Source organism: Clostridium sp. 29_15, assembly GCF_001916075.1.
GTDB classification, from domain to species: Bacteria; Bacillota; Clostridia; order Clostridiales; family Clostridiaceae; genus Clostridium; species Clostridium lentum.
In genome coordinates this window covers 1-47,688 of sequence record NZ_MNRT01000020.1, presented here as the reverse complement: position 1 = coordinate 47,688, position 47,688 = coordinate 1, and the positions used below count along the sequence as shown (strand labels likewise).

The 47,688-nt window shown below is 30.0% G+C and carries 48 protein-coding genes and 1 pseudogene; 4 read left to right on the top strand and 45 right to left on the bottom strand.

Annotation, left to right across the window (positions count from 1 at the left end; translation table 11 throughout):
• Window positions 1–127: 127 nt before the first annotated feature.
• The 17 genes and pseudogenes from BHW04_RS03160 to BHW04_RS03080 all read right to left on the bottom strand — a co-directional run bounded on the left by BHW04_RS03160 (window position 128) and on the right by BHW04_RS03080 (window position 18,633).
• Window positions 128–1,030: an aminoglycoside phosphotransferase family protein gene (locus BHW04_RS03160; protein ID WP_302630857.1), complete on the bottom strand. Its 903-nt coding sequence runs from the start codon at window positions 1,028–1,030 to the stop codon at window positions 128–130.
• A gap of 344 nt (window positions 1,031–1,374) precedes the next feature.
• Complete coding sequence (gene fliB, locus BHW04_RS03155) at window positions 1,375–2,523, bottom strand: flagellin lysine-N-methylase (protein WP_302698849.1); 1,149 nt, start codon at window positions 2,521–2,523, stop codon at window positions 1,375–1,377.
• A 175-nt stretch (window positions 2,524–2,698) separates the two neighbouring features.
• Complete coding sequence (locus BHW04_RS03150; protein ID WP_302698847.1) at window positions 2,699–3,661, bottom strand: phospho-N-acetylmuramoyl-pentapeptide-transferase; 963 nt, start codon at window positions 3,659–3,661, stop codon at window positions 2,699–2,701.
• A gap of 138 nt (window positions 3,662–3,799) precedes the next feature.
• Window positions 3,800–4,849, bottom strand: coding sequence for a flavodoxin-dependent (E)-4-hydroxy-3-methylbut-2-enyl-diphosphate synthase (ispG, locus tag BHW04_RS03145; protein ID WP_302698845.1), 1,050 nt, complete (start codon window positions 4,847–4,849; stop codon window positions 3,800–3,802).
• A 15-nt stretch (window positions 4,850–4,864) separates the two neighbouring features.
• A complete protein-coding gene (gene rseP / locus BHW04_RS03140; protein WP_302698843.1) occupies window positions 4,865–5,878 on the bottom strand; it encodes an RIP metalloprotease RseP in 1,014 nt (337 codons plus the stop codon).
• Between the two features lie 12 nt (window positions 5,879–5,890).
• A complete protein-coding gene (gene dxr / locus BHW04_RS03135) occupies window positions 5,891–7,051 on the bottom strand; it encodes a 1-deoxy-D-xylulose-5-phosphate reductoisomerase (protein WP_302698842.1) in 1,161 nt (386 codons plus the stop codon).
• 17 nt (window positions 7,052–7,068) lie between these two features.
• Window positions 7,069–8,022 (bottom strand): AI-2E family transporter, encoded by a 954-nt coding sequence (locus tag BHW04_RS03130; protein ID WP_022212338.1) that lies wholly within the window; start codon window positions 8,020–8,022, stop codon window positions 7,069–7,071.
• Window positions 8,023–8,121: 99 nt separating this feature from the next.
• A complete protein-coding gene (locus tag BHW04_RS03125) occupies window positions 8,122–8,916 on the bottom strand; it encodes a phosphatidate cytidylyltransferase (protein ID WP_022212337.1) in 795 nt (264 codons plus the stop codon).
• A 15-nt stretch (window positions 8,917–8,931) separates the two neighbouring features.
• Window positions 8,932–9,690: an isoprenyl transferase gene (locus BHW04_RS03120; protein ID WP_022212336.1), complete on the bottom strand. Its 759-nt coding sequence runs from the start codon at window positions 9,688–9,690 to the stop codon at window positions 8,932–8,934.
• 53 nt (window positions 9,691–9,743) lie between these two features.
• Window positions 9,744–10,301 carry a ribosome recycling factor gene (gene frr / locus BHW04_RS03115; RefSeq protein WP_022212335.1) on the bottom strand — a complete coding sequence of 186 codons (558 nt, stop codon included), beginning with the start codon at window positions 10,299–10,301 and terminating at the stop codon, window positions 9,744–9,746.
• Window positions 10,302–10,310: 9 nt separating this feature from the next.
• On the bottom strand, window positions 10,311–11,024 hold the full coding sequence (gene pyrH / locus BHW04_RS03110) for a UMP kinase (protein ID WP_022212334.1): 714 nt from the start codon (window positions 11,022–11,024) through the stop codon (window positions 10,311–10,313).
• A gap of 71 nt (window positions 11,025–11,095) precedes the next feature.
• Window positions 11,096–12,010 carry a translation elongation factor Ts gene (gene tsf / locus BHW04_RS03105; RefSeq protein WP_302698839.1) on the bottom strand — a complete coding sequence of 305 codons (915 nt, stop codon included), beginning with the start codon at window positions 12,008–12,010 and terminating at the stop codon, window positions 11,096–11,098.
• A gap of 91 nt (window positions 12,011–12,101) precedes the next feature.
• Window positions 12,102–12,756 (bottom strand): annotated as a pseudogene (rpsB, locus tag BHW04_RS03100) (30S ribosomal protein S2).
• Window positions 12,757–13,015: 259 nt separating this feature from the next.
• Window positions 13,016–13,792 carry a GTP-sensing pleiotropic transcriptional regulator CodY gene (gene codY / locus BHW04_RS03095; RefSeq protein ID WP_022212331.1) on the bottom strand — a complete coding sequence of 259 codons (777 nt, stop codon included), beginning with the start codon at window positions 13,790–13,792 and terminating at the stop codon, window positions 13,016–13,018.
• A gap of 123 nt (window positions 13,793–13,915) precedes the next feature.
• Complete coding sequence (topA, locus tag BHW04_RS03090) at window positions 13,916–16,000, bottom strand: type I DNA topoisomerase (protein WP_022212330.1); 2,085 nt, start codon at window positions 15,998–16,000, stop codon at window positions 13,916–13,918.
• Window positions 16,001–16,048: 48 nt separating this feature from the next.
• The gene (dprA, locus tag BHW04_RS03085) at window positions 16,049–17,104 is read right to left on the bottom strand and encodes a DNA-processing protein DprA (RefSeq protein WP_302698837.1); all 1,056 of its coding nucleotides are present in this window, start codon (window positions 17,102–17,104) and stop codon (window positions 16,049–16,051) included.
• A gap of 8 nt (window positions 17,105–17,112) precedes the next feature.
• Window positions 17,113–18,633, bottom strand: coding sequence for a YifB family Mg chelatase-like AAA ATPase (locus tag BHW04_RS03080; RefSeq protein WP_302698836.1), 1,521 nt, complete (start codon window positions 18,631–18,633; stop codon window positions 17,113–17,115).
• 109 nt (window positions 18,634–18,742) lie between these two features.
• Between BHW04_RS03080 and BHW04_RS03075 the strand changes: the two genes are divergently transcribed.
• Window positions 18,743–19,111 carry a YraN family protein gene (locus BHW04_RS03075; RefSeq protein ID WP_022212327.1) on the top strand — a complete coding sequence of 123 codons (369 nt, stop codon included), beginning with the start codon at window positions 18,743–18,745 and terminating at the stop codon, window positions 19,109–19,111.
• On the opposite strand, the gene BHW04_RS03070 is transcribed toward BHW04_RS03075, so the two are convergent.
• The 19 genes from BHW04_RS03070 to pta all read right to left on the bottom strand — a co-directional run bounded on the left by BHW04_RS03070 (window position 19,108) and on the right by pta (window position 36,252).
• On the bottom strand, window positions 19,108–19,926 hold the full coding sequence (locus BHW04_RS03070) for a ribonuclease HII (RefSeq protein WP_022212326.1): 819 nt from the start codon (window positions 19,924–19,926) through the stop codon (window positions 19,108–19,110). The genes BHW04_RS03075 and BHW04_RS03070 overlap by 4 nt on opposite strands.
• 1 nt (window position 19,927) lies before the next feature.
• The gene (gene ylqF, locus BHW04_RS03065) at window positions 19,928–20,815 is read right to left on the bottom strand and encodes a ribosome biogenesis GTPase YlqF (protein ID WP_022212325.1); all 888 of its coding nucleotides are present in this window, start codon (window positions 20,813–20,815) and stop codon (window positions 19,928–19,930) included.
• 118 nt (window positions 20,816–20,933) lie between these two features.
• Window positions 20,934–21,284, bottom strand: a complete 351-nt coding sequence (rplS, locus tag BHW04_RS03060; protein ID WP_022212324.1) for a 50S ribosomal protein L19 — start codon at window positions 21,282–21,284, stop codon at window positions 20,934–20,936.
• A 116-nt stretch (window positions 21,285–21,400) separates the two neighbouring features.
• Window positions 21,401–22,114, bottom strand: a complete 714-nt coding sequence (gene trmD / locus BHW04_RS03055; protein ID WP_022212323.1) for a tRNA (guanosine(37)-N1)-methyltransferase TrmD — start codon at window positions 22,112–22,114, stop codon at window positions 21,401–21,403.
• Window positions 22,104–22,601 carry a ribosome maturation factor RimM gene (gene rimM, locus BHW04_RS03050; RefSeq protein ID WP_022212322.1) on the bottom strand — a complete coding sequence of 166 codons (498 nt, stop codon included), beginning with the start codon at window positions 22,599–22,601 and terminating at the stop codon, window positions 22,104–22,106. The genes trmD and rimM overlap by 11 nt, the downstream gene beginning before the upstream one ends.
• Before the next feature lie 105 nt (window positions 22,602–22,706).
• Window positions 22,707–22,946, bottom strand: a complete 240-nt coding sequence (locus BHW04_RS03045; protein ID WP_186834925.1) for a KH domain-containing protein — start codon at window positions 22,944–22,946, stop codon at window positions 22,707–22,709.
• A gap of 46 nt (window positions 22,947–22,992) precedes the next feature.
• Window positions 22,993–23,238: a 30S ribosomal protein S16 gene (rpsP, locus tag BHW04_RS03040; protein WP_022168056.1), complete on the bottom strand. Its 246-nt coding sequence runs from the start codon at window positions 23,236–23,238 to the stop codon at window positions 22,993–22,995.
• A 37-nt stretch (window positions 23,239–23,275) separates the two neighbouring features.
• A complete protein-coding gene (ffh, locus tag BHW04_RS03035) occupies window positions 23,276–24,628 on the bottom strand; it encodes a signal recognition particle protein (RefSeq protein ID WP_022212320.1) in 1,353 nt (450 codons plus the stop codon).
• Between the two features lie 17 nt (window positions 24,629–24,645).
• Entirely contained in the window at window positions 24,646–24,975 is a 330-nt protein-coding gene (locus BHW04_RS03030) for a putative DNA-binding protein (protein ID WP_022212319.1), read from the bottom strand.
• Window positions 24,976–25,255: 280 nt separating this feature from the next.
• The gene (gene ftsY, locus BHW04_RS03025; protein ID WP_302698833.1) at window positions 25,256–26,173 is read right to left on the bottom strand and encodes a signal recognition particle-docking protein FtsY; all 918 of its coding nucleotides are present in this window, start codon (window positions 26,171–26,173) and stop codon (window positions 25,256–25,258) included.
• A 10-nt stretch (window positions 26,174–26,183) separates the two neighbouring features.
• Window positions 26,184–29,741: a chromosome segregation protein SMC gene (gene smc, locus BHW04_RS03020; RefSeq protein ID WP_302698832.1), complete on the bottom strand. Its 3,558-nt coding sequence runs from the start codon at window positions 29,739–29,741 to the stop codon at window positions 26,184–26,186.
• 129 nt (window positions 29,742–29,870) lie between these two features.
• Window positions 29,871–30,902, bottom strand: coding sequence for an elongator complex protein 3 (locus BHW04_RS03015; protein ID WP_022212316.1), 1,032 nt, complete (start codon window positions 30,900–30,902; stop codon window positions 29,871–29,873).
• Window positions 30,895–31,590, bottom strand: a complete 696-nt coding sequence (gene rnc, locus BHW04_RS03010; RefSeq protein ID WP_302698830.1) for a ribonuclease III — start codon at window positions 31,588–31,590, stop codon at window positions 30,895–30,897. The genes BHW04_RS03015 and rnc overlap by 8 nt, the downstream gene beginning before the upstream one ends.
• A 136-nt stretch (window positions 31,591–31,726) precedes the next feature.
• The gene (acpP, locus tag BHW04_RS03005) at window positions 31,727–31,957 is read right to left on the bottom strand and encodes an acyl carrier protein (RefSeq protein WP_022212314.1); all 231 of its coding nucleotides are present in this window, start codon (window positions 31,955–31,957) and stop codon (window positions 31,727–31,729) included.
• A gap of 101 nt (window positions 31,958–32,058) precedes the next feature.
• Window positions 32,059–33,045, bottom strand: coding sequence for a phosphate acyltransferase PlsX (plsX, locus tag BHW04_RS03000; protein ID WP_022212313.1), 987 nt, complete (start codon window positions 33,043–33,045; stop codon window positions 32,059–32,061).
• Window positions 33,046–33,106: 61 nt separating this feature from the next.
• Window positions 33,107–33,292: a 50S ribosomal protein L32 gene (rpmF, locus tag BHW04_RS02995; RefSeq protein ID WP_022168046.1), complete on the bottom strand. Its 186-nt coding sequence runs from the start codon at window positions 33,290–33,292 to the stop codon at window positions 33,107–33,109.
• Window positions 33,293–33,304: 12 nt separating this feature from the next.
• Window positions 33,305–33,805 (bottom strand): YceD family protein, encoded by a 501-nt coding sequence (locus BHW04_RS02990; RefSeq protein ID WP_022212312.1) that lies wholly within the window; start codon window positions 33,803–33,805, stop codon window positions 33,305–33,307.
• A gap of 171 nt (window positions 33,806–33,976) precedes the next feature.
• A complete protein-coding gene (locus tag BHW04_RS02985) occupies window positions 33,977–35,176 on the bottom strand; it encodes an acetate/propionate family kinase (protein WP_022212311.1) in 1,200 nt (399 codons plus the stop codon).
• A 77-nt stretch (window positions 35,177–35,253) separates the two neighbouring features.
• On the bottom strand, window positions 35,254–36,252 hold the full coding sequence (gene pta, locus BHW04_RS02980) for a phosphate acetyltransferase (protein WP_186834929.1): 999 nt from the start codon (window positions 36,250–36,252) through the stop codon (window positions 35,254–35,256).
• Between the two features lie 221 nt (window positions 36,253–36,473).
• Here pta and BHW04_RS02975 point away from each other — a divergent pair, with 221 nt between their 5' ends.
• Both BHW04_RS02975 and ylbJ read left to right on the top strand, forming a co-directional pair.
• Window positions 36,474–37,676, top strand: coding sequence for a nucleotidyltransferase (locus BHW04_RS02975; RefSeq protein ID WP_022212309.1), 1,203 nt, complete (start codon window positions 36,474–36,476; stop codon window positions 37,674–37,676).
• Between the two features lie 72 nt (window positions 37,677–37,748).
• Window positions 37,749–38,930, top strand: coding sequence for a sporulation integral membrane protein YlbJ (gene ylbJ, locus BHW04_RS02970; protein WP_186834930.1), 1,182 nt, complete (start codon window positions 37,749–37,751; stop codon window positions 38,928–38,930).
• On the opposite strand, the gene BHW04_RS02965 is transcribed toward ylbJ, so the two are convergent.
• From BHW04_RS02965 to BHW04_RS02940, 6 genes are all read right to left on the bottom strand, one after another.
• The gene (locus BHW04_RS02965) at window positions 38,916–39,452 is read right to left on the bottom strand and encodes an ATPase (RefSeq protein ID WP_302698826.1); all 537 of its coding nucleotides are present in this window, start codon (window positions 39,450–39,452) and stop codon (window positions 38,916–38,918) included. The two genes, ylbJ and BHW04_RS02965, sit on opposite strands and share 15 nt — an antisense overlap.
• 23 nt (window positions 39,453–39,475) lie before the next feature.
• The gene (gene coaD / locus BHW04_RS02960; RefSeq protein ID WP_022212306.1) at window positions 39,476–39,952 is read right to left on the bottom strand and encodes a pantetheine-phosphate adenylyltransferase; all 477 of its coding nucleotides are present in this window, start codon (window positions 39,950–39,952) and stop codon (window positions 39,476–39,478) included.
• 9 nt (window positions 39,953–39,961) lie between these two features.
• A complete protein-coding gene (gene rsmD / locus BHW04_RS02955) occupies window positions 39,962–40,525 on the bottom strand; it encodes a 16S rRNA (guanine(966)-N(2))-methyltransferase RsmD (protein WP_022212305.1) in 564 nt (187 codons plus the stop codon).
• Between the two features lie 66 nt (window positions 40,526–40,591).
• Window positions 40,592–42,622, bottom strand: a complete 2,031-nt coding sequence (gene recG, locus BHW04_RS02950; RefSeq protein ID WP_302630856.1) for an ATP-dependent DNA helicase RecG — start codon at window positions 42,620–42,622, stop codon at window positions 40,592–40,594.
• An 81-nt stretch (window positions 42,623–42,703) separates the two neighbouring features.
• On the bottom strand, window positions 42,704–44,344 hold the full coding sequence (locus BHW04_RS02945; protein ID WP_302630855.1) for a DAK2 domain-containing protein: 1,641 nt from the start codon (window positions 44,342–44,344) through the stop codon (window positions 42,704–42,706).
• An 11-nt stretch (window positions 44,345–44,355) separates the two neighbouring features.
• Window positions 44,356–44,706 (bottom strand): Asp23/Gls24 family envelope stress response protein, encoded by a 351-nt coding sequence (locus tag BHW04_RS02940; protein ID WP_302630854.1) that lies wholly within the window; start codon window positions 44,704–44,706, stop codon window positions 44,356–44,358.
• A gap of 216 nt (window positions 44,707–44,922) precedes the next feature.
• On the opposite strand from BHW04_RS02940, the gene rpmB reads away from it, so the two are divergent.
• Window positions 44,923–45,114 (top strand): 50S ribosomal protein L28, encoded by a 192-nt coding sequence (gene rpmB / locus BHW04_RS02935; protein WP_022168034.1) that lies wholly within the window; start codon window positions 44,923–44,925, stop codon window positions 45,112–45,114.
• 246 nt (window positions 45,115–45,360) lie between these two features.
• On the opposite strand, the gene BHW04_RS02930 is transcribed toward rpmB, so the two are convergent.
• From BHW04_RS02930 to rsgA, 3 genes are read right to left on the bottom strand one after another with little or no spacing between them, the layout of a single operon-like run.
• Window positions 45,361–45,999, bottom strand: a complete 639-nt coding sequence (locus tag BHW04_RS02930) for a thiamine diphosphokinase (RefSeq protein WP_302630853.1) — start codon at window positions 45,997–45,999, stop codon at window positions 45,361–45,363.
• On the bottom strand, window positions 45,999–46,646 hold the full coding sequence (gene rpe / locus BHW04_RS02925; protein WP_022212300.1) for a ribulose-phosphate 3-epimerase: 648 nt from the start codon (window positions 46,644–46,646) through the stop codon (window positions 45,999–46,001). Before rpe ends, BHW04_RS02930 begins: the two co-directional genes overlap by 1 nt.
• 1 nt (window position 46,647) lies before the next feature.
• Window positions 46,648–47,511 (bottom strand): ribosome small subunit-dependent GTPase A, encoded by an 864-nt coding sequence (gene rsgA / locus BHW04_RS02920; RefSeq protein ID WP_022212299.1) that lies wholly within the window; start codon window positions 47,509–47,511, stop codon window positions 46,648–46,650.
• Between the last annotated feature and the right edge of the window lie 177 nt (window positions 47,512–47,688).

The following is a 47,688-nucleotide window of genomic DNA, read 5'->3' as shown; positions in this document are numbered from 1 at the left end:
ATTTATAATTAATAAATTTAACATATTTAAAGGCTGAATGCTAGATAACATCTAACTTTCAGCCATCGAAAATTTTATACTTTCCTGTACTTTAAAAAATATAGGCAGTTTTTTAAACTGCCTATTCTTAATTATTCACCCAACAAGGAGAATCAAAAGATGATTTTGTAAAATCATTATAAACCATTTTCTTTCTCTTTATCATTGCTTCAACTTCTTCATTTGAACAATTTTCAGCCCATAAAATTGAATATAGGCTTGAATATGCTAGATAAAGCTTTAATCTCTGCCAGAAATCTACTGGGATATACTCTTCAAAATAGCCTTTAAGTTGGCCTTTTGCAAATTCAATACTTTCTCCCCTGGTAAAAGCACACATGGGGATAAAATCCTTATATATATCTTCATAATTAAATCTATTAAAATCAATAATGTATATATTATTATTATTAATTATCATATTGCCTAAATGATAATCACCATGACATAGAGCTATTTTGGCTGAATTTAAAATTTCAATATTTTCTTTAATATATTTTATAAGTCCTTGGTCTTCATAGCTATAATATCTTGAATTTTCATAAGCCTTTGTTCTTTCTATTATTCTTTCTTTTTGCATCTCTATAATTCTCTTAGCATCAGTTATTTTCTCAGCTTCATGTATCTTCTTTAAAGTTTTTCCTGCCTCTATTCCAAGGTTAAACTGTTCTTCCTTTGAGTATCTACCTATAGATTCTAATGCATCCTCTCCTTCTATAAAGGTATATAGCTGCAATATCTTATTTCCACTAATTTTTAAATCAATAAACTTTGGTGTATTTTGGCATACTCTTGAAATTGTTCTGATAATTTCACTTTCTTTTAATTTTTCATCAAATTTTGATATTTCTGAAATCCTCAGCAATAATTTTTTATTATCACTTGTGTATATAATATATTTCCTATCATTTGACCATCCTTTTTCTAAAGGTTCCATTTTTCTAAATAAATGTGAATTTTTCAAAATATTAAAGTCTATTAAACTTTCCATTTTAAACCCTTAATTTCTTTATTCACTCCTTATTTTCAACTAACTTAAATAAAGAAATTGTAAAATTCCTTTTATTATTTAAAGCTTTCATTAAGTATAATTCTTATTTCTTTTAAATAAACATATCTAACTTATTATTAATATTTTATTCTTCTTTTAGGATAATCGTTAATACTATAGGAAAAAATAAAGAGAAGTAATGATTTTAAATATATTTGTTCTTTTTAATCTCTTAAACACCATTATTTTTTCTTCCTTTATAACTCTATGCATTTTTTTACTTGTACATTACTATTGCTTTTAATTTAAGTAAAATCAGCATAAAAAAACAATGCTGATTAATATTAAGCTTTATAATTTATTATTTTATTTAAAACTTTATTATGTTCTAAGTCCTTGCTAATGGCCTGTATGACACTAACAACATCTTCTGCCATAATCCTTTCTTTGCTCTTATATATTCTTCCTTTCAGATATTCCTTTATAAGCTTATATGTATTAATTAGTACATTGACACTTGCCATCATATCTTCTCCCTTATTAAAAGGAATAAGATCTTTAAATATCTGATTTACAAGATAATTTTCCACTACATATGCATAATCTTTTAAAATTTCTTCTATTTTCTCAGTTATATCATTATATAAATCTTTATTTCTATCTAATAATATATTATTTCTATAATCCTCTGCATATTTTTTCAATCTAGGACTTCTTATTTTTTTAATAATATCATTATCCCCAATAATAGCACTAAATCTTTCATCAACTTTCAAGCTTTCTTTAATATATTCTTGATAATTGAATATCCCCTTAGAATAATCTTCAAAAAACTCTTCTAATCCCTCCCAATCGCCTTCTAATTTTAAAGAATCTATTTTACTATAAAATCTCTTTAATATACTAAGCCTCTCGTCTATGGAATATTCACTGCACTGAATAATATTTATTGATAGTATTCTTATTTCCCAAAAATATTGAATCAAACTCTCTGTTCCCGCAAAGGCTTCTGTATCAATTATCCTTCTAATTTCAATATTATCTTCATCTAAGTTTTCATCCACTTCAATAAACTCCATCTTTTCTTTACTCATTAAGGCTAAACGGCATATTTCTTCACAAGAAGCCAAGGCACTTTTTTCATAAATTCCATCAACAATATTAAAAATTCTCGGATAGCTTTTACAAGTTATACATAAATTCTCTTCACCTACACCTCCATGAATATCACATAACATATTCTCATTTAAAAATGGACACATACTACCATCCTTTAATATCATATATCCAGCATTAAAGAAATCATCATTTGTATCACCAACTAAAAATTTGCCATCAACTAATCTTTTTAAAACGCCTGTACTATTTTTATATCTCTCTAAACTATTTTCATCTATATTAATATCCCAACCAGCACAACATGTATCCGTACATTCTGATCCGATACATTTAAATTTCTCCATATATTTAGGTATAAAAGTATTAACTATCATATTTACTCCACTCTCTTTTGTTAAACTCATTTCAACTATCTATTATATCACTTCTCTTAAGCTTTTCCTCTAAAATATTTATAAACAATATAAGTCTTATCTGGAAAATAAAAAAATATCATATACAATGAATTTATAAATAAAAGCCTGGCTAAAATACGCCAAGCTTTTATTACTATTTTATCAAATAAATAACGCAAAATGAGATTATTATTTGTATTATTGCAAATCTAAAAACTACCTGTGTATTTGACCAGTCATTTCTCTTACGTACCTGGTCATGTATTGGAGTTCTTATATTATTTAATATTTCAATTTTTAAAAATCTTCTAAATGATATTTTAATTAGCCCTAATCCTCCATCGATTATAAGCATTAAAGCCACTGGAATATATAATAGAGGACTTCCTGTTTTAAGTATTGCAATACTAATAAATATACCTAATGCACGAGAACCAGCATCACCCATCATTAGCTTACTAGGTGTAGCGTTAAACCAAAGATATGCAAGTACGCAAACTATTAGAATCAATGTAATGTAATTAATAGCTGAATTTGTTCCTTTAACACTTTCTAATAAATAAATAGTGAATAAAGTAATAACTGATAAAGTTCCTGATAATCCATCTACACCATCAGTACAATTGGTTACATTTATAGATACCCACACAAGTATAACTGCTAATATAAAGAATACTATTGGATTTAAAACAATACTTTCACCTAAAATATTAATAAATATTTCACTTCCATTAAATGCTAAGTAAGTTCCAGCAACTAAACATGCAATTAATAAATCTAATGCTCCTTTTTTAAACTCTCCCCAAGGATTTTTTGATGCATCGTCCAAATATCCAGTTAACATAGAAGCTATGGTAAGCACAAGGTATATCAAAATTTCCCAATTAAACTTTCCAAATAGCATAGCTACTATACCAAAAGCCAAGATAAATATAAGTCCTGCACCTCTTGGTTTTCCTGCTGATTTCTTTCCATCATGTGCAAATTCTCTTCCTGCATCTTTAGGAAGCATGCTACTTAAATACTTTAATGCTAGGAACGTTCCAAAAAAGGCACATAATATACCTATTATCTGTACAAATTTATTATCTGTACATCCTGCAATTAAATTAATCATAACAATTTCACCTATTTCTTTCGCTATTTTATTAACAAAGTAATTTTACATTCAATATATATGTAAGTCAACATAATTTAGCTTATTACTGTCATTATTTATAGAAAAAAGGCATATTGTCATATATGCCTCTTCTTTCTATAAATTTTCTATTTCCTTAAGCAACTCTTCAACAAGATCCTCTTCTTTAACTTTTCTTAGGATTTCTCCCTTTTTAAAGATTAATCCAACTCCATTGCCTCCAGCTATACCAATATCTGCTTCTCTAGCTTCTCCAGGTCCATTTACAACACATCCCATTACAGCAACCTTTATATTCTTATTGCAATTCTCTAAACGCTTTTCCACTTCTTCTGCAATTTTAATAAGGTTGATTTGTGTTCTTCCACAAGTAGGACATGAAACAAACTGCATTCCTTGCTTTCTTAAACCTAGTGCAATAAGCATTTCCTTGGCAACCTTTATTTCTTCAATTGGATCACTGGTAAGTGACACTCTTATAGTGTCACCAATTCCTTCTGCTAATAAAGTACCTATACCTAATGTTGATTTAATAGTACCTCTGAAAACAGTTCCTGATTCAGTAACTCCTAAATGAAGAGGATAATTACATTTTTCACTCATAAGTCTATATGCTTTTATCATCATTGGAACATCAGAAGATTTTATTGATATTACAATATCGTAAAATCCTATTTCTTCAAGAATCTTAACATGATTCATGGCAGACTCAACTAATCCTTCTGCTGTTGGTTTTCCATCACGTTCTAAGATTTCTTTTTCTAAAGACCCTGAATTTACCCCAATTCTAATAGGTATATTTCTTTCCTTTGCTGCTTTAGCAACAATCTTCACTCTTTCAATGCTTCCTATATTTCCTGGATTCAACCTTAAAGCTGATACGCCATTTTCTATAGCCTTTAATGCTAATCTATAATCAAAATGTATATCTGCAACCACTGGCATTGGTGAGTGCTTACAAATTTCTTTTAAGCTTTCTGCTGATTCCATATCCGGTACTGCACATCTTATTATTTCACATCCTGCAATATACAACTCTCTTATTTGATTTAATGTTGCTTCTACATCTCTTGTATCTGTATTAGTCATAGATTGAATTGATACTTTGGCATCTCCACCAAGTAGAATATCTCCAACCTTCACTTGTCTTGTCTTTTTTCTTTCCATTTTAATTATCCTTTCCTAAAGCTTAACTGGGAAAATAATATCTTTCAGTGTAACTACAACCATTAATCCCATAAGTATCATAAATCCTACATAATTGATAACCCCTACAACTTTATCTGGTACTTTTCTTCTTGTTATTAATTCAATAAATAATATTATAGCCCAACCGCCATCAAGTGCTGGGAATGGTAATAAATTAAATACTGCTAAGTTAATGCTTATTACACCTAAGAAATAAGCTAATGTCTGAATACCACTTTTTGCTGCTTCACCAGACATTCTTATGATAGTAACTGGTCCACCTACATCAGTTTTTAAATTTAACTTACCAGTAACTAATAGCTTTAAGCTTTTATAAGTTTGCTTTACCATAGTTATTGTATAATTATAAGTGTATTTTAAACTTTCACCTATAGTTGGATTAGTTACTCTTTCGTAATAAAATCCCATTAAATATGATCCTCTAGCTTCATCAAGCTTAGGAGTTACATTTAAATCTAATTTCTTTCCATCTCTATTAACTACTAAATCTAGAGATTTTCCTTTACTTAATTGAACTTCTAAAAGAATGTCATCAGTCGTTCTAACATTTACTCCATTAATTTTTGTTATGATGTCTCCCTTTTGAAGACCTACTTCTTGTGCTGGAGAGTTATCCATAACACTATCTACAACATTTTTAGAAAATCCAACATTACTAAAGTATAAAGCAAATATAAGTATGGCAAAAACCACATTCATAAATGCACCTGCAAGAATTACTGAAATTCTTCTAAGAGGTGACTTGCTGGAAAAACTTCTCTCATCTTCTACAGCTTCCTCTTCTCCCATCATTTTTACATATCCTCCAATAGGAAGAAGCCTTAATGAATATTGAGTTTCTTTTCCCTTATGTGAAAAAACTTCTGGTCCCATTCCTATTGAAAATTCTTCAACTTTAATTCCATTGACTTTAGCCATAATAAAATGTCCTAATTCATGAACTATAACAAGTAAACTAAAGCCTAAAATAGCCATTATAATATACAATTAATCCAACTCCTAACTAACTTTTTTTCTTAAATATTCTCTTACCTCTTGATCAACTGCTATAATGTTATCAATTGTAAGCTCCATATTGCTTTTATCTTTAAATTTATCCATACATTCTTCAATTAAATCAGCAATATCTAAAAACTTAATTTTTTCTTCTAATAATAATGCAACTGCTTCTTCATTGGCGCCATTTAAAATAGTAGGCATTAATCCACCTGCTTTTCCTGCTTTAAAAGCAAGCTTAAGGCATTTAAATGTATCCATATCAGGCTTTTCAAATGTAAGCTGTGCTATTTCATAAAAGCTTATTGGATTTGCTATTCTTCCTTCTCTTTTAGGGTAATTAAGCGCATATTGTATTGGTAATCTCATATCTGGTGAGCCAATTTGTGCTATGATACTTGCATCTTTATATTCAACCATAGAATGAATTATACTTTGTGGATGTACTACAACTTCAATATTATCATAACTACATTCAAATAGATAGTGTGCCTCAATAACTTCTAGACCTTTATTCATCAATGTTGCTGAATCTATACTTATTTTTTGCCCCATATTCCACTTTGGGTGTTTTAATGCTTGATGAACTGTAACATCCTTTAAATCATCTATATTCTTGCCTCTAAATGGTCCACCTGAAGCAGTTAATATTATCTTATGTATATCCTTATTACAGTATCCGCTTAAGCTTTGGAAGATAGCACTATGTTCTGAATCTACAGGCAGTATTTTAACTCCATTTTCTTTAGCCTTCTTCATTACTATTTCACCTGCTACTACAAGGGTTTCTTTATTAGCTAAAGCTATATCTTTTTTTGCTTCAATTGCTGCTATGGTTGGCTTTAGACCTATCATACCTACTACAGATGTAACTACTGTGTCTATTTCATCTAGAGATGCTACTTTAATAAGCCCATCAATTCCACTATAAACATTTATACTCTTCTGATTATTAGTACAATATTCCTTAATTTCTTTATAAGCTTTTTTATCCATCATTGCTACATATTTAGGTGAAAATTCTTCGATTATATCGATAATTTTATTTACAGATGAATTTGCACTTACTGCTACTAAATTTATTGTTCCTGATGATTTTCTTATTACATCTAATGTTTGTGTCCCAATAGAACCTGTAGCCCCTAAAATTGATATATTCTTCATATTTGCCTCCTATGTTTCTAACCATAAAGTATATCTTTCGCTACTAAGCAATATATTGGTCCTACTAAAATCCCTATAAAACCAAAAATTTCAGCACCAATATATATAGATAACATTATAGCTAACGGATGAATCTCTAATTTAGAGCTTAAAAATTTTAGTTCTAAAATCTCTCTTATAAGCTGAGAAAGAATATATAGAGATATCATTCCTATTACAATTAAATATTTTTTTACTACTATATTGTATATTATAATTGGTATAAAAACAATTATTGTTCCCACATATGGTAAAATATCTAATATTCCACATAGTATTCCTAAAAAAAATCCACTGGGAATATGTAAGATACTAAAACCAGTTATTATTATAGTAGTTGTTACGCATACTAGGATAAGTTCAATTTTTATTACCTGCCTTAAATTATTTTTCTTTTCTGAAATCTTAGAAAAAATATTGATTGGAACTACCTTCAATAGTAGTTCTCTTACATTTTCTCTATCCACCAACAAAAAATACACAGTAATATTTCCAATTATATATGCAAGAAGCCCTTCACCTGTTATGCTAGCACCAGCTGTTAATATATTACTTGTTATGTTCTTTAGAGCTCTTTGTAATATTTTTTCAATATCTATGCCAAAAAGCAACTTAATATTTTTTTCTAATATTATTAAGCCTTCAGCATGATTATTATATATCTTCTTTAATATATCTATAAATTCGTTGCCAAAGTAAAATGCAAAACAAAAAAACATTACATTTATCAACAATATACTTAATGCACCAGAAATTCGCTTTGAAATATTAAACTTTAGAAAAAAATCATAAAAAGACCTTCCTATAATCAGCATAATAATTATTATTATAAATGGCTTAAAATAATATTTAATACCTAATGTTATTACTGTAAAAATTGCAAATAGTTCTATAAGAAGAAGTATTTTATTATATTTTTCTATAGTTTTCATAACATTCTCCTTTAACATTTATATTAAAATTATATTATTTAGAAAGAACATTAATGATATTTTCCCATGTAAAAAAGCAGTAGTAAACCTACTGCTTTCTTATATTCCCACAATAAATGTTAAATAGTAAAATACTACTACAGCGTTAAATAAAATAGAATCAAATCTATCTAAAATACCACCATGTCCAGGTATTAAATTACTATAATCCTTTATTCCTACATATCTTTTAATTGATGATGCAACTAAGTCACCAAATAATCCCATCATTCCACAAATAGCGCCAATCAAGAAGAAATGCATAACATTTATTCCTACTCCATATTTACTTATGACTATTCCATATATTCCACAACCTAATGTTGCACCTAATACTCCACCTATTAATCCTTCAACAGTCTTTTTAGGACTAACTTTTGGAGCAATCTTTCTCTTACCAAATGTTCTTCCTGAATAATAAGCCATTGTATCTCCTAGCCATGATCCTAAGAATATAAGCCAAACTAAAAAATTACCATTCGTCTTTTCACTAACTAATGGTATAAAACTAAATAGTATTGCCACATAAATAAATCCTAAAATTGATATTGCTACATCAATAAAAGAGTATTTTAAAGTAACTATTGGAATAATTAAAGCCAATACTGTTGCCAGTACTAGTACATGCATCATTATTTCAAAGTTATTATCAATAAGATAATACACTACCAATAATCCATATCCTATTACTGATATTACATTAATCTTTTTAGCTCTTAAAGCATTATAAAACTCATATAGCCCACAAATAGATAATGCAATTGTGAATATTTTTAGTGGTAATCCTCCTAATAATATAAATATTAATAATGGAGCTATGACTAAGGCTCCTATATACCTACTGTTTATATTCATCTTTTCACCTCTTATTTATACTCCTCCAAATCTTCTATCTCTATTTTGGTAGTCGTATATAGCTTTTTGTAAATCTAACTCTGTAAAATCTGGCCAGCAGACATTAGAATACCAAAATTCTGAATAAGCACATTGCCATAATAAGAAATTGCTCAATCTCTGCTCTCCTGAAGGTCTTATAATTAAATCAGGATCTGGTGAATCTTTTGTATATAGATAATTATTTACTAACTCATTATTAATATCTTCAATATTAATGTTATTATCCTTATATTCTTCAGCAATTAATCTTATTGCTCTTACTATCTCATCTCTACCACCATAATTAAAAGCAATATTTAGAATCAAGCCTTTATTATTTTTTGTAAGCTCAATAGCCTCTTTTATTTCTCTTTCACATTCCTTTGGTAACTTATCTATTTCACCTAAAACTCTTAAAACTACATCATTTTTATGAAGTTCTTTAACTTCTGATTTTAAGTATTGTACCAATAGCTTCATTAGAGCTGTTACTTCTTCCTCTGGACGTCTCCAATTCTCAGTAGAAAAAGCATATAAAGTTATATATTTAATTCCAATTCTATCGGCTTCTTTAATAACTTTTCTAATTGTTTCTACTCCAGCCTTGTGTCCCATTGTTCTTGGAAGATTTCTTTTCTTTGCCCATCTCCCATTGCCATCCATTATTATTGCAATATGTTCTGGAAGATTATCTTTATCTATCTTTAACTCTAAATCATTTCCATTTTTCTTAGGCTTAAATAAATTAATCATAATTTCCTCCAATTTTATGTTATATAGGAAAAAAACCTGCAAAGCAGGTTTTTTTATACTGACATAACTTCCTTTTCTTTAGCTGCTATTACTGTATCTATTTCTTTTACAAATTTATCTGTAACTTTTTGAACATTTTCTTCAGCTTTCTTTACTTCATCTTCAGAAATATGCCCATCTTTCTTTAAAGCCTTTATTTTTTCGTTAGCATCTCTTCTAATAGATCTTAATGCAACTTTAGCATCTTCTCCAGCTTTTTTTACATTTTTCACAATATTTTTTCTTGTTTCTTCTGTTAGTTCTGGAACTAATAATCTGATAATAGCACCATCATTTGAAGGGTTTATTCCTAAATCTGATTTTAATATTGCTTTTTCTATTTCTTTTAATAAAGATTTTTCCCATGGTGTTATTACTAACATTCTTGGTTCTGGTGCTGATACATTAGCAACTTGATTTAATGGACATTGGCTTCCATAATAATCTACTTGAATTCTATCAAGCATTGTTGGGTTTGCTCTACCAGCTTTCATAGTTGATAAATCTGAATGTAAAACTGAAATAGTTTTTTGCATCTTTTCTTCTGCTACTTTAATAACATCTTTAATCATATTAACCTCCTATTTTTTAGATACTATTGTACCAATATTTTCACCTAACATGGCTCTTTTAATATTTCCATCAGCTTCAATACCGAATACTAATATTGGAATATTATTATCCATGCATAAAGTTGTAGCTGTTGTATCCATAACTTGTAATCCTTGTTCAATCACTTCCATATATGTTAGTGTATCATATTTTTTTGCATCTGAAAACTTATTTGGATCTTTGTCATATACACCATCAACATTTTTAGCTAATAAAATTACATCAGCTTCAATTTCTGCTGCTCTTAATGCCGCTGCAGTATCAGTTGAGAAATATGGATTTCCTGAACCAGCTCCAAAAATTACAACTCTACCTTTTTCTAAATGTCTTACTGCCCTTCTTCTTATAAATGGTTCAGCAATTTCCTTCATTTCTATTGCAGTCTGAACTCTTGTTTTAACTCCTATACCTTCTAGAGCATCTTGAAGTGCTAAAGCATTAATACAAGTAGCTAACATTCCCATATGGTCAGCTGTAGTTCTGTCCATTCCTTCACTGCTTCTACCACGCCAGATATTTCCCCCTCCTACAACAAGACCAACTTCTATGTCCATATCAACTATCTCTTTAACTTCTTTAGCTATTCTACTAATAGTATCAAAATCAAATCCAAATCCATTTGTACCTGATAATGCTTCACCTGAAATCTTTAACATAACTCTTTTATAGGTACACTTTTCCATTCTAATTCCTCCTGCATTCCTCAATTTATATCTTTAAAAAAGAGAGAACACTAAAGTGTTCTCTCTTGGCATTATTGTAATCCCATAGTCTTAGCTACTTCAGCAGCAAAGTCTTCTTCAACCTTTTCGATTCCTTCTCCTCTTTCAAATCTAGAGTATCTAGTTACTGTTATTAGAGAACCAACTTCTTTAGATTTTTCTTGAAGATATTTAGTTATGCTCTTATCTCCATCTTTAACCCATGCTTGATCTAAAAGACAAACTTCTTTGTAGTATTTTTGAATTCTTCCATTTACCATTTTTTCAACGATATTTTCTGGTTTTCCTTCATTTAATGCTTGAACTCTGTAGATTTCTTTTTCTTTTTCTAATGATTCGCTATCTACTTCTTCTTTGCTTAAGAATAATGGGTTTGCAGCAGCAACTTGCATACAAACTTCTCTTGCAACTTCTTCTAATATTTCGCTTTCAGTGTCACAAGCAACTTCTACCATAACACCGATTCTTCCACCACCGTGGATGTAGCTAGCAACAGCTCCTTTTTCGATGTTGAATTTAGCAAATCTTCTTACAGTCATGTTTTCACCTAACTTAGCTATTAAAGCAGTTAAAGTTTCTTGAACTGTAGCTTCTCCATCGAATTTTTCAGCTAATAATTCTTCAACGTTTGCAGCTGAAGTGTTAGCTACCATTTCTGCAACTTTGTCAGCGAAAGAAACAAACTCTTCGTTAGCAGCAACGAAGTCAGTTTCACAGTTAACTTCTACCATACCAGCAGTTTTCTTATCAGCTGAAACGAAAGTTTTAACTATACCTTCAGCAGCAACTCTACCAGCTTTTTTAGCAGCAGCAGCTAATCCTTTTTCTCTTAAGTACTCAACAGCTTTTTCTATATCTCCTTCTGTTTGTACTAAAGCTTTTTTGCAGTCCATCATCCCTGCTCCAGTCATTTCTCTTAATTCTTTAACTGATTTTGCAGTTATCATAATCAATTCCTCCTTAAAACATTAAATGTAAACCATTTTTCTTAGGGTAAAAGGTAAATGAAGTTAACTTCACCTACCTTTTTTCAAAAAATTACTCAGCTAATTGTTCGCCTTGTCTTCCTTCTATTATACCATCAGCAAGTTTAGCAGTTATTAATTTAACAGCTCTAATAGTTTGTATCAACTATAGCTACAACTGGGATTCCTAATATTTTAGCTTCTGAAATAGCATTCTTTTCTTTTCTTGGGTCAACAACGAACATTGCTCCAATATTGTTAACGTCTAAGTTAGTTATACCACCAAGGTTTTTTTGTAATTTTTCCATTTCACCTTTTAATTTTATAACTTCTTTCTTAGGTAATACATCGAAAGTTCCATCTTGTTCCATAGTTTCTAAAGCTTCTAATCTAGCAATTCTAGTTTTGATAGTTTTGAAGTTTGTTAACATTCCACCTAACCATCTATTGTTTACAAAGTGCATGTTTGATCTTATAGCTTCTTCTTGAATAGCTTCTTGAGCTTGTTTCTTAGTTCCAACGAAAAGAATGTCTTTTCCTTCTAAAGATACTTCTCTTATGAAGTTGTAAGCTTCTTCTACTTTTTTAACTGTTTTTTGAAGATCTATTATATATATTCCGTTTCTTTCTGTAAATATATAAGGAGCCATTTTAGGGTTCCATCTTCTTGTTTGGTGACCAAAGTGTACACCAGCTTCTAATAATTGTTTCATTGATATTACTGACATTTTTCTACCTCCTGGTTTTTACCTCCACTACTCGCATTGCTAAAAAGCTACTTGTTAAAACAAGCACCGACTTTTTAACTACAATAGTGTGTGTATTTTGTTACCTCTGATAGTATATCACAGCTACATATTTGTGGCAACATCTTTTTAAATAAAAGTTTTCATTATATTTTATACTGTTTTTCTACTTAATATAACATTTTACATTTTTTCTTTTAAAAAAAATACAGTTGCTACTAAAGTCAACTGCATTTTAACATTATCTTATTTTCTTTAACTCATCTAATAATTTAGGATTTAATATCTTTATATGAGTTCCCTTCATTCCTAAAGATCTTGATTCAATTACTCCAGCACTTTCAAACTTTCTTAATGCATTTACAATAACACTTCTAGTTATTCCAACTTTATCTGCAATTTTAGACGCAACTAATAATCCTTCTGTGCCTCCTAATTCATTAAAGATATGTTCTACTGCTTCTAGCTCTGAATATGATAATGTACCTATTGCTAATTGAACCACTGCCTTACTTCTAGCTTCTTCTTCAATTTCATTTTGTTGTCCTCTTAATATTTCCATACCAACTACTGTTGCACTATATTCAGCGATTACTAAATCATCATCATTAAACTCTTCACCAAATCTAGCTAAAAGTAGAGCTCCTAATCTTTCTCTATTTCCTAGTATAGGGACTATTGTTGATATCTTTTCTTCCATAGGACATTCACCAGCATCTTTAAAAACACAAGTGCCTTTTGACTTTGAATTTGCTACTGTTTCAGTAACATCTAAAATTTTGTCATTATACTCAACTGGTAATCTATTATCTGATAAAACATATGTTTTCATTATATCACATTCAAAATCTTTACAAAACGTATGCCCTAAAACTCTACCATACTTTTCAAGTATATAAACATTACATGATAATACATCACTTAAAAGTGCACATATATCATCAAATGAGACTGGATCCGTTCCTTTTTTTTGAAGAATCTGATTCAATCTTCTAGTTTTACTTAATAACGATGACATTTAATCATCCTCCTCATCCACCACTATCTTACTTCTTTGATACTATCACATTCAAAAATCTATTTCAACATTTTTAATACATATTCGACATTTTGGATATGATTTTATGTCATCGACTTTTTACTAATTTTCTTTTTCTTCTACTATCTTTATGTTACCACAATCTGAATTAGAACATTGTGCATATTTACCTTTTGTTTTGCTATATTTCAATACCATGTAACTACCACATTCTTCACATTTATCTTTAACTGGCTCATTCCAACTTACAAAATCACACTCAGGATAATTAGAACATCCAAAGAACTTTTTACCTTTCTTACTTCTCTTTACAAGAACTTTTCCTCCACATTTAGGACAATCTACATCAAGCTCTTCAACTATGGGTTTTGCATTCTTACATTCTGGATATCCAGGACAAGCAAGAAAATCACCGTATCTTCCATGTTTAATCACCATCATTTTACCACATTTATCACATGGAATATCACTTACTTTATCTTCAATTACTACTTTAGATACTTCCTTTTCAGCTTTATCTATGGCAACTTTTAAAGGAGCAAAGAACTCTTCAACAACATTAGTCCAATATTCGCTACCTTCTTCAATATTATCTAATTTACCTTCCATAGCAGCTGTAAAATCAACATCAACTATTTGCTTAAAGTATTCAGAAAGAATATTATTTACTATAAATCCAAGCTCCGTTGCCATAAGATTTTTCTTTTCTCTTACTATATATTCTCTACTTAATAATGTAGAAATTGTTGGAACATAAGTACTTGGTCTTCCTATTCCCTTTTCTTCAAGTAGCTTTACAAATGATGCTTCAGTATATCTTGCTGGTGGTTGTGTAAAGTGTTGTTTCCCTTCTATGCTAGCAGGTTTTAATTCCTCACCCTCCTGTAATTCTGGTAAAACAACATCTTCTTCATCAGCTTCTGTTAAGTAATCATATATCTTCATAAATCCATCAAACTTTATTGTATTACCTGAAGCCTTAAATTTATAGCTTCCATTCATTATGTCTATGCTATTTGTACTTAATTCACATGAAGACATTTGGCTTGCTACAAATCTCTTCCATATTAATGAATACAATTTATATTGCTCTGGTGTCAAGCTAACTTTAGCTATTTCAGGAGTTATTTCTATATATGATGGTCTAATAGCTTCGTGGGCATCTTGTATATTCTTTTTGCTTTTATATACTCTAAGCTGCTCTGGCACATATTCATCACCATAATTATCCTTTATGAAATTTACGGCCTTTCCTTGAGCTTCCTCAGATATTCTTACAGAGTCTGTTCTCATGTAAGTTATAAGCCCTACAGTTCCATATCCCTTAACTTCTACACCTTCATATAATGCTTGTGCTATAGACATGGTTCTCTTAGTTATAAAATTTAATTTTTTAGAAGCATCTTGTTGTAGTGTACTAGTTGTAAATGGAGGTAATGGATTCTTCATCCTCTTCCCTTTCTTAACTGTCTTAACTACAAAGTTTCCTTGTTCTAAGTCATTAATAATCTTTTTAGCTTCTTCTTCATTTTTTATCTCAATTTTCTTTCCTTCATGCTGTGTAAGTCTAATAGGGAATTTCTTTCTTTCCTTCTTTAATGAACAATCAACAGTCCAGTATTCCTTAGGAATAAACGCTTTTATTTCTTCTTCTCTATCACATATAAGCTTTAAAGCAGCTGATTGCACTCTACCTGCACTTAATCCCCACTTTACATTTTTCCATAAAATTGGGCTTATTTCATAACCTACCAATCTATCTAAAATTCTTCTTGCCTGCTGTGCATCAACAAGATTTACATTTATCTTTCTAGCCTCTTTAATAGAAGCTTTAACAGCGGACTTGGTAATTTCATTAAATACTATTCTACAATTTTCCTCTTCTGATATTTTTAATATATATGCTAAATGCCAGGAAATTGCTTCCCCTTCACGATCAGGGTCCGTTGCCAGATATATCTTATCTGCTTTTTTAGCAGCTTTTCTTAATTTATCTATTAATTCACCTTTTCCCCTAATTGTTATATACTTTGGCGTAAAATTGTCTTCTATATCAACACCTAATTTACTCTTAGGTAAATCTCTTACATGTCCCATAGAAGCTTCGACTATGTAATTCTTGCCTAAATATTTACTGATAGTCTTTGCCTTTGCAGGTGATTCTACTATAACAAGATTTTGTCCCATATTTAATACTCCTAAAAAAATTACTAGGAGTTTGCACCCCCTTAAATCTTAACTTAACTTTGCATAATAATTGCCTGGAAGGCAAATAATTTCATTTTTATTTTGCATTTCAAATAATAACTCATATAAAGCTATCCTGTCAATATTTACACTTTCAAATATTTTATCAAAATGTATTGGTTCATTTTTTATAACTGTCATTATTAAATTTCTACTGTGGTTTTTTATTGTTTTTTCACTTTCTTTTTTAGTTACATTAAGAAAGGAATGTAAATCCTCTAAACCAGTAAAAATTCTCGCGCCATCTCTCAACAATTGATGACACCCCCTGCTTGTGTTACTAAAAATTGATCCTGGAATAGCCATCACATCTTTTCCTTGTTCTAAAGCTAAATTTGCTGTAATTAAAGAACCGCTTTTCACTGATGCTTCAACAACAATAACACCACTACTCAGGCCGCTAATTATCCTATTTCTACGTGGAAAATTATAAGGCATCGGCTGCACTCCCATAGGAAATTCTGAAATTAACAATCCATTATTATATATTTCCTCATAAAGCTTTTTATTACTTTTAGGATATATTATATCTAATCCACAACCTAGGACTCCAATGGTTTTCCCACCACTTATAAGCACTTCTTTATGAGCTGCCGTATCTATGCCATAAGCTACCCCACTTACTACTCCATAACCTACCCGACAAATTTCTCTTGCCAGATATTTTGTAACATCTAATCCATATATACTACTCTTTCTTGAACCTACAACAGCAATCATATTATCGTAAGCTAAAGAAAGCTTACCTTTATAAAACAATATATAAGGTGGATTATCTATATTTCTTAGTTTTTCTGGATAGTGTTTTTCTGTTATTTTTACAATTTCAATAGAATTGTCATTTAAAGCTTTTAGAAAATTCATTTCATCTTCATGTGAGTGCTCTTTAAATTTTACCTTATCTTTAAGGCTCATCATATCTGATTTAAGAATTTCATTAATATTATTATAAATATTTTCTTCATTATTATACATTTGTAATAATTTAAGCTTAATTTTATTGCTTATATTTGCTAATGCAAAGCGTATTTCATATTTATCCATATCTACCTCTATACGATTTCTCCAAAAATATTTTTTCTATACCCAAGGGCTTCAATTATATTATCTTCAGTTATCTTTTCCTCTTCTTGCAAATCTGCCATGGTTCTTGCTACCTTAATAATCTTTCCATAAGCTCTTAAAGAAATGCCATAACTCATATAACACTTTTCTAAAATTCTTCTTGCTTTGCTTGTAATACTACATAATCTATAGATATCCTTTCCAACTATTTCTGAATTATATCTATAGTCTGTATCCTTCAAGCGATAACTTGCTCTCTCTATTGCTGAAAGAATCCTTTCTTTCATTTTTTCTGAGGTATATTTTTCGTTGCCATTTAAAAGTTCCTCTGGTCGTACTCTTGGAATAAAGCATAATAAATCCATTCTATCTATTATTGCACTAGATAGCTTATTTATATATTTATGAATTTCCATTTCTGTACATTTGCATTTTTTTCCTTCAGTGCTCATCCAGTTTCCACAAGGACATGGATTACTAGCAGATATTAAAAGAAACTTACTTGGCAAGATAAACCTTTCATGTTGACGAGTTATGCTGATATAACCTTCTTCCATAGGCTTTCTCAACAGTTCTAAAATTTCTCTTTTATATTCTAAAATTTCATCTAAAAATAGTACTCCGTTATGGGCTAAAGTTATTTCTCCTAAGGTTAATTCTCTTCCTCCACCAATCAGTGCAGATTTTGTTATGGTATGATGAGGTGCTCTAAAAGGAATATCTAATGTTTCCATTTCCCTACTAAACCCTGCTATACTATATATTTTAGCAACTTCCATCTCTTCATTCTTAGTTAAAGGTGGTAGGATTGAAGTAATTGCATTTGCTAGCATGGTCTTACCTACACCTGGTGAACCAAACATATAGATATTGTGTCTACCAGCTGCAGCTATTTCCATTGCTCTCTTAGCTTCTAACTGACCTATAATTTCGCTATAATTTATTTTGCATTTACATACCTTTTCTTTATGTATATTTTCTTTATAAGGTAATAAATCATCATTAGTTATGTAAGTTATTACTTGCTTTAAATTATTAAATGGATAAAAATTTCCTTCTCCATTTTCAGCAATTTCTCTTAAGTTTTCTAAGGGGAAAATAAAATTTCTCTTTTCTTTATTAACACCTTCTAATATTATAGGTAGTGCACCTTTTATTCCTTTTAAATCACCACTTAAAGAAAGCTCACCAAATATTATAAAATCATCTAATTCTTTATATTTTATCTGTCCAGAAGCCATTAATATTCCTATGGCTATAGGCAGGTCTAAAAATGTACCTCTCTTTCTAACATCCGCCGGTGCTAGATTTATTATTATCCGTCCTAAAGGAAAAGTATATCCAGAATTAACAATTGCTGCCCGAACCCTTTCCCTTGCTTCTTTTACAGATGTTTCAGGAAGCCCTACCATATGAAATGATGGTATACCTCGCATTATATCCACTTCAACATTTATCAGCACTCCATCTAAGCCATGATTAGTAGCACTATATATATTTATTGACATATTCATCACCCATCTTGATTATTGACAAAGTTTTTATTATTAAACCTATGATTTTTTGTATAATCAAAAGTAATATGTTAATGATTATAAATACAGAGGTGATGTCTTTATGCATTATAATAAAACTATTGGAAAATATGGCGAGACTATTGCAGCAGATTATCTCATTAATAATGGGTATAAAATATTAGATAGAAATTTTCAAACTAGATATGGTGAAGTAGATATTATTGGTGTAAAAGATGACTTAATAATATTTTTCGAAGTAAAAAGCAGGTATACTAATTCTTTTGGTACTCCATTAGAATCAGTTACCTGCCACAAAAAAGGAAAGATAGTTTCAATTTCTTCATATTATATATATGTAAATAATTTATATGATTACAATATAAGATATGATGTTATAGAAATTATTTTTAATCATTTAAATGATACATATAAAATAAATCATTTAATAGATGCTTTTAGAACTTATTAACATCCTAGTATATTTTTTAAGAAAGACCTTCTATGTATTTCACATGGTCCATATTCTTTTATTGCTTCAATATGCTTGCTACTACCATAGCCTACATTACATTCAAAACCATAGCATGGATATTTCTCAGCGTATTCCTTCATTAAATTATCTCTGTACACCTTTGCCACAATTGAAGCCGCTGCTATAGATGCAGACTTAGTATCACCTTTGATAACAGCTTTATTATCTATTTCTAGACCCTTCACAGCATATCCATCTGATAATACCAACTCTGGTTTTATCTTTAAAGAATTACATGCTTCTAAGAAAATTTCATTATTGCATACACCTATGCCTTTGTCATCAATTTCTTTTGATGTCCTATAAGCAACCTTATAAGCAAGGGCTTTTTCTTTTATTACTATACTTAGTTCTTCACGTTTCTTTTCGCTTAATTTCTTTGAATCATTTAATTCAAGAATAAGAGCATCATCAAGAACATTTAAATCCAAGATTACTGCGCAAGAAACTATAGGCCCAGCAAGAGGTCCTCTTCCTACTTCATCTACTCCAGCTATAACATTATAATTTCCAAAAGATTTGTCAAAATCATACATAGCTCTTATACGTTTCTTTTCACTGTCAAACTTTTCTTTATCTTTAATTATTTTAGCACCTAAAGAAGATACATTTTTTCTTGTATCAGCCGTAAGTATTGATACAATTTTTTCATAGTCACTGCTATTATACAACTCTTTAAAGTCTATCTTGCTTATTTCCTCTTTTATTACTTTAAAACTTAATTTAGATATATCATCAGCTAATAGATTCATATTAAACTTCTCCTTCATTTTCTTCGTCTAATACATCATCTACTCTTTCTAAAGATATATTACCTATCTTTCCACCTCTAAATTCATCTAATAAAATAACAGCAATTCTATTGTAGTCTATATGTCCACCAGACATTAGACAACCTCTTTTTCTTGCTATTGAATCTAAAGTATCTAGTGGATCTTCAAAGACTCTTTCAATCTTATATCTTGCTATTAATTCATCTGCATAATACTTTTGAAGTCTTTCAACTAATTTATATGAAAGTTCTTCTGTGTCCATTATTTCATCTTTAATTGCTCCTGTAAAAGCTAAGTTCAATGCAGTTCTTTCATCTTCAAACTTTGGCCAAAGAACTCCTGGTGTATCTAACAATTCTATACCTAAAGGAGTCTTAATCCACTGTTTACTTTTAGTTACCCCTGGTCTGTCACCAGTTTTAGCTATATTATTCTTTGCCATCTTGTTAATGAAGGTAGACTTACCTACATTAGGTATCCCTACTACCATTACTCTTATTACTACGTTTACTAATCCTTTTGCCTTGTATCTTTCAAGCTTTTCTTTTAGTAATTCTTCAAGTGCTGGCTTTATTTGATTTAATCCTTTGCCCTTTAGACAATTAACTTCAATGGCTTTAACATTCTCCTTAGATAATTCTTTCATCCATTCTCTTGTAACACAATTTTCTGTTAAATCGCTCTTGTTTAATAATATAAGTCTTGGTTTATTTCCACAAAGCTTTTCTATATCGGGATTAGCAGAACTTCTTGGTATTCTGGCATCTCTAATTTCTATAATTGCTTCTACAAGTTTTAAATTTTCCTTAATTTCTCTTTGAGTCTTTCTCATATGACCTGGAAACCAGTTTATCGTTGTCGTAGCCACTACACTTCACCTCTTTTTTAATATATATTTATATTGTTAACAAATTTATGTATTTTAATTTACCATAAAACAAAAGGGACTTATAACTAAGTCCCTTAATATCTTTATTAACTTATAATTATCTAGTTAATAATTCCTTAACTTTAGCAGCCTTACCTACTCTATCTCTTAAGTAGAATAACTTAGCTCTTCTTACTTTACCTCTTCTTGTTATTTCCATCTTTTCGATGATTGGAGAGTTAACTGGGAAAGTTCTTTCAACTCCAACTCCGTAAGCTAATCTTCTTACTGTGAAAGTTTCTCTTAATCCACCGTTTTGTCTCTTAATAACAGTTCCCTCGAACATTTGTATTCTTTCTCTGTTACCTTCTTTGATTTTAACGTGTAACTTAACTGTATCTCCAATTCTGAAGTTTGGTAAGTCATTTCTCATTTGTTCTGCTTCAATAGCTCTTAATATTTCGTTCATAGTGCATTCCCTCCTAATTGATAATTGACGTTCTTAACAAATTTTGTTCTTGACAGCGGAACGCCCGTACTAGCACGAAACTTATTCTAACATAATTAAAATTATATTTCAAGCAATTATTTTTTTAATTTTAAAATCTTTTTATCTTCTTTTGTTAGCTCAACTTTTTCATAAAGATCAGGCCTTCTTTCCTTAGTAATCAAAAGAGATTGAAGTCTTCTCCACTTCCTTATATTTTCATGATGACCTGAAATTAATACATCAGGTATCCTTTCTCCTTCAAAAACTTCTGGTCTGGTATATTGAGGATATTCTAAAAGGCCATCTGAAAAAGATTCGTCTTCATGACTTTCAGATTTATTTAAAACACCAGGTACAAGCCTTACAATAGAATCAATAACAGGAATTGCTGCCACTTCTCCTCCTGTAAGTACAAAGTCTCCTAGTGAAATCTGCATATCCACTTCTTTAAAAGCTCTTTCATCAATACCTTCATAATGCCCACATAAGAAAATAAGATTTTCTTCTTGAGATAGCTCCTTCGCAAGAGACTGATTCATAGTTTTTCCTTTAGGTCCAAGAAAAATTACTTTTCCCTTATTTTCCTTCTTACATGCTCTTATGGCATCAACCACCGGCTGAGCTTGCATAACCATTCCAGCTCCGCCTCCATAAGGGTAATCATCAACTTTTTTATGTTTATTATTAGTATAATCTCTTATATTCACAGCTTCTATATCAATAATGCCCTTACCTTGTGCCTTGCCTATTATACTATGATTAAATATGTCAAACATTTCTGGAAAGAGAGTCAATATATTAATCTTCATCCATCCATTCTCCTACTGGTCTTATGATAATTTTTCTTTCATCTATATTGATATCTGTAACTATAGATTTTAATACTGGTATTAAAAGTTCCTTAGGCTTTCTTATCCAGTATACATCATTGTTCTTAGTTTGAATAACATCATAAATTTGTCCTAATTCTTTTCCTTCTATATCAAAAACTGTACATTCTCTTAAGTCTGCAATGAAATAGCAGTCCTCTTCTAATTCTACTGCATCTTCTCTATGTATTTCCATAAATTTATTTTTTAGTCTTTCAGCCTCTTCTATTCTATCAATACCTTCTAACTTTACTATTACTCTGTCTTTTTGGAACTTACAGCCTTCAACAGCTATATTTTTTCCATCTATAATAACATATTCTAAATCCTTAAATCTTTTAGGATTATCAGTTAATGCTATAACCTTTACTTCTCCCTTTAATCCATGAGTGTTAGCAATCTTTCCAACCTTCAATAATTGACTCATCTCTTCACCTCGTATGTATATTTATTACTATATTATTTATATCAAACTTTTATATAAAAATCAAAAAATAATTATTTAAATAAAGCAAAAAAGAGCTAGGAAATCCTAGCTCTTGTCATCTAATATTTCAACGACTATTTTTTTATCTACATTTAGTGACGCTGCCTTGACAACAGTTCTAATAGCTTTTGCTACTTTTCCCTGCTTGCCTATGACTTTGCCCATATCTTCTGGAGCAACCCTTAATTCAAGAACTACTGATTGCTCACCCTGAACCTCATTTACATGAACTTCACTAGGGTTATCCACTAAGGATTTAGCAATTACTTGTACTAACTCTTTCATAAGGTTTATAGCTAATAAAATCAGCTATAAATTCACCTCCAAAAAATTATTTGTTGATACCTACTGTGTTGAATAATCTCTTAACTACATCTGTAGGTTGAGCTCCGTTAGCTATCCACTTTGTAGCTTTTTCTTCGTTGATTTTTATTTCAGCTGGTTGAGCAACTGGGTTGTAGTATCCGATTTCTTCGATGAATCTACCATCTCTTGGAGATCTTGAATCAGCAACAACAACTCTGTAGAAAGGAGCTTTCTTAGCACCCATTCTTCTTAATCTTATTTTAACTGCCATTATTATTTCACCTCCCTTAAAGTATACTATTTATTTCTTAAAAAGGTAACTTTCCAAATAATCCTTTTTTACCAGGTTTTTTGGTTAATGATTTAAACTGTTTCATTTGTTTTCTCATCATATCATGACCTTTTATAAGCTTATTAACTGCTTGAAGCGATGTTCCTGAACCCTGGGCAATTCTCTTCTTTCTGGTAGAAGATCCAACAATAAGTTTTGGATTTTTTCTTTCTTTTGCTGTCATTGATTGAATTATTGCTTTAACTTTAGCTAACTCTTTTTCTCCTGCAGCAAAATCAATATCCTTCATTTCCTTAGGCATTCCAGGTATCATTTCCATAATCTTATTTAATGGTCCGAGTTTTTTCATTTGTTCAAGTGCTGTTAGATAATCATCATATGTAAAATCATTTTCTAACATCTTTTGACTTAACTCAGTAGCTTCTTTTTCATCTATGGCTTCCTGTGCCTTTTCTATTAAAGAAAGAACATCTCCCATACCAAGTATTCTTGAAGCCATTCTATCTGGATGAAAGACTTCAAAGTCATTCATCTTTTCTCCAACTCCAATAAACTTAATTGGCTTTTGGATTATTTCTCTTATTGAAAGTGCAGCTCCACCTCTTGTATCACCATCAAGCTTTGTTAAAACAACTCCACTTATATCTAATGCTTCATTAAAAGTTTCTGCTACATTTACAGCATCTTGTCCTGTCATTGAGTCAACTACTAGTAGAATTTCATTTGGATCTACGGCAACTTTCACATCTTTAAGCTCAGTCATTAATTCTTCATCAATATGAAGACGTCCTGCTGTATCTATTATTACAACGTTCAAGCTATTTTCTCTAGCATATTTAATACCTTCTTTAGCTATTTCCACTGGGCTTACTTTATCACCCATTTGAAAAACTGGAACGTCTATTTGCTTACCTACAATTTCTAATTGCTTAATAGCTGCTGGTCTATATATATCACATGCAACTAATAATGGTCTTTTATTATAATTCTTTCTAAGTTGAAGTGCCAGCTTACCAGTCATTGTAGTTTTTCCAGCCCCTTGTAAACCAGCCATCATAATAACTGTTGGCCCTACACCACTGAAGTCAATTTCGCTTTTGCTTCCACCCATAAGAGTTGTAAGTTCATCATTTACTATTTTAATAACTTGTTGAGCTGGTGTCAGACTTTCTAACACTTCACTACCAACACATTTTTCACTAACATTTTTAACAAACTTTTTAACTACTTTAAAGTTTACGTCAGCTTCTAATAGCGCAAGCTTTACCTCTCTCATGGCTTCCTTTATATCTTTTTCACCAAGCTTCCCTTTACCTCTAAGCTTCTTAAATGTTTCCTGTAGCTTCTCGCCTAAACCTTCAAAAGCCATGTTTAAACCCTCCTAGTCTATAAATTAAATAAGATATCCTTGTATTCTTCTAAATCATTTTCCTCTATAGAATACTTATTTTTCATATCATTTAACAAAGATTCAATCACTGATTCTCTTTCTAATGATTTTTTAAGCAAATTTAATTTATCTTCATAGGATAGAATTTGTTTATAACATCTTTTTATAAGGTCATGTATTGCTTGACGACTAGTATTATTTAGCTCTGCTATTTCAGCAAGAGATAAATCATCGTTATAATAAAGTTCCATGATATTCTTTTGTTTTTCTGTTAATAATGGACTGTATATATCCATCAGTAAAGAAATCTCAACTCTATCTTCCATCTGCAATCACCTTACCTACCTCTGAAATTTTATCAAAGAAAATCACCTGTGTCAAGTATTTTCACTTAACACTTTGTATTTTTTTGTTGAATACGTTAAAACCGCATAAATAAAGGTGTTAAAGCACATTTTCTTTCTCTACGAGATAAAAATTTTCTTAATCTAATAAAATAAATATATAATAAACTTCACCATTCATCAATATTTTTTTGCTTATTGACAATTATAACTTTGAAGAAACTCATAAGAGTTTCCTCTAAAATTTACAATTCATAATTAATTAGAATAATGCTTCAACAAAGCTTTCTGCATCAAATTCTTGTAAATCTTCTATTCCTTCTCCAACACCTATATATCTTACAGGCATTTTTAGTGTATTCTTGATAGATATTACTATACCACCTTTAGCTGTACCATCAAGTTTAGTAAGAATTATACCATCTATTGGACACACATCTGAAAATTGCTTTGCTTGCATTACGGCATTTTGACCTGTAGTTGCATCAAGAACTAATAGTGTTTCTTTTTTAGCATCACTAAGTTCTCTATCAATTATTCTATTTATCTTACCTAACTCATCCATAAGATTCTTTTTATTATGAAGTCTTCCTGCAGTATCACAAATTAATAAATCTACATTTCTTGACTTTGAAGCATTTATTGCATCAAAAACTACCGCTGCTGGATCAGAACCTTCTTCATGTTTTACAATATCTACATTGGCTCTTTCACTCCATACTACTAGCTGATCTATTGCCCCTGCTCTAAAAGTGTCAGCAGCTGCTAATAATACCTTCTTTCCTTCAGCTTTATTTTTTGCAGCAAGCTTTCCTATGCTAGTAGTCTTTCCTACACCATTTACGCCTATTACAAGCATTACTTCTTTTTTACTAACAAATGTCTCTTCTTTCTCATTATCATTTTCAGTCATAATTTCAAGAATTACTTCCTTCAATGCTGGTCTTACTAGTTCCACATCATTGATTTTTTCTTTTCTAATTTTATCTTTTAATCTATCAATAATCTCCACAGTAGTATCCATGCCGATATCAGCCATTATTAATATTTCTTCTAATTCTTCATATAGATCTTCATCAATTGTTATAGCTAGTTTTAATGTTTCATTAATCTTATCTGTTAAAACATTTTTTGTTTTAGTTAATCCATTTTTTAAGTTATTAAATAATTTTCCAAACATAATTATCCTCCTACTCTTTATCTAAATCTACTGATACCACTTTAGATACACCTTTTTCTTCCATTGTGACACCATACATAACATCGCCAGCTTCCATTGTTCCCTTTCTATGTGTTATAACAATAAACTGAACATTTTTTGAGAACTTCTTTAAAAACTCTGCATATCTATATACATTAGCATCATCCAATGCTGCTTCTATTTCATCTAAGATACAAAATGGTGTTGGTTTCATCTTTAATATGGCAAATAATAAAGCTATTGCTGAAAGAACCTTTTCACCTCCAGACATTAAGTTTATATTTTGCAACTTCTTACCTGCTGGCTGAACATTTATGATTATATTAGATTTTAATACATCCCCATCTTCTAAAGTAAGTTCTGCAGTTCCACCATTAAATAGTTCCTTAAAAGTCTCTTCAAAGTTTTCATTTAAAATCTTAAAGTTTTCCTCAAATAACTCTCTCATTTTAATGGTCATTTCATCTATCACAGATTGTAATTCTTCTTTGGCTTTCTCTAAATCCTCTTCTTGTGTGGACATAAATTGATATTTTTCACAAACTTCATCATATTCCATAATAGATGATAAATTTACAATTCCCAGTGCTGCTATTTTATTCTTTAATTTATAGACCGTATCCTTTACAGAGTTTATATTGTCTATCTTTACAGCAATATCTTCTGCTTCAGCAAGTGTAATCTCTAATTCAGAGTTAAGCTTATTTAATAATGCTTCCTGCTCACTTTCTATTTTAGCATTTTGAATAGCTTTCTTATTCATTTCGTTTTCATGAACTTTTATCTCATCAATAAATAAATTGTATTCTGTTTGTTTAGATTTTTGCTTTTCCTTTAAATCTATTCTTTTTACTTCATCTTCTTTAAATACATTTTCCAATTCTGATAATCTTTCACTCAGATTATCTATTGTATGTTTTTTATTTTCAATTCCTTCTTCAAGAATAGCAATATTCTCTAAATTAGATTTTATTTCCTCATCTAAAATTAAAATTTTCTCTTTAGTTTCTTCGATTTCTAAATTTTTATCATAAAGTTCTCTCTTATCACCTTCAAGACTTTCATCTAGAGCCGCTTTTAATACTCTTATATCTGTATAAGAACTTCTGATATTTTCTAGCCTAACTCTCCTATTTTCCAGTTCCTTATCTAAACTTTTAATTTTTTCTTGCCCTTCTTTATTTCTATTCTCTAAGGTATTTAATTCATTAGTTTTAACTTCCAATCTATCATTTAACACTTTAAAACCTTCAGTAAATCTCTCCAATTCTTCATTGCTAAACTTAATAGATTTTTTTACCTTATCCACCTCATTGATTAGAATTTTTACATCTCCATCTAGCACTGTTAAATCAATATTTTTTTGATGAATTTCTTCTCTCTTATTTAATATTTCTTCATCTATATTCTTAATTTTCTTCTTAATTTCTTCAAATACTGTCTTTTCTGATTTTAAATCATTTTTTTGCTTTTCTAAGAAAAGAGCTAATTCATCTATTTCTCTCTTTCTTCCCAAAAGATTACTATTCTTTCCTTGGATACTCCCTCCAGTAAGTGCTCCACCAGGATTTATAACTTCCCCTGATAATGTAACAATTTTATAATTATGCTGTCCCATCTTTGAAATAGCTAAAGCAGCATCCATATCCTTAGAAATAAGTGTTCTTCCTAACGAGTAATCCATTATATCTTTATATTTTTCATCAAAAGTTATTAAATCAGAAGCAATTCCTAAATATCCATCATAATTTCTCACATTATTAGGAAGTGTAATTCTTCTACCTTTAATAATATTTAACGGAAGAAATGTAGCTCTTCCTAATCCCCTTGTCTTTAAAAATCCTATAAGTTTTTTAGCATCATCTTCGTTTTTTGTAATAACATTCGATATGGCAGCTCCTAAAGCAACTTCAATGGCTATCTCATATTGTTGTTCCACCTTAAAACTTTCACCAACAACATTTATTTCATTGATACCATTTATTCTACCAGCATTAACATGCTCCATTAAATTCTTAACAGTTCTATTATATCCCTCATAATGCTTTTCTAAATTATTTAAAATATTATGTCTAGCTTCTGTTTCATTTATCTTTTTTGTTAATAAATTAATTTTCTTTTCTTGTCCACTTAAATTATGATATTCATGAGATATTGCTTTTTTTAAGCTTATCCCCTCTTCTTGTAATTTCTTAATATTTTCTCTTGTTTCTTTAATATTTTCCTCTAACTCTTTAATAGTTCCTTTATTTACAGATAAATTACGTTCAAAATTTGCAATATTAGCTTTAATATTTCTTTGTTTTTCTTCATTATTTTCTAAATCTTTTCTTAAAGAAACAATTGAGTTATTCAAATTAGAATTTCTTGAAATATTATTAATTTCTTCACTTTTTAATCCAGAAATTTCCATTTCAAAATTTCTTATTTCATTATTAATTTCATTTATAGAACTATCTATCTCATTTAATTCATTTAATTTATTATTTTTTTCTTCTTCTTTAGATGAAAGCTTCTTTTCTAACTCTTCTTTTGCAGACTCTAAATCTGTAACCTTTATCTTTAAAGTATTAATTTCTTCTTCAACCTTCAGGATCATATTTTTGAAATTTTGCACTCTTTCATTAAAAAGACTTACCTCTTTTTCATTTTGGTTTACTTCTTCTCTACCTTTATAATACTCATCTTTTTCCTTTGCATTTTTTTCTTCTAAAGATTCAATTTCTTTTGCTAAAGAAATTAAATTTTCCTTAAATCTATCTAGAATTTCTCTTTTAGCACTTATTTCTTTTTCTTTTTCTTCTAATTGATTTGATACTTGCTCATAATCTTTTTTTATCTGTTCAATATTATGGACAAGTAGAGATACTTCCTTAACTCTTAGCTCTTCTGCCAATTCTCTATACTCTAAAGCTTTTTCCTTTTCCATTCTTAATGGCTCAAGTCTTTCCTCATAAGTAGCAATAATATCTCTTATTCTTACAAGATTATTATCAGTATTATCTAATCTTTTTTCTGCCTCTTCTTTTCTAGACTTATACTTAACTATTCCAGCCGCCTCTTCTAAAAGTGCTCTTCTATCTTCAGCTTTTCCACTTAAAATGGCATCTATTTTTCCCTGTCCAATTATTGAATAGCCTTCCTTACCTATACCTGTATCCATAAAAAGCTCAGTAATATCTTTTAATCTACACTTTTGATTATTAATTAAATACTCTGTTTCTCCAGACCTAAATATTCTTCTTGTTACTGTAACTTCATTATAATCAGTTTGTAGAGTACCATCAGAATTATCTAAAGTAATAGAAACCTGTGCAAGGCCTAGAGGCTTTCTAAATTGAGTTCCTGCAAAAATTACATCCTCCATTTTCCCCCCTCTAAGGCTCTTAACACTTTGTTCTCCTAGCACCCATCTTACTGAGTCAGATATATTACTTTTACCACTACCATTAGGACCAACTACAGCAGTTACGCCTTTTTTAAATTCCAGCTCTGTTTTATCTGCAAAAGACTTAAACCCACGCACTTCCAACGACTTTAAAAACATGACTTCACCCCTTTTTTACTACATAAGTACTGGAATCAATCCTAAAATAAAAGAAATTAACATAAATACAGATATAGCATATATCATTTTTTCTCTTGTCTTCTTTTTCATTTATATATCACTCCATATTTAGATTTTAAATTCTTCAACCTTTTCTATAACCGTTACTCTAACTCTGCCCCTCTTTATCTTATCAACTGTCTTCACATATACTTTACCATGTCTATTTTCTTTAAATTTATTAAAATATTGCTTTTTGTTGCAATATAATTTGCTAACATCTTTTGAATTTATCTCAATTATTATGTCACTTTTCTCATTAATCTTTTTCTTTATATTTTCACAAATTAATGATCCTTCAACTAGCTCTCTAAAAGCTGGATGGAATGGTCCTGCTACTACATCTTTTCCTTCAGCTATGGTATCGGTTGGCTGAAGTCCTATTCTGATAACCTTAACCTTAGCTTCATTATATAGCTTCAACATTTCTCTTGAAACTTTCACAGCCATTTCAAGTGAATAAGGCTTATACTCACCTCTATTGTACATTATCTCCATAGGAGTATCCTTAATGACTAATGCCGGATAAATTCTTGCTATATCTGGCTTCATTTCTATGGATTTTTTAATAGTTACTAAATCAATTTCTTTTGTATCTCCCGGAAGTCCAGGCATTATCTGATGTCCTAAGGTAAATCCTTCTTCCTTTATAAGTCTGGATGCATTTTCAACATCATTAACACTATGACCTCTTCCTGCTAATCTTAAAACATTATCATCTAATGATTGTACTCCTAATTCTATTATATCAACTTTAAACTCTTTTAAATAGTTTAATATGTACCCATTAATTGCATCTGGTCTTGTAGATAACCTTATCTTATGAATAAATCCCTTATCTTTATATTCTCTTGCTACAGCTAAAAGTTCCTTTTGTTTTGCTACTGGAATCGCTGTAAAAGTTCCTCCAAAAAATGATACTTCTATTATAGAATTCTTAGTATCCATAGTATCTAAATAACTATTTATTTTTTCTCTTACATCATTTGCTGTTACTTCATCATAAACACCTGCAATTCTGTCTTGATTACAAAATACACATTGATGTGGACATCCTTGATGTGAGATAAATATCGGTATTATATAATAATTCTTACTCATTGTTCTTCTCCATTTGTTTCAATGCTATTTTAGCTGCATCCTGTTCTGACTCTTTTTTACTGTAACCTTCACCGCTTGATATTTCCTTATTATCTATAATAAGCTTTGTATAGAATTTTCTTCTATGGGGTGGCCCTTCAAATTTAATTAACTCATAAACTATAGATATTTCCCCATTCTTTTGAAGGTATTCTTGCAACCTAGTTTTATAATCTAAAATTATATCATTATTAATAGCCTTTTCTATTATAGTTTTAAATGCACCTATAATATAATCCTTAGCATATTCCAAACCTTTATCTAAATATATTGCCGCTATTAAAGCCTCAACAGCATCTGCTATTAAAGACACTCTTTCACGACCTCCTGTAAGCTCTTCACCTTTACTCATTCTTAAGTGATTTCCTAAATCTAAAGATTTTCCTATTTCATATAAAGAGTTTTCACAAACGATTAAACTTCTAATTTTTGTAAGCTGTCCTTCACTTTTATCTTTAAAGTTTAAGAATAGATACTCCGTAATGGTAAGCTGAAGTATTGAATCTCCTAAAAACTCAAATCGTTCATTGTACTCTTCTTCCCTATGCTGATTTGCATATGAAGAATGAGTTAATGCTATTACTAATAATTTAGGTTCATTAAATTTTATTCCAATAATCTTTTGAACCTCTTCTATATATTCTTTCATTTCAACAACTCCTCCAAGTTTATTCTTCAACTTGCTTCCGTTATAAACAAATTCAAGAATAAACTATACTTAGCCTCATTTTTTCGTAATTTATTTAAATATATCATAAAATCCCGCAAATACTGCGGGATTTTATTTATTCCTCAACATGTGCCTTAATAAATTTAACTACATCACCAACAGTAACGAACTTTTCCGCTTCATCATCTGGTATTTCCATATCAAGTTCATCTTCTAAAGCCATTATCAGCTCAACTATATCTAATGAATCTGCATTTAAATCATCAATAAATGCTGATTCCATAGTAATTTCATTTTCATTTATGCTTAATTTATCTGCTATTAAAGCTTTTACCTTTTCAAACATAACTTCACCTCCTCACTATGCCCATTTAGATAATATTATATATTATAACATACGTCAATATACACTATAAAATTTATCTTATCACCATAAACTACTTAATTTTATATATTTTCTTTTATTTTGTCTAAAACTTTATTATCGTAAAATATTTTTGCTTGCTTTATAGCACTTTTAAAAGCTCTAGCATCTGAACTTCCGTGAGCCTTTATACAAATACCATCTACTCCTAAGAAAGGCGCTCCACCATATTCTTTATAATCAAATCGCTTTGCTATATTATTAAATACAGGCTTTAATAATACTGCTCCTATTTTGGAAACAATACCTGATGCCATCACTTCTTCTTTTATTACTTTCATAATTGTAGATGCAGTACCTTCATACATCTTAAGTATTGTATTACCAGCAAAACCATCACATACTATTACGTTAACATCACCTTTTGTTATCTCTCTTGGTTCTATATTACCAACAAAATTTAATTTTTCTTCTGATAAAAGTTTAAATGACTCTTTTGTGAGATCATTTCCCTTTTCTGCTTCTTCACCTATATTTACTAATCCTACTGAAGGATTTTCTCCATTTAAAACACCTTTATAGTATTCCTTTCCCATATGTGCAAATTGAACAAGGTATTCTGGCTTGCTATCAACATTAGCTCCAGCATCAACTATTATGAAACTTCCATTCTTCCCTGGCATAACAGGAGCTAATGCTGGCCTTTTAATCCCCTTTATCCTTCCCACAATGAAAGTACACCCTGCTAAGAATGCCCCCGTACTACCAGCTGAAATTACTGCATCACAAATTCCTTCTTTAACTAAGTTTAAAGCTTTACAAAGGCTTGAATCTTTTTTTCTTCTAACTGCCATTACAGGATGTTCATTAGTAGTGATTACTTCCTTAGCATCAATAACAATAATATTATTACCACTATAGTTATTTTTAGCAATTTCCTTTTTAATAGACTCTTCCGGACCAGTTATATAAAATTCTATATCCTTAAATTCCTCTAGAGCCTTTATAACTCCTGAGACAATTTCTGCTGGTGCATTATCGCCACCCATTCCATCTATAGCTATCTTCATCATTCTCACTCCTTTAAAAAAATTCTGTATATAAAGAAAAGAAAGTCATAAGACTTTCTTTCTATTGTTCAGTTGAAGCAACAACTTCTTTACCTTTGTAGAATCCACAGTTTTTACAAACTCTGTGAGCCATTTTCATTTCGTGGCATTGTGGACATTCAACTATTCCTGGTAAGCTTAACTTAAAAGTTTGAGCTCTTCTAGAATCTCTTTTTGCTCTATATGTCTTTCTAGCTGGATTTCCCATTATTACACCTCCTTATTCCCCAAACAACTCCCTAAGCTTTGCAAGCCTAATATCTACATCAAAATTATCACATTGACACTCTTTAACATTTTTATTAGTTCCACATTGTGAACACAGACCTTTACAGTCTTCCTTACAAAGTCTTTTGATAGGTAAGGTTGAAATAATACAATTTTCTACGATTTGGATGATATCCAATGTATCATCCTCTACAAAAATAAGTTCTTCATCATCTTGAAGTTCTTTACTTTTTGTAAACCTTTCTTCTATATCAACATCTATTGGATAGATAAAGGTGTCTAAACATCTTGAACATGTAAGTTCTAAATTTGTTTTAATATGAGCCTTTAATTCAAGAATTTCATCTTTTGAATTAACTTGGCCATTTACATCAACCATGGAAACTGCTTTAATTTCCTCACCTTCAAATTTTACAGGTTGGAATTCAAATGATAACTTAATTTCTTTATTTCTACTTCCTTTAGCAAGTAAATCTGAAAATTTTATAATCATAATCTTAACTCTGGATTATATCTCCTCATATTAAACGTATTTAATATATTGTGCCTAGCACAGCTCGAGCAAAGCAGCTTTTTCACTCCTTAGATTTATTGTTTGAGCCATTTATCGCTCAAACACAATTTATTATATAAAGTGTGTCTATAAAAGTCAAGCAATTTATTATTACTTTTTAATTAACTCCAAAGTATCTCTTGCAATTACTAATTCTTCATTAGTTGGAATAACAAATGCTTTAACATTACATCCAGCTTTTGAAATTTCTCTTATCTTACCTCTTACATTATTAGCTTCTTTATCTATTTCTACTCCTAAGAACTCTAATCCTTCTAAGCATTTTTCTCTAGTTTCTGGTCCATTTTCTCCAACACCAGCTGTAAATACTATAGCATCAACACCACCCATAGCTGCTGCGTATGCACCTATTGTAGTTCTTATTTTGTATTCAAATATTCTAAGGGCTAACTGAGCTCTTCTATTACCTTTGTTAAATGCAGCATCTTCGATATCTCTGAAATCTGAACTGATTCCTGATATACCTAATACTCCTGATTTTTTATTTAGTAAATCATTTACTTCATCTACTGATAACCCTTCTTCTTTCATTAAGAAAGTAACTATAGCAGGATCGATGTTACCACATCTTGTTCCCATTGCTACACCTTCAAGCGGAGTGAATCCCATTGAAGTATCAACAGATACACCATTTTTAACAGCACATAAACTTGCACCATTTCCTAAGTGGCATGTGATTATTTTTAAATCTTTTATATCTCTTCCCATAACTTCTGCACAAGTTTGAGAAACATACTTATGAGACGTTCCATGGAAACCATATTTTCTTATTCCATCTTTCTCATAAAGTTCATATGGTAATGCATAAAGATATGCATCTTCTGGCATTGTTCCGTGGAAAGCAGTATCAAATACAGCTACCATTGGAGTGTTTGGCATTAATTCTTCACATGCCTTTATACCTATCATGTTTGCTGGATTATGTAATGGAGCTAATTTAAAACATTCTTCTATGTTAGCTTTAACTTCATCATTAATAACTACAGATTCTTTATATTTTTCTCCACCATGAACTACTCTGTGCCCAACAGCTGAAATTTCATCCATTGACTTGATAACACCATTATTTTCATCAACTAAAGCTTCTAAAACTAATCTGATAGCATCTTTGTGATCTTTCATTTCTTCTTTAACGATATATTTATCTTTTCCTTCAACCTTTTGAGTTAAAACAGAACCTTCAATTCCTATTCTTTCAACTAAACCTTGAGCTAATGCTTCTTCATTCACCATATCGATTAATTGATACTTTAATGAAGAACTTCCACAATTTATAACTAATACCTTCATAAAAAACACCTCACTATAAATGTCTATAAATTTTTTTAATACTATAAAATGCCTTGTGCTTTGAACATTTATCTATATTATTTTGCTTGAGCTTGAACTGCTGTTAGTGCTACAACGTTAACAATATCATCTACATTGCATCCTCTTGATAAATCATTAATAGGCTTAGCAAATCCTTGACACATTGGTCCAATAGCTTCTGCTCCTGCAAATCTTTGAACTAATTTATATCCAATATTTCCAGCTTGTAAATCTGGGAATACTAATACGTTTGCTTTTCCAGCAACAGGGCTATTTGGAGCCTTTTGTGCAGCTACGCTTGGTACTATAGCAGCATCTAATTGTAATTCACCATCAATTAATAAGTCTGGTCTTAATTCTTTAGCTAATTCTGTAGCTTTTCTTACTTTGTCAACCATTTCATGATCAGCACTTCCCATTGTTGAGAATGATAACATCGCAACTCTTGGTTCTACCTTACAAAGATTCTTAGCTGTATCTGCTGTAGCTATTGCTATTGCTGCTAATTGTTCATATGTAGGGTTTGGATTAACAGCACAATCTGAGAATAATAACATTCCTTGTTCACCATAAACTGAACCTGGAACCATCATTATAAAGAAACTTGATACAACAGAAACACCTGGTGTAGTCTTTATAATTTGTAGACCTGGTCTTAATAGATCTCCAGTAGTATGAACTGCTCCTGAAACCATTCCATCAGCATCATCTAACTTAACCATCATTGTACCAAAGTATAATGGATCTCTAACAATTTTGTCAGCCTTTTCAATTGTCATGCCTTTGTTTTTTCTTAATTCATAGAACGCATTGATATAAGCTTCTAATCTATCTGATTTATTAGGATCTATTACTTCAACTCCAGTAAGATTAACATCAAGCTCTTTTGCTTTGCTTCTTATTACGTCTTCATCTCCTACAAGTACTGGTCTAGCTAATCCTAGCTCAACTATCTTCCCTGTAGCTTTTATAGTTCTTTCTTCGTCACCTTCTGGAAGAACTATTCTTCTTTTATCTGCTTTAGCAGCAGCCCATAATTTATTCATAAGTTCCATATTATCTTTCCCCTTTCTCAAGTGATACGAACTCAATCTTCATCATATAATATACTCCTATATGTACATATTTTTCAATACTAAATTTCTAAAAATAGATTATTTCTTTATCTTTTGAATTTTCTAAAAATTCAAATATTTTTAATATATCTTTTATTTTTATCAATTTATGAGGATGTTATGCTATAATACTTTTATATTTTTTTAAAAGGAGCTTTCTAATGAATATTACAGGTATTATCACTGAATATAATCCATTCCACAATGGACATATGCACCATTTACAAGAGTGCAAAAAAAACACCAAATGCGATGGTGTCATCTGCATAATGAGCGGAAATTTTATGCAAAGAGGTGGTCCTGCCATAATAGATAAATGGAAAAGAGCCCAAATGGCTATAGAAAATGGCGTTGATCTTGTTATAGAACTTCCTACATACTACGCTGTTTCTTCAGCTGAATTCTTTGCATATGGTTCTGTATCAATCTTAAATTCTTTAGAAATAGTCAATAATCTATTCTTCGGTTCAGAATGTGGCGATATTAAATCTTTGACTAAAATTGCACAAACTCTCGTAGAAGAGCCTTGGGAATTTAAAGAAATTTTAAAAAGAAATATAAACTCTGGATTAACCTTTGCCAAAGCTAGAGAACTAGCCCTAATAGAGTTTACCAATGATAACTATATTGAAAATATCATTTCTTCTTCTAATAACATATTAGGAATTGAATATATTAAAGCTATTTTGAAACTTAATAGTCCAATAGTTCCTTTTACATTAAAACGGGAAGGTTCTAGCTATAATGATAAATTACTTTCTACCTCCTTCTCTTCTGCAACATCCATAAGAGAAGCTTTAAAAAATAAAAATGATATTACTTTTATTAAAGATGCTATGCCAGAGAAATCATTTAATATTTTACGTGAACTTAAAAATTCAAATTATCCATTTACATTTGAAGAAAGTATGTTTCAATATATAAAGTATCTAATAACCACTAATTGTATAAATTTTAACAATATTTCAGAAATCAAGGAAGGTATTGATAAAAAAATATCAAAAGAAATTGAAAATAGCACTTCCTTAGATGATTTGATTTTAAATATTAAAAGCAAAAGATATACATATACAAAGATAGCTAGAATTCTTACACAAATTTACATTGGTTTTTATAAAGAAGATTATTCCAAAATGAATTTAGAAAAATATCATTATGTTAGAGTCCTAGCTTTTAATAAAAAAGGACGAGAAATTCTGAGCCTTATAAAAAAGAAAAGTAGCATACCACTAATTACCAAGCTTCCTAAAAACACTGAAAATCCACTATTAAAACTGGATATCGCTGCAACTAAAGCCTATTCAATTTTAAATTCAAAACTTAAAGCAAATTCTGATTATTTAATCAGTCCAATAATAAAATAATAATATTGTAAAGCCATAAGCATATAAATATTATATATATATTTTTTATTCTTCATTAATAGGAGGACTTCTATGTATACAATTTCTATCTTATGGCTTTTAATAATTATTCTTTCAATAATACTTATAAAGCTTCTTAAATTAAGTAAAAATCAAATAATTACTATATTTATTACCTTATTTATAATACTCTTTATCATAAATCTAAACACATGCATGCAATCTACTTTTACAGGATTAAATTTGGTTATAAAAGCCATTTTACCTACAATTTTTCCTTTTTCAGTTATATGTAATCTTATCATTCATTATGATGGCATTTCATTTTATTCAAATATCCTAGGTCCAATTATATGTAAGCCTTTAAAATTATCTAATTGCTCATCTTTCCCTATTGTTGCAAGTCTACTCTGTGGTTATCCTCTTGGTTGTAAATATTGTTGTGATCTTTATGAACTTGGCTGTATTTCAAAAGAAGAATATTTAAGACTATTAAATATTGCTTCAAACGCCAGCCCAATTTTTTTAATAGGTTCTGTAGGTGCTGCTATGCTAGGAAATATCAAGTACGGCTTCATACTTTTACTGGGAAATTATCTTGCCCCTTTAATAATAGGTTTTTTTACAAAAAAAAATACTCATGAATTTAATAATTCTAATGAGTATCCTTTAAAAATTGACGGCTCCTACAATTTTGGAATAATAATAAAAACATCCATTGAAAATGCAATTAATACCACCTTACAAGTGGGTGCCTTTGTAATTATATTTTCTATCATTATAGGTATAATAAAAAACAATTCCTTAATAAATATCATTTTTAATAATGTTGAAAAGCTATTATCATTATCACCTAATTCATTATACGGAATTTTTCTAGGATCCATTGAATATACAAATGGTTGCAAAATTTTAACTTCTATTTCTTCATCAATCATCTTTAAACTCAGTGCTATAAGCTTTATCTGCTCATTTTCAGGCTTATCTATAATTGGTCAAATTTCTTCTTTTACAGGTAAATTCAATGTTTCACTTAAGAAATATTCCTTTATAAAATTTATTCAAGGGATAATTAGCTTCATAATAACCTTTATTTTTTCTAGCATTTTTATTAGTACAGAAACTACATCATCTATATATATTCATTCTTATTACAACACTAATAAATTACTTTTCTTTACCTATGCATTACTATTACTTCCGTTAATAGTAAAACTTACAAATATATTATTTAAGAGGTTACATATTTCTTAATTCATTTATGTTTTCTTTAATAGTTTCACTACTTTTAGTCATTTTTTCCTCTATTTCTTTTGCTGTTTTTTCAAATGACTCTTGCATTGATTGTATAAGCTGTAGCTTCTTTTCTTCTATTTCATTATCAAGCTGTGATAATATTTCAGTTGAATATTCTCTAGAACCTAGTGTTAGTGCTTTAGCATCTCTTTTTGCTAAGGCAATAATTTCATCTGCACGAATCTTTGCTTCCTTAACTATATCATGATTTTCCATATTTTTCCTCATCATTTCCATAGTTTCTTTTTTCACGTTTTGATACTCCTTTTGAGCATTTTCAAGAATTCTATCCTTCTCACCCATTACCCACTTAGCTTTTTTAAGCTCATCAGGTAGGTAATTTCTAATTTGCTCAATTACTTCTTCAAACTCCTTTGTATCAATCATCGCCTTACCTGTTATTGGAATTTTAGGAGCATTTTCTAGTACCTCTTCTAGATATTCTAACAGTTCCATAACATTTAATTCTCCCTTATTCAAATTACTCCCTCCAAAATAAAACTTTATTTTAATCTTATTTTAACCATATCAATAATTTCCTTTGGCACTAGCCCTGATATATCTCCCCCAAATTTCCCCACTTGCTTTACAGAAGAAGAACTAAGATATGAATATTCTATAGATGTCATCATAAACAATGTTTCAATATCTGGATCAAGTTTTGAGTTCATAAGTGCCATTTGTAGCTCATATTCAAAATCTGATACTGCTCTTAATCCTTTTAGAATAACTCGTGCATTATACTCTTTAGCCAAATCTACCAATAAGCCGTTAAAACTTACTACTTCTACATTTTCAAGATGAGCTGTTGCTTTTTTAATTAGCTCCACTCTTTCTCCTATTGTAAACAACCCTTTTTTATCTATATTAATTAGAACCGCTACAATAACTTTATCAAAAATATTACATCCTCTTTGGATAATATCTAAATGCCCATTGGTTATTGGATCAAAGCTTCCTGGATAAATTGCTACTCTCATATCCTTCTCCTACTCTAATTTAGAATCAACTCTATAATAACATACAGTTGTATTTCCGTACTTTTTACTTTTAGTCAAGACTATATCTTCATAACCTTCATATATTTCTTCAATAGAATCAATTTTAGTTACTATAATTCCTTCTTCTTTTAATAACTTATGTTCCTTTATTATTTTCATTGCTTCTGGAATCATTTCTTTACAATATGGAGGATCTATAAATATAATATCAAACACTTTTCCCTTTTTAGCCAAAGCTCTAAGCGCCTCATATGAATCCATATTTAACGGATAGCTACAATCTTCAAATCTTAAATTTTCCACATTTTGTTTTAGTAATGGAAATGTAGCTGGACTCTTATCGATTAGATAGACCTCTGCTGCTCCTCTACTGGCACATTCAAGACCTAAGCTTCCTGTTCCTGCAAATACATCTATAACCACTGCATCTAATATATGGTTTTGAATTGTATTAAACATAGCTTCTTTCACTCTATCTAGTGTAGGTCTTGTTTCCATAGTCGCTGGAGGTATTAATTTACGTCCTCTTGCTTTTCCTGCTATAATTCTCATTAACACTCCTCCTTTAGTTTAACATTACCATTTTATCATATAACATTTCTATAAACAATTTTTTTATTAGTTAAAGCATATATACTTGCTCCATCTTTCTAATGAGTAAGCTATATCTCTACACAATTTAACCTTGTTAGGGTCTTCTGACTCTAATAGCATCTTTCCTTCTTCTCTTGCACATCTAAGAATTTTAACATCATCATAAAGGTTTGCCAAAACAAACCCTTCATCACCACTTTGTTTAAGACCAAACAACTCTCCTGAACCTCTAAGTTTTAAATCTTGTTCAGAAATATAAAATCCATCAGTAGATTCAGTCATTATTTCCATTCTTCTTTTAGTATTATCGGTTTTGGCATTACCAGTAAGAACACAATATGATTCATACTGTCCTCTTCCAACTCTTCCTCGTAATTGATGAAGCTGAGCTAAACCAAACCTTTCGGCATTTTCTATGATCATAACTGATGCATTAGGTACATTTACCCCAACTTCAATTACTGTTGTAGAAATTATAACTTTCGTTTCATCTCCCTTGAATCTATTAATTATTTCATCTTTTTCTTTTGGCTTCATCTTCCCATGTAATATTTCAATATTTATCCCTCTAAATACTCCATCCCTTAATTCATCATATAATTTTTCCACAGAACTTAACGATAATTTTTCATCTTCTTCTATAAGAGGACATACAATATATACCTGTCTTCCTTTTCTAATTTCATCTAAAGCCAAATCATATGCTAGCATTCTATGGTCACCGTTATAAAACTCTGTCTTCACAGGCTTTCTTCCTGGTGGAAGCTTATCAATGACCGAAATATCAAGATCTGAGTATACATATAAAGCTAAGGTTCTTGGTATAGGAGTTGCTGTCATAACTAACACATCTGGTCTCCTACCTTTATTAATAAGTCTATTTCTCTGTTCAACACCAAATCTATGTTGCTCATCAGTAACAACAAGTCCTAAGTTCTTAAAATCCACATCTTCCTGTATTAAAGCGTGAGTTCCTATTACCACCATAGGTGTCTCTGTAGTAATAATCTCCTTTATCCTTCTTTTTTCTTTTGCAGAAGTACTACCTGTAAGCAGTTCTATATGTATACCAAAAGGTCCTAAAAGTTTCTTTGCTTCTTCGTAATGCTGACTTGCTAGTATTTCTGTAGGAACCATAAGCGTTGCTTGATAACCACATTTAACCACATTAAAAATAGCTATAAGAGCTACTATAGTCTTCCCAGAACCAACATCACCTTGCACTAACCTATTCATTGGGAATAAACTCTTTTGATCTCTTAATATTTCTCTCACTACCCTAGTCTGTGCCTCTGTCAAACTATATGGAAGAGCTGCTTTTAAATCACCTAGCTCCTTTACCCATGGGAAAGATATTCCATTTTCTACTTTTAACTTTCTTTTTAAAAGTAGAAGTTTCATAGAATACGTAAATAATTCTTGAAATTTTAATCTGATGATAGCTTTTTCTAGTTCGTTTCTTCCAGAAGGAAAATGTATATTCCTCACAGCAAAATCTAAATCCACCATTTTATATTTATCAATCATTTCCTGTGGAAGATTATCCTTTATCTTTATATTTTCTAAACAATTAGAAATAAGTTTAATTAGAATTTTATCTGTTAATTCTTCCTTTAAGCTATACTTTGGAACTATTTCATTTTCCATAGCTACTTTAATACCTACTATAGGGTTAACAACCTCAATCTTATTTCCTACCTTTTTAAACTTACCTATTAAATCATATTTTTCACCAATTTTAAAGGTATTTTTAATAAATCTTTGATTAAACCACTTACCTTCAATTATCGTACCATTATAGTTAAATCTTATGGTAGTCAAATACTTTCCTGTCTTAGTCCTTACATCTCCACAACAGCCCATACAAAAGCAAGTCAAGACATTCTTTTCATCATTACTTATTTCATTCACCGGTACATTATTCCCTAGAAATTCATAGTCTCTAGGGAAATATAATAAAAGGTCCATTATGGTAAATATTCCACACTTATTTAATTTTTCTAAAAGTTTAGGACCAACGCCTTTTAATATCGAAACATCATTTGAAACATCCATCACATCACATCCTCAATAATAGTCTATTTTTTAATTAACATTAAAGCACAAGAAGACCTGCTCCTTGTGCTTTACCTTTTATTATTCTACTGACATTATGAAGTAGTATAATGGTTGATCCCCTTTATAACATTGAACATCAAAATCATCATATTTCTCTTCTAATTCATCAATGAATTCTTCCATCTTGTTTTCATCAACATCTTTTCCATAGAAAATAGTAATAAGCTCACTATCTTCATCAATCATTGATTCTAATACTTCTTTAGCTACTTCAAAGTAATCTTCACCTACAGTTTTAATCTTACTTTCAACTAAACCTAGCATATTTCCTTCTTTAATTTCTATTCCATCCATTTCAGTATCTCTTACTGCATAAGTAACTGAACCTGTTTTAACCATTTCTAATGCTTCCTTTAAAGCTTCTTCGTTGGCATCAACATCTGCTTCATAGTTAAACATAGTTATTGCTGTAATTCCTTGTGGAATACTCTTAGTTGGAATAACTCTAACATCTTTATCTGATATTTCTGCTGCTTGTTCTGCAGCCATAATAATATTTTTATTATTCGGTAATATGAAAATATGATCAGCATTAAGCTTTGATATACATTCCATCATATCTTGTGTTGATGGATTCATAGTCTGACCACCTTCTATTACGTAGTCAACTCCAAGGTCTTTTAATACTCTAGTGATTCCATCTCCCATTGCCACTGAAATAAATGCATATTTTTTGCTTTCAGCTGGTGCAACTTCTTTTTGAACATCGCTAGCTGCCTCTTCATTTTTAAGAGCTAATACTTCTCTATGCTCTTCTCTCATATTATCAATCTTTATCTTTGAAAGTTCACCATACTGTACAGCATTTGATAATACTTTACCTGGATCATTAGTATGTATATGAACTTTTATAACATCTTCATAACCTACTACTATCATAGAATCCCCTAAACTTTCAATCTTATCTTGGAATTCTTTAGATTTAGCTGCATCTCCTAATATTATAAATTCCGTACAGTAACCAAATTTTATATCTACATCTTCAGTTGAAGCAGCACCTGTAGCTCCTGCTGATTTTACTGCAACATCTTTTATTTCTGCTTTTATATCATTTTTTAGAGCATCAAGCATTCCTTGAAGAATGATATATAATCCCATTCCACCTGAATCTACAACTTTAGCTTTTTTTAAAGCTGGTAATAAATCTGGTGTTTTATCTAGCATTATCTTAGCATTAGTAACAACTTTTTCCATAACTGCTATTATATTTCTTTCTTCTACATTTGTTACAGATTCAGCTGCTGCTCTTATTACTGATAGTATAGTACCTTCTGTTGGTCTCATAACAGCTTTATAAGCTGCTTTGCTTCCTTCTTCAAAAGCTACTGCAAGCTCTTTTCCATCAACTTCTGTTTTTCCTTCTAAGCCTTTAGAAATCCCTCTTAAAATTTGAGAAAGAATAACTCCAGAGTTCCCTCTTGCTCCCATTAAAGCACCTTTTGCTAGTATTTTAGAAGTTTCTCCTATAGACTCTGAATTTAGGTTTTCAATTTCTTTTACAGCTGCTTTAAAGGTCATTGACATGTTAGTTCCTGTATCTCCATCAGGTACAGGAAAAACATTTAGTGCATTAACAAAATCACTTTCCTCTAATAGCCTATTACTAGCATTAACAACCATATTGTAGAAGTCATGGCCATTTATTTTTTGATATTTCATCCTATTCCCTCCTAGACTCTAACCGCTTGAACATTTACCGTAACTTGAGAAACTTTTAATCCAGTAAAATTTTCAACACTGTAACGTACTTTTTGAATAATATTATTTGCTATTACTGATATTTTAGTTCCATACTCAACCATCACAAATAATTCAATGTTCAATTTATCATCTTCAGTAAAATTTAATTTTACACCTTTGCTTAAATTTTCAATTCTCATTAATTCCCATAAGCCTTCAGAAGCATTTTTTGATACCATACCTACAACACCGTAGCATTCCATTGTTGATAAACCTACTATCTTAGCAAGCACTTCTTCTGAATAATGTATATTTCCAAGGTTATTTGAATATCCTATCATGCAAAACCCTCCTTATTTCATTTCCATAAGGTTATTGTATATTAGATAATGTATTAATTCAAGTAAATTTGTATGTATTTAGATATATCTTACATCTTTTATTATCATTTTTTTATTTTTTTTTATTTTTCTATTGCATTTTATATTAAATTTTGATAAACTTAATTTCGTCCTATTGAAGAGATATAATCTTCAAATATAAGGAGGTGTTTTTTAATGGCAAGAAGATGCGAAGTTTGTAATAAAGGTGTTGTTTCTGGAACACAATTCAGCCATTCTCACCGTCAATCTAAGAGAACTTGGGCTCCAAACATAAAGAGAGTAAAAGCTTTAGTTAACGGAACACCAAAAACAGTTCATGTATGTACAAGATGCCTTAGATCTGGTAAGGTTGAAAGAGCAATATAAGTTCAAATAAAAAATGCAATTGATAGAATCAATTGCATTTTTTATTATACTTTTTTAAAAGTCATATAAGTTACAACACTCCTCCTATGTATTTTTATTTTCTCCTAAAGAACTTTATTATACATGACAGAAATTTAGGCAATTTAATAGCAATTATCTTCATTAACCCTTCACCTCCAAAAAAAATCACCTTACCCCATTAACTATTCTATGCTAGATAACGATGTAAGGTGATTATTTTTTATATTAATCTTTTGAAAAAATAACTAAAATTTTTCCTTTAGTAAATTCCACTTCAATGTCCTCTTCTAAAAACTCATTTGATACAGTTCTATTATCTCCAAGATATAACGTATAATTTTCTAAATCATACTTGGCATTTTTTATATTGAAATTTTCTACTTTATCACAATATGCTAAAAATGAAATATATCTATAAGAATTATCTTTTTTAATTTTAGAACTTTCTTCTAATAAATATATCTTATTTGTTTCATTTATGATATATGCTTTTGCTCCTGCACTATTAGCTTTAGATAACAGTCCTAGATTAGCAAAACTATGATCAAGTCTACTGCCTGTCATAGCCATCATGTATATTTCTGCAAATTCCATCTTTAAAGCTATTTCCATAGCAATATCTGAATCAGTACTATCCTTTTCACAATTATACTTAAATTTTTTTATACTATTAATTTCTAACTTTTTAATATCATCCCTATTTATAGAGTCAAAATCTCCTACAATATAGTGAGGATAAATATTATTTTTTAATAAATATGAACATCCTCTATCCACACCTATTATCTTATCAACTTTTTTAGCATAATCTTCTAGTAATTTTCCTGATGGCTCATTTCCACCACCTACAATTAGAACTTTCACTATATTCCTCTTAAAGCTTTTATATTTTCTTCAATTACATCATTTTTAAATACAGCTGATCCAGCAACTATAACATTAGCACCTGCATCTATTACTTTTTGAACATTTGAAGAATCAATACCACCATCAACTTGAATCATCAAATTCTCATTATATTTTATGCTCATTTCCTTTACTTCTTTTACTTTATCAATTGTATATTCAATGAATTTCTGTCCTCCAAAACCTGGATTAACAGTCATTATTAATACCATATCAAGGTTGGCAATAATATTTTTAAGTAAATGAACAGGTGTAGCTGGATTAAGTGCAACTGCAGCTTTTTTTCCTTTAGCTTTAATATATTCTATAGTTCTATCTAAATGTTTTTCACTTTCATAATGAATTGTTATTATATCTGCTCCTGCATCTATAAAATCATCTATATACTTAGATGGATTTTCTATCATAAGATGAACATCAAATACTTTATCACTTTTATTTCTTATGGCCTTAATTATCGGCATTCCAAAAGAAATATTAGGAACAAATTGTCCATCCATTACATCTATATGAATAAAATCTGCTCCTGCATTACTTAGTCTTTCTACCTCTCTTCCTAACTCTGCAAAATTTGCTGATAATATTGACGGTGCTATTTTAACCATATTAATACTTCCTCCAATTCATTATTTCTTCTAATGTTCTTATATAAAATTCATATCTCAATTTATTTATGTATCCTTCTTCAACTGCATTCTTTACTGCACAGTTAGGTTCCTTATAATGTAAACACCCTCTAAATTTACAACTATTATTATATTCCTCAAATTCTGGAAAACAATATTTAAGATCATCCTTTTCAATAAAAGTAACTTCTAAAGTTGAAAATCCTGGAGTATCTACTATATATCCATCCTGAACATCTATAAGCTCACTATGTCTTGTTGTATGTCTTCCTCTACCTATCTTTTCAGAAACTTCTCCTGTTTCCATATGATAACTTTCTTTTAGAGTATTTATTAGTGTAGATTTTCCTGCTCCTGAAGGTCCACATAATACGGTAACGTTATTTTTTATCTTTTCTCTTAAAGTTTCTACTCCAATACCATTTTTCGCATTTATATATAACACATCATAGCCAATTGCATTTATCTTATCCTTTATTTCTTCCTTTTCTTCATAATTTACTAAATCAACTTTATTCAAGCATACAATAGCATGTATATTATTATGCTCACATAATACTAAAAATCTATTTAGTAAGTCAAAGTTGATATCTGGATTCTTTATAGAAAATACAACAAATGCCTGAGTTACATTAGCTACTGTAGGTCTAATAAGTTCTGAGCTTCGATCATATATGTTTTCTATTACTCCTTTGCTTCCCTCAAAAGTAATTTCAACATCATCTCCTACCATAGGCTTCATATCTCTATGCCTAAATTTCCCTCTAGCCTTACATTCAATTATCCCTTCTTCAGTTTTAATATAATAAAATCCGCCTATTCCTTTAATAATTTTTCCTTTCATGATGCCTCCATCTTTTTTACTCTCATATCTATAATAAACAGTTTATATAAAAAAATGCAATTGTTTTTTATTATTAAGTAAAAAAGTGGCTTTCGCCACGCTCCCTTCGGGAATTTAATTTTAAGTATTCTAAAAGGCATAGAACTAACATCGGTTCTATGCTATATTTTTCCTATT

Excerpts from the sequence above, each read along its gene's own strand:
- BHW04_RS03130 (WP_022212338.1), bottom strand. The coding sequence starts at position 8,022 with ATGAAAACTATAGAAAAATATAATAAAATACTTCTTCTTATAGAACTA.
- BHW04_RS03030 (WP_022212319.1), bottom strand. The coding sequence starts at position 24,975 with ATGGAAGATAGAGTTGAGATTTCTTTACTGATGGATATATACAGTCCA.
- ylbJ (WP_186834930.1), top strand. The coding sequence starts at position 37,749 with ATGTATACAATTTCTATCTTATGGCTTTTAATAATTATTCTTTCAATA.
- rsgA (WP_022212299.1), bottom strand. The coding sequence starts at position 47,511 with ATGAAAGGAAAAATTATTAAAGGAATAGGCGGATTTTATTATATTAAA.
- fliB (WP_302698849.1), bottom strand. The coding sequence starts at position 2,523 with ATGATAGTTAATACTTTTATACCTAAATATATGGAGAAATTTAAATGT.
- frr (WP_022212335.1), bottom strand. The coding sequence starts at position 10,301 with ATGATTAAAGATGTTATTAAAGTAGCAGAAGAAAAGATGCAAAAAACT.
- rpmF (WP_022168046.1), bottom strand. The coding sequence starts at position 33,292 with ATGGGAAATCCAGCTAGAAAGACATATAGAGCAAAAAGAGATTCTAGA.
- BHW04_RS03045 (WP_186834925.1), bottom strand. The coding sequence starts at position 22,946 with ATGAAAGAGTTAGTACAAGTAATTGCTAAATCCTTAGTGGATAACCCT.
- plsX (WP_022212313.1), bottom strand. The coding sequence starts at position 33,045 with ATGAAGATAGCTATAGATGGAATGGGTGGCGATAATGCACCAGCAGAA.
- BHW04_RS03160 (WP_302630857.1), bottom strand. The coding sequence starts at position 1,030 with ATGGAAAGTTTAATAGACTTTAATATTTTGAAAAATTCACATTTATTT.
- rnc (WP_302698830.1), bottom strand. The coding sequence starts at position 31,590 with ATGAAAGAATATATAGAAGAGGTTCAAAAGATTATTGGAATAAAATTT.
- rplS (WP_022212324.1), bottom strand. The coding sequence starts at position 21,284 with ATGAACGAAATATTAAGAGCTATTGAAGCAGAACAAATGAGAAATGAC.
- BHW04_RS03120 (WP_022212336.1), bottom strand. The coding sequence starts at position 9,690 with ATGATTAATTTATTTAAGCCTAAGAAAAATGGAAATGATTTAGAGTTA.
- rsmD (WP_022212305.1), bottom strand. The coding sequence starts at position 40,525 with ATGAGAATTATAGCAGGAAAAGCAAGAGGACGTAAATTAATACCTCCA.
- BHW04_RS03075 (WP_022212327.1), top strand. The coding sequence starts at position 18,743 with ATGCATTATAATAAAACTATTGGAAAATATGGCGAGACTATTGCAGCA.
- BHW04_RS02985 (WP_022212311.1), bottom strand. The coding sequence starts at position 35,176 with ATGAAGGTATTAGTTATAAATTGTGGAAGTTCTTCATTAAAGTATCAA.
- BHW04_RS02975 (WP_022212309.1), top strand. The coding sequence starts at position 36,474 with ATGAATATTACAGGTATTATCACTGAATATAATCCATTCCACAATGGA.
- recG (WP_302630856.1), bottom strand. The coding sequence starts at position 42,622 with ATGGATGTTTCAAATGATGTTTCGATATTAAAAGGCGTTGGTCCTAAA.
- dprA (WP_302698837.1), bottom strand. The coding sequence starts at position 17,104 with ATGGATAAATATGAAATACGCTTTGCATTAGCAAATATAAGCAATAAA.
- rpsP (WP_022168056.1), bottom strand. The coding sequence starts at position 23,238 with ATGGCAGTTAAAATAAGATTAAGAAGAATGGGTGCTAAGAAAGCTCCT.
- rpe (WP_022212300.1), bottom strand. The coding sequence starts at position 46,646 with ATGGTTAAAATAGCACCGTCAATATTATCAGCAAATTTTGCAGAGTTA.
- acpP (WP_022212314.1), bottom strand. The coding sequence starts at position 31,957 with ATGTTTGAAAAGGTAAAAGCTTTAATAGCAGATAAATTAAGCATAAAT.
- ffh (WP_022212320.1), bottom strand. The coding sequence starts at position 24,628 with ATGGCTTTTGAAGGTTTAGGCGAGAAGCTACAGGAAACATTTAAGAAG.
- BHW04_RS03070 (WP_022212326.1), bottom strand. The coding sequence starts at position 19,926 with ATGAATCTATTAGCTGATGATATATCTAAATTAAGTTTTAAAGTAATA.
- ftsY (WP_302698833.1), bottom strand. The coding sequence starts at position 26,173 with ATGTTTGGAAAATTATTTAATAACTTAAAAAATGGATTAACTAAAACA.
- smc (WP_302698832.1), bottom strand. The coding sequence starts at position 29,741 with ATGTTTTTAAAGTCGTTGGAAGTGCGTGGGTTTAAGTCTTTTGCAGAT.
- BHW04_RS02945 (WP_302630855.1), bottom strand. The coding sequence starts at position 44,344 with ATGAAATATCAAAAAATAAATGGCCATGACTTCTACAATATGGTTGTT.
- tsf (WP_302698839.1), bottom strand. The coding sequence starts at position 12,010 with ATGATAACTGCAAAATCAGTTAAAGAATTAAGAGAAATGACTGGAGCA.
- coaD (WP_022212306.1), bottom strand. The coding sequence starts at position 39,952 with ATGAGAGTAGCAATTTATCCAGGAAGCTTTGATCCAATAACCAATGGG.
- dxr (WP_302698842.1), bottom strand. The coding sequence starts at position 7,051 with ATGAAGAATATATCAATTTTAGGGGCTACAGGTTCTATTGGGACACAA.
- ispG (WP_302698845.1), bottom strand. The coding sequence starts at position 4,849 with ATGGAAAGAAAAAAGACAAGACAAGTGAAGGTTGGAGATATTCTACTT.
- pta (WP_186834929.1), bottom strand. The coding sequence starts at position 36,252 with ATGGAACTTATGAATAAATTATGGGCTGCTGCTAAAGCAGATAAAAGA.
- BHW04_RS02990 (WP_022212312.1), bottom strand. The coding sequence starts at position 33,805 with ATGATTATAAAATTTTCAGATTTACTTGCTAAAGGAAGTAGAAATAAA.
- BHW04_RS02940 (WP_302630854.1), bottom strand. The coding sequence starts at position 44,706 with ATGATAGGATATTCAAATAACCTTGGAAATATACATTATTCAGAAGAA.
- topA (WP_022212330.1), bottom strand. The coding sequence starts at position 16,000 with ATGGGACAAAATCTTGTTATAGTAGAATCACCTGCAAAGGCAAAGACT.
- BHW04_RS03015 (WP_022212316.1), bottom strand. The coding sequence starts at position 30,902 with ATGAGTAAGAATTATTATATAATACCGATATTTATCTCACATCAAGGA.
- codY (WP_022212331.1), bottom strand. The coding sequence starts at position 13,792 with ATGTCATCGTTATTAAGTAAAACTAGAAGATTGAATCAGATTCTTCAA.
- rpmB (WP_022168034.1), top strand. The coding sequence starts at position 44,923 with ATGGCAAGAAGATGCGAAGTTTGTAATAAAGGTGTTGTTTCTGGAACA.
- BHW04_RS03080 (WP_302698836.1), bottom strand. The coding sequence starts at position 18,633 with ATGTCAATAAATATATATAGTGCTACTAATCATGGCTTAGATGGAGTG.
- BHW04_RS03125 (WP_022212337.1), bottom strand. The coding sequence starts at position 8,916 with ATGAATATAAACAGTAGGTATATAGGAGCCTTAGTCATAGCTCCATTA.
- rimM (WP_022212322.1), bottom strand. The coding sequence starts at position 22,601 with ATGAGTCAATTATTGAAGGTTGGAAAGATTGCTAACACTCATGGATTA.
- trmD (WP_022212323.1), bottom strand. The coding sequence starts at position 22,114 with ATGAAGATTAATATATTGACTCTCTTTCCAGAAATGTTTGACATATTT.
- pyrH (WP_022212334.1), bottom strand. The coding sequence starts at position 11,024 with ATGGAAAAGTGTACCTATAAAAGAGTTATGTTAAAGATTTCAGGTGAA.
- BHW04_RS03150 (WP_302698847.1), bottom strand. The coding sequence starts at position 3,661 with ATGATTAATTTAATTGCAGGATGTACAGATAATAAATTTGTACAGATA.